Origin of the sequence: Mucilaginibacter metallidurans, from assembly GCF_003286435.2 — a bacterium.
Classification (GTDB): domain Bacteria; phylum Bacteroidota; class Bacteroidia; order Sphingobacteriales; family Sphingobacteriaceae; genus Mucilaginibacter; species Mucilaginibacter gossypii.
In genome coordinates this window covers 5,699,736-5,757,406 of record NZ_CP043449.1, presented here as the reverse complement: position 1 = coordinate 5,757,406, position 57,671 = coordinate 5,699,736, and the positions used below count along the sequence as shown (strand labels likewise).

52 protein-coding genes and 2 pseudogenes (1 of these 54 only partly in view) are annotated in these 57,671 nt (G+C 41.8%); 32 read left to right on the top strand and 22 right to left on the bottom strand.

Annotated features, from left to right (window positions below):
* Positions 1 to 186, top strand: the 3' end of a protein-coding gene (locus tag DIU38_RS24490; RefSeq protein WP_112653443.1) for a MarR family winged helix-turn-helix transcriptional regulator. Its footprint begins 255 nt before the window's first position; only the last 186 of its 441 coding nucleotides appear in the window; the start codon falls outside the window, past its left edge; its stop codon occupies positions 184 to 186.
* 452 nt (positions 187 to 638) lie between these two features.
* Here DIU38_RS24490 and DIU38_RS24485 read toward each other — a convergent pair whose 3' ends face one another.
* Entirely contained in the window at positions 639 to 977 is a 339-nt protein-coding gene (locus tag DIU38_RS24485; protein WP_112653442.1) for a hypothetical protein, read from the bottom strand.
* 399 nt (positions 978 to 1,376) lie between these two features.
* Here DIU38_RS24485 and DIU38_RS34520 point away from each other — a divergent pair, with 399 nt between their 5' ends.
* Together DIU38_RS34520 and DIU38_RS24480 are read left to right on the top strand one after the other, a co-directional pair.
* Positions 1,377 to 1,511 carry a hypothetical protein gene (locus tag DIU38_RS34520; protein WP_262714340.1) on the top strand — a complete coding sequence of 45 codons (135 nt, stop codon included), beginning with the start codon at positions 1,377 to 1,379 and terminating at the stop codon, positions 1,509 to 1,511.
* Between the two features lie 149 nt (positions 1,512 to 1,660).
* Entirely contained in the window at positions 1,661 to 2,797 is a 1,137-nt protein-coding gene (locus DIU38_RS24480; RefSeq protein ID WP_112653441.1) for a hypothetical protein, read from the top strand.
* 22 nt (positions 2,798 to 2,819) lie between these two features.
* Here DIU38_RS24480 and DIU38_RS24475 read toward each other — a convergent pair whose 3' ends face one another.
* Positions 2,820 to 3,149, bottom strand: coding sequence for an ArsR/SmtB family transcription factor (locus tag DIU38_RS24475; protein ID WP_112653440.1), 330 nt, complete (start codon positions 3,147 to 3,149; stop codon positions 2,820 to 2,822).
* A 200-nt stretch (positions 3,150 to 3,349) separates the two neighbouring features.
* On the opposite strand from DIU38_RS24475, the gene DIU38_RS24470 reads away from it, so the two are divergent.
* From DIU38_RS24470 to DIU38_RS24455, 4 genes are all read left to right on the top strand, one after another.
* Positions 3,350 to 6,139 (top strand): TonB-dependent receptor, encoded by a 2,790-nt coding sequence (locus tag DIU38_RS24470; RefSeq protein WP_112653439.1) that lies wholly within the window; start codon positions 3,350 to 3,352, stop codon positions 6,137 to 6,139.
* Positions 6,140 to 6,196: 57 nt separating this feature from the next.
* On the top strand, positions 6,197 to 7,648 hold the full coding sequence (locus DIU38_RS24465) for a hypothetical protein (RefSeq protein ID WP_112653438.1): 1,452 nt from the start codon (positions 6,197 to 6,199) through the stop codon (positions 7,646 to 7,648).
* An 86-nt stretch (positions 7,649 to 7,734) separates the two neighbouring features.
* Entirely contained in the window at positions 7,735 to 8,424 is a 690-nt protein-coding gene (locus tag DIU38_RS24460) for a helix-turn-helix domain-containing protein (RefSeq protein ID WP_112653437.1), read from the top strand.
* Between the two features lie 102 nt (positions 8,425 to 8,526).
* Positions 8,527 to 9,066, top strand: a complete 540-nt coding sequence (locus DIU38_RS24455) for a hypothetical protein (RefSeq protein ID WP_112653436.1) — start codon at positions 8,527 to 8,529, stop codon at positions 9,064 to 9,066.
* Positions 9,067 to 9,475: 409 nt separating this feature from the next.
* Here DIU38_RS24455 and DIU38_RS24450 read toward each other — a convergent pair whose 3' ends face one another.
* The 7 genes from DIU38_RS24450 to DIU38_RS24420 form a co-directional block, all read right to left on the bottom strand.
* The gene (locus tag DIU38_RS24450) at positions 9,476 to 10,096 is read right to left on the bottom strand and encodes a hypothetical protein (protein ID WP_112653435.1); all 621 of its coding nucleotides are present in this window, start codon (positions 10,094 to 10,096) and stop codon (positions 9,476 to 9,478) included.
* A gap of 217 nt (positions 10,097 to 10,313) precedes the next feature.
* A complete protein-coding gene (locus DIU38_RS24445) occupies positions 10,314 to 11,396 on the bottom strand; it encodes an efflux RND transporter periplasmic adaptor subunit (protein WP_112653434.1) in 1,083 nt (360 codons plus the stop codon).
* A complete protein-coding gene (locus DIU38_RS24440; protein WP_112653433.1) occupies positions 11,393 to 14,650 on the bottom strand; it encodes an efflux RND transporter permease subunit in 3,258 nt (1,085 codons plus the stop codon). The genes DIU38_RS24445 and DIU38_RS24440 overlap by 4 nt, the downstream gene beginning before the upstream one ends.
* A gap of 7 nt (positions 14,651 to 14,657) precedes the next feature.
* The gene (locus DIU38_RS24435) at positions 14,658 to 16,022 is read right to left on the bottom strand and encodes a TolC family protein (protein ID WP_243770672.1); all 1,365 of its coding nucleotides are present in this window, start codon (positions 16,020 to 16,022) and stop codon (positions 14,658 to 14,660) included.
* Between the two features lie 966 nt (positions 16,023 to 16,988).
* Positions 16,989 to 17,225, bottom strand: coding sequence for a hypothetical protein (locus DIU38_RS24430; protein ID WP_112653430.1), 237 nt, complete (start codon positions 17,223 to 17,225; stop codon positions 16,989 to 16,991).
* Between the two features lie 111 nt (positions 17,226 to 17,336).
* Positions 17,337 to 17,705: a response regulator gene (locus DIU38_RS24425; protein ID WP_112653429.1), complete on the bottom strand. Its 369-nt coding sequence runs from the start codon at positions 17,703 to 17,705 to the stop codon at positions 17,337 to 17,339.
* A gap of 270 nt (positions 17,706 to 17,975) precedes the next feature.
* Positions 17,976 to 18,659 carry a hypothetical protein gene (locus tag DIU38_RS24420; protein ID WP_112653428.1) on the bottom strand — a complete coding sequence of 228 codons (684 nt, stop codon included), beginning with the start codon at positions 18,657 to 18,659 and terminating at the stop codon, positions 17,976 to 17,978.
* Between the two features lie 1,150 nt (positions 18,660 to 19,809).
* Between DIU38_RS24420 and DIU38_RS24415 the strand changes: the two genes are divergently transcribed.
* The 14 genes from DIU38_RS24415 to DIU38_RS24350 all read left to right on the top strand — a co-directional run bounded on the left by DIU38_RS24415 (position 19,810) and on the right by DIU38_RS24350 (position 39,023).
* The gene (locus DIU38_RS24415) at positions 19,810 to 21,198 is read left to right on the top strand and encodes a TolC family protein (protein ID WP_112653425.1); all 1,389 of its coding nucleotides are present in this window, start codon (positions 19,810 to 19,812) and stop codon (positions 21,196 to 21,198) included.
* Between the two features lie 2 nt (positions 21,199 to 21,200).
* A complete protein-coding gene (locus DIU38_RS24410; RefSeq protein WP_112653424.1) occupies positions 21,201 to 24,458 on the top strand; it encodes an efflux RND transporter permease subunit in 3,258 nt (1,085 codons plus the stop codon).
* Positions 24,459 to 24,466: 8 nt separating this feature from the next.
* On the top strand, positions 24,467 to 25,555 hold the full coding sequence (locus DIU38_RS24405; protein WP_112653423.1) for an efflux RND transporter periplasmic adaptor subunit: 1,089 nt from the start codon (positions 24,467 to 24,469) through the stop codon (positions 25,553 to 25,555).
* Positions 25,556 to 25,895: 340 nt separating this feature from the next.
* Entirely contained in the window at positions 25,896 to 26,507 is a 612-nt protein-coding gene (locus DIU38_RS24400) for a hypothetical protein (RefSeq protein ID WP_112653422.1), read from the top strand.
* Between the two features lie 86 nt (positions 26,508 to 26,593).
* Positions 26,594 to 26,965, top strand: coding sequence for a hypothetical protein (locus DIU38_RS24395; RefSeq protein ID WP_112653421.1), 372 nt, complete (start codon positions 26,594 to 26,596; stop codon positions 26,963 to 26,965).
* A gap of 84 nt (positions 26,966 to 27,049) precedes the next feature.
* Entirely contained in the window at positions 27,050 to 27,475 is a 426-nt protein-coding gene (locus DIU38_RS24390) for a MarR family winged helix-turn-helix transcriptional regulator (protein WP_112653420.1), read from the top strand.
* 1 nt (position 27,476) lies between these two features.
* Positions 27,477 to 28,691: a prolipoprotein diacylglyceryl transferase gene (locus DIU38_RS24385; RefSeq protein ID WP_112653419.1), complete on the top strand. Its 1,215-nt coding sequence runs from the start codon at positions 27,477 to 27,479 to the stop codon at positions 28,689 to 28,691.
* 444 nt (positions 28,692 to 29,135) lie between these two features.
* The gene (locus DIU38_RS24380) at positions 29,136 to 30,998 is read left to right on the top strand and encodes a PAS domain-containing sensor histidine kinase (RefSeq protein WP_167516270.1); all 1,863 of its coding nucleotides are present in this window, start codon (positions 29,136 to 29,138) and stop codon (positions 30,996 to 30,998) included.
* A gap of 35 nt (positions 30,999 to 31,033) precedes the next feature.
* Positions 31,034 to 31,423 carry a YidH family protein gene (locus DIU38_RS24375; RefSeq protein ID WP_112653417.1) on the top strand — a complete coding sequence of 130 codons (390 nt, stop codon included), beginning with the start codon at positions 31,034 to 31,036 and terminating at the stop codon, positions 31,421 to 31,423.
* A gap of 303 nt (positions 31,424 to 31,726) precedes the next feature.
* Positions 31,727 to 32,311 (top strand): HD domain-containing protein, encoded by a 585-nt coding sequence (locus DIU38_RS24370; RefSeq protein ID WP_112653416.1) that lies wholly within the window; start codon positions 31,727 to 31,729, stop codon positions 32,309 to 32,311.
* A gap of 1,225 nt (positions 32,312 to 33,536) precedes the next feature.
* A complete protein-coding gene (locus DIU38_RS24365) occupies positions 33,537 to 33,929 on the top strand; it encodes a carboxypeptidase-like regulatory domain-containing protein (RefSeq protein ID WP_149354168.1) in 393 nt (130 codons plus the stop codon).
* Positions 33,930 to 34,041: 112 nt separating this feature from the next.
* Positions 34,042 to 36,768: a SusC/RagA family TonB-linked outer membrane protein gene (locus tag DIU38_RS24360; RefSeq protein ID WP_149354167.1), complete on the top strand. Its 2,727-nt coding sequence runs from the start codon at positions 34,042 to 34,044 to the stop codon at positions 36,766 to 36,768.
* 21 nt (positions 36,769 to 36,789) lie between these two features.
* Entirely contained in the window at positions 36,790 to 38,268 is a 1,479-nt protein-coding gene (locus DIU38_RS24355) for a SusD/RagB family nutrient-binding outer membrane lipoprotein (protein ID WP_167516269.1), read from the top strand.
* A 329-nt stretch (positions 38,269 to 38,597) separates the two neighbouring features.
* Entirely contained in the window at positions 38,598 to 39,023 is a 426-nt protein-coding gene (locus DIU38_RS24350) for a helix-turn-helix domain-containing protein (protein WP_167516268.1), read from the top strand.
* A gap of 576 nt (positions 39,024 to 39,599) precedes the next feature.
* On the opposite strand, the gene DIU38_RS24345 is transcribed toward DIU38_RS24350, so the two are convergent.
* From DIU38_RS24345 to DIU38_RS24305, 8 genes and pseudogenes are all read right to left on the bottom strand, one after another.
* Entirely contained in the window at positions 39,600 to 40,049 is a 450-nt protein-coding gene (locus tag DIU38_RS24345) for a DoxX family protein (protein ID WP_112653412.1), read from the bottom strand.
* A gap of 238 nt (positions 40,050 to 40,287) precedes the next feature.
* Positions 40,288 to 41,517, bottom strand: a complete 1,230-nt coding sequence (locus DIU38_RS24340) for a cation:proton antiporter (RefSeq protein ID WP_112653411.1) — start codon at positions 41,515 to 41,517, stop codon at positions 40,288 to 40,290.
* 229 nt (positions 41,518 to 41,746) lie between these two features.
* Positions 41,747 to 43,126 carry a HAMP domain-containing protein gene (locus DIU38_RS24335; RefSeq protein WP_112653410.1) on the bottom strand — a complete coding sequence of 460 codons (1,380 nt, stop codon included), beginning with the start codon at positions 43,124 to 43,126 and terminating at the stop codon, positions 41,747 to 41,749.
* Entirely contained in the window at positions 43,123 to 43,803 is a 681-nt protein-coding gene (locus DIU38_RS24330) for a response regulator transcription factor (protein WP_112653409.1), read from the bottom strand. The genes DIU38_RS24335 and DIU38_RS24330 overlap by 4 nt, the downstream gene beginning before the upstream one ends.
* Before the next feature lie 162 nt (positions 43,804 to 43,965).
* Positions 43,966 to 44,952: pseudogene (nhaA, locus tag DIU38_RS34220) on the bottom strand (Na+/H+ antiporter NhaA).
* A 38-nt stretch (positions 44,953 to 44,990) separates the two neighbouring features.
* Positions 44,991 to 45,188 (bottom strand): Na+/H+ antiporter NhaA, encoded by a 198-nt coding sequence (locus tag DIU38_RS34515; RefSeq protein WP_149354164.1) that lies wholly within the window; start codon positions 45,186 to 45,188, stop codon positions 44,991 to 44,993.
* 72 nt (positions 45,189 to 45,260) lie between these two features.
* Positions 45,261 to 46,531 (bottom strand): annotated as a pseudogene (locus DIU38_RS24310) (ammonium transporter).
* A 5-nt stretch (positions 46,532 to 46,536) separates the two neighbouring features.
* Complete coding sequence (locus DIU38_RS24305; RefSeq protein WP_149354163.1) at positions 46,537 to 46,788, bottom strand: hypothetical protein; 252 nt, start codon at positions 46,786 to 46,788, stop codon at positions 46,537 to 46,539.
* A gap of 346 nt (positions 46,789 to 47,134) precedes the next feature.
* On the opposite strand from DIU38_RS24305, the gene DIU38_RS24300 reads away from it, so the two are divergent.
* Positions 47,135 to 47,317, top strand: a complete 183-nt coding sequence (locus DIU38_RS24300) for a hypothetical protein (RefSeq protein ID WP_112653406.1) — start codon at positions 47,135 to 47,137, stop codon at positions 47,315 to 47,317.
* A 261-nt stretch (positions 47,318 to 47,578) separates the two neighbouring features.
* On the opposite strand, the gene DIU38_RS24295 is transcribed toward DIU38_RS24300, so the two are convergent.
* The 3 genes from DIU38_RS24295 to DIU38_RS33215 form a co-directional block, all read right to left on the bottom strand.
* Positions 47,579 to 47,947 carry a hypothetical protein gene (locus DIU38_RS24295; RefSeq protein ID WP_146750394.1) on the bottom strand — a complete coding sequence of 123 codons (369 nt, stop codon included), beginning with the start codon at positions 47,945 to 47,947 and terminating at the stop codon, positions 47,579 to 47,581.
* A gap of 212 nt (positions 47,948 to 48,159) precedes the next feature.
* Entirely contained in the window at positions 48,160 to 49,569 is a 1,410-nt protein-coding gene (locus tag DIU38_RS24290; RefSeq protein ID WP_112653404.1) for an HNH endonuclease, read from the bottom strand.
* Between the two features lie 293 nt (positions 49,570 to 49,862).
* Positions 49,863 to 50,003, bottom strand: coding sequence for a hypothetical protein (locus tag DIU38_RS33215; protein ID WP_167516266.1), 141 nt, complete (start codon positions 50,001 to 50,003; stop codon positions 49,863 to 49,865).
* A gap of 15 nt (positions 50,004 to 50,018) precedes the next feature.
* Here DIU38_RS33215 and DIU38_RS24285 point away from each other — a divergent pair, with 15 nt between their 5' ends.
* From DIU38_RS24285 to DIU38_RS24240, 10 genes are read left to right on the top strand one after another with little or no spacing between them, the layout of a single operon-like run.
* Positions 50,019 to 50,423, top strand: a complete 405-nt coding sequence (locus DIU38_RS24285) for a single-stranded DNA-binding protein (RefSeq protein WP_112653403.1) — start codon at positions 50,019 to 50,021, stop codon at positions 50,421 to 50,423.
* Positions 50,424 to 50,459: 36 nt separating this feature from the next.
* Positions 50,460 to 51,530, top strand: coding sequence for a DUF932 domain-containing protein (locus DIU38_RS24280; protein WP_112653402.1), 1,071 nt, complete (start codon positions 50,460 to 50,462; stop codon positions 51,528 to 51,530).
* 43 nt (positions 51,531 to 51,573) lie between these two features.
* Entirely contained in the window at positions 51,574 to 51,819 is a 246-nt protein-coding gene (locus DIU38_RS24275; protein ID WP_112653401.1) for a hypothetical protein, read from the top strand.
* A gap of 11 nt (positions 51,820 to 51,830) precedes the next feature.
* Positions 51,831 to 52,208, top strand: coding sequence for a hypothetical protein (locus tag DIU38_RS24270; RefSeq protein WP_146750395.1), 378 nt, complete (start codon positions 51,831 to 51,833; stop codon positions 52,206 to 52,208).
* Between the two features lie 11 nt (positions 52,209 to 52,219).
* Positions 52,220 to 52,753 carry a hypothetical protein gene (locus DIU38_RS33585; RefSeq protein WP_208057737.1) on the top strand — a complete coding sequence of 178 codons (534 nt, stop codon included), beginning with the start codon at positions 52,220 to 52,222 and terminating at the stop codon, positions 52,751 to 52,753.
* A gap of 30 nt (positions 52,754 to 52,783) precedes the next feature.
* A complete protein-coding gene (locus tag DIU38_RS24260; protein WP_112653399.1) occupies positions 52,784 to 53,341 on the top strand; it encodes a hypothetical protein in 558 nt (185 codons plus the stop codon).
* Positions 53,342 to 53,358: 17 nt separating this feature from the next.
* Entirely contained in the window at positions 53,359 to 53,574 is a 216-nt protein-coding gene (locus DIU38_RS24255) for a PRTRC system protein C (protein WP_112653398.1), read from the top strand.
* 54 nt (positions 53,575 to 53,628) lie between these two features.
* Positions 53,629 to 54,708 (top strand): hypothetical protein, encoded by a 1,080-nt coding sequence (locus tag DIU38_RS24250; RefSeq protein WP_146750396.1) that lies wholly within the window; start codon positions 53,629 to 53,631, stop codon positions 54,706 to 54,708.
* The gene (locus tag DIU38_RS24245) at positions 54,705 to 55,421 is read left to right on the top strand and encodes a PRTRC system protein B (RefSeq protein ID WP_112653396.1); all 717 of its coding nucleotides are present in this window, start codon (positions 54,705 to 54,707) and stop codon (positions 55,419 to 55,421) included. The genes DIU38_RS24250 and DIU38_RS24245 overlap by 4 nt, the downstream gene beginning before the upstream one ends.
* Positions 55,418 to 56,221 (top strand): PRTRC system ThiF family protein, encoded by an 804-nt coding sequence (locus DIU38_RS24240; RefSeq protein WP_112653395.1) that lies wholly within the window; start codon positions 55,418 to 55,420, stop codon positions 56,219 to 56,221. Before DIU38_RS24245 ends, DIU38_RS24240 begins: the two co-directional genes overlap by 4 nt.
* A gap of 190 nt (positions 56,222 to 56,411) precedes the next feature.
* Here the strand turns inward: DIU38_RS24240 and DIU38_RS24235 are convergent, their stop codons facing one another.
* Positions 56,412 to 56,741 carry a hypothetical protein gene (locus DIU38_RS24235; RefSeq protein WP_112653394.1) on the bottom strand — a complete coding sequence of 110 codons (330 nt, stop codon included), beginning with the start codon at positions 56,739 to 56,741 and terminating at the stop codon, positions 56,412 to 56,414.
* Between the two features lie 67 nt (positions 56,742 to 56,808).
* Entirely contained in the window at positions 56,809 to 57,549 is a 741-nt protein-coding gene (locus tag DIU38_RS24230) for a hypothetical protein (RefSeq protein WP_112653393.1), read from the bottom strand.
* Positions 57,550 to 57,671: the final 122 nt, after the last annotated feature.

The window sequence follows — 57,671 nt, the reverse complement described above, 5'->3', positions numbered from 1 at the left end:
TTTAGCCTGACCAGTTTAGGTAAAGATCTCCTGCCAAAAATTGCTGAGGCTGTTAAAACAACGAATGATATGCTACAGGGAAATATGGATAAAGAAAAATATAAATCATTTTTCTTGCTGATGGCGGAAATGGAACAAAACCTTCTTAAACGTACTCCCGTCTATAACTTCAGAAAATTAGAGTAATAGTAATTAGAAGGGAAAACCTGTGGTCAGTCCAATGAACGGACATTTTTGGCATATGTAATGTAATTATATGTTTTGCCTTTATTGTTTTGCTCTCCTTAATGTTTGCTATTTGTCCGGTAGTTGTCAACGCATAACGCAGTATATCGTAATTTTTTGAATCAATTTTAGTAGCTTCGCATGCCAATTACCAATGCCATTGTTGCTTTTCCCAATGGCTTATAAACTTTTTTATGTGTGTTACTTCATGTTCCGAAATTAGCGACTCACAGGATGGCCTGGTTTGATTTTAGCCGTCATTTGGGTCTTTATGCATTAATAGTAATATTGCTGATCTGTATGGTCATCTGGATTATTACCGGGGCTATAAATAGGTCTGATAAAAACTAACTGTATATAGTGGCTGTCTCCATCTGCATTAATTTGAATAACAAGTACTCGAGCAACCGCTGTTATTCCTTTGTCTTCGGTTCAAGCAGCCTTATGCTATCAAATAGCGTTGTAAATTCACCTGCCATTTGACTAAATAACCCCTCGTCAATATAGTATTTAACGGAGCCACGGATGCCCTGGCCTTTTATAACACCAAGGCGTTTTAAATCGGCAAGGTGCTTGTTGATGGTTTCATGATGGAAAGGAATAGCAGATAAATTGTCTCTGGATACTAAATTGCCGCTAGTCAGTAGGTTCGGAAAATCGCAACCCGAACCGGAGATGCAAGAGCTTTTGCAAAATTTGCCAGCCCATTGTCGGTGTGTGTGAATATTAAGTTGAAATAAGGCATAGTTCATAATGCATTGATGTTATAACATGGATAGCCATAACAACGCAGGTGATAGAAATTAACGAAATGGTACGGGGGCTGGCCGCTCAGATTTTCCAGGTATGGATAATAGAAAGGATATTGGCTGTGTAAAAGATCTTATGGCCCCAGGATCTGCCTGATCTTCATTTTGTATCGCGGGAATATATGTGCAAAATTCCCGGGCACGAATAAGCCTGCATGGACTGCCTAAGGCTACCAGGCTTTTTCCAAAAATGACGCGCGGACGGGATAAAAAAAGAGCGGGTACCGAATTACCTTTCCTGGTACTTGAAATAACAGGGACGTTTTGTTTTCCTGATTTACCGTGAAGCGTTAAATAATTCCCCGTTTGGGCATTTCCGACAATTTTGGGACATCTGGTAACATGCAAGCACAAAAAAAGTTCCCTATAGCTACCAATAAACCCAATATTCTTTTCCCTAATGTTGCTGTCATCATGACCGGTTTTAAATTTCAAATCCGTGCGTTTAATGTTAATATTATGTTGTTTAATGATTAAAATAATATGAATTAATTCGCTTTTAATTTGTAACTTGTATATATAAACCAAAGTCCTTTTTTAGTTTATTTAATAATAATGTGTATATACCGGTGAGGAGATATGTTAAAATACTATTCACTTGTTTGTTGCTTTCAGGTACAGCTAATATGTATGCGCAGAGCAACAGGAGGCTTTGTTTTGCTTTTTACGATGGTACATTTAATGCCGATGCAGATACTTTGATTATAGCTACAGCCGCACCGGGGCTATCCGAAAAAAACATAAAAAACTTTTATATTAATATTGATGCGGCTAATTATAAGCCTTTAATCCAGGCACTGTTAAGTTATAAGCAGGAGCATCAACTTGACGACTGGCTCTATTATCAGCTTGTGCGTAAAACTGCGCAGCAAATAAGTCCTAAAGAAAAAAACTACAGTAACTACACTTTATATAAATGGTTCCTGATGGTTAAATCAGGCTATGATGCAAGATTGGCACTGGCCGGGAAAAAGATTATTTTTTATGTGTATAACAACGAGGATATATCAGATATCCCTTCGTATACGGTTGATCATAAAAAGTATATGTGCCTGAACATTCATGATTATCCGGGCACCGATCTCACTACCCAGCCCGCTGTCCCTGTTGATATTGATGTGCCCGGCGCCATCAACCCATTTTCATACAAGGTTACCCGGATGCCGGATTTTACACCTGCAGACTATGTTGAAAAAGACCTGCAGTTTACTTACCGGCATAAGGCATACTATTTCAGGATTAAGCTGAACCCGCTTGTTGATTCTATTTTCAGGAACTACCCTGTTGTGGATTTTGAAACCTATTTCAACATCCCTTTAAGTAAAGAAACTTATGGATCACTGATTCCCCTGCTTAAACAGAACGTAAGCGGGATGAATACTGCCAAAGGCGTTGATTACCTGATGCATTTCACCAGGTATGCTTTTTTGTATGAAAATGATGAAATGAATTTTGGCCGCGAAAAACGGTTAAGTCCCGAAGAAACCCTCTTTGCCCAATACAGCGATTGTGATGACCGCGCCGCCTTGTTTTTTTACCTGGTAAAAGAGATCTACAATTTGCCGATGATAGCGGTTTTATATCCTACCCATATAACGATGGCGGTGCAGTTTGATAAACCTGTAGGCGTACCCTTGCTTTACAAAGGAAAAACTTATTCATTTTGCGAACCTACCCCGCAATTGCAGGACCTCCGGATAGGGCAGGTATCTGCTTCGCTTAAGCAGATACCTTATAAGGTTGTGTATGAATATAACCCATAAAATAAACCTGGCGGTAAATAGATCAGATCTGCTGCTCGGCATTGTTAATAGCACTTAGCATATTTTCAAACTCGATCGTGTACCTGTTCCAGGTTGGCCGGTTGACGTCGTATAGGGATTTCTTACCATCTATGGCAACCGTAATCAGCCTGGCATCCATCAATTCTTTTAAATGATGAGATACTGTTGGTTGTGCCAACGGCAATATTTCAACTATTTCGCCGCAGGTAAAATGCTTGTGTTGGGCCAAAATGCGCATAATAGCAATCCTTGCTGGGTGCGACAGCGCCTTTGCTACCAAGGATATATCCTGATCTATTGCTGCAAACTCAGTCTTTTTATGATTAGCCATGTTTAAATATGAGTTACAAATATATAATTCATATTTAAACATAAGCAACTCTTAGCCGGAGCCTTCATCCAATCTTCATGAGTCGAATAAAATCGAATCTTGCCAGTTTGATTTAATATCTAAGATATTCGGATTTGATAATTTTGGCTTAACATGAATTTAATTTAACGGGGGTACTTTTGCCCCGTCATTAAAAATTTATGAACAGAATCAAAACGTTACTCCTGATAACCTTATCAATATTTCTTATGAACTCCGGCGCTTTTGCTCAGGGCAACGGGAAAATTGTCGGTAAAATCATTGATCAAAAAACAAGCGAAACACTGATTGGCGCTACCGTTGGTATTGAAGGTTCTCAAAGAGGGGCCGCTACTAATGTAGACGGAAGTTATGTATTAGCCGATGTAAAACCTGGAAGGTATACGCTAATCATTAAATATATCGGCTATCAAAGTAAATCGATATCAGATGTAGAGGTAAAGGCAGGGGCTGCTACTTCTCTTGACGTTTCTTTGAGTACAGCTACTTCAACTGCACTTAAAGAGGTGGTTGTAAAAGCTACTTACCGCCAGGCCTCGGTTGCCGCATTATATGCGGTTCAAAAAAATAGCGCGTCTATATCTGATGGTATCTCATCAGAGCTGATCAAAAGATCGCCTGATCGCAGTACAAGCGATGTTTTGAAAAGAGTAAGCGGTACTACAATACAAGATAATAAATTTGTTGTGGTAAGAGGTCTGAGCGATCGGTATAATACAGCCTCCTTAGATGGATCACCGTTGCCGAGTACCGAACCTAACCGTAAAGCTTTTTCATTTGATATTGTACCGGCAAACCTTATTGAAAACATTATCATTAGCAAAACAGCTACGCCGGATATCCAGGGCGATTTTGCCGGTGGTAACGTGCAGATTATCACTAAAGATATCCCTGATCAAAATTTTGTAAGCTTTGGTATAGGTTACGGTTACAACACCCAAAGCACATTTAAAGATTTTCAAAGCGGTTTCCGTGCTACCAGCGATTACTTTGGTTTTGACGACGGAACCCGTAAGTTGGTGAGCAATTTTCCCACAACAAATCAAATTGTTAACAAACAGTTAAGTACTACGCAAACAATCCAATCAATCAGGAGCCTAAATAATGATTTTAATATTTATAAAAGCACTGCTTTACCAAGTCAAAACTACCAGCTTACAATAGGTAATGTAAAAGAGCTTGGCGCCAATAAAAACAGGCTGGGTACCACTGTGGCTTTAACTTATCGTAACTCGCAAACTATAGTGCCCGATTTGATACAACAGTTTGATAATTACAATTATCATAATGCGCAGTATAAATTTTCGACCAATGTTGGTGCACTCGCAAACTTTGCATACAGTTTTGGCAAGAACAAGATTACTTTAAAAAATCTTTACAATCGTGTTTTCGATGATCAATTTACTTACCGTACTGGGTCAAACTCCAGTAACGGAAGTTATGATAGCCGTTTTTATGCTAATGACCTGCTCGAAAAATCGTTATTTAAAACTACTCTTGAAGGCGAACATGCACTTGGTCCCAAAAGTTCAAAGTTGAAATGGAACCTGGGTTACAGCAATATTATCAACGATCAGCCCGATCAGCGTAAAACCAATTACAGGCAAAGTTCTGCAGGAGAGCCATTTTATGCCCAGGTTACCAACCTAAGCAAAGAAAACGCCCGCGTTTTCTCTCATTTAAGCGAAAATATCTATTCGGGCAAAATTGATTTTAACCTGCCCGTTAACTTATTTAAACAAAGTACGCTCAAGCTAGGTGTTAATTCACAATATCGCGACAGGAAATTTGATGCAAGGTTCATTGGTCTTGTTATCAATACCAACAGCCCCGATTACGATATCAATACCATATTGCAAAGGCCAATACAAACTATTTTTGGGCCAAATCTTGTTAATACTGGTCTTTATTCCCTTGATGAAATTTCAAATCCGACCGACAGGTATAATGCCCATAGCTTAACCAACGCCGGCTATGCCATGTTGGATAGTAAGGTCAGCGAAAAAATCAGGATAGTGTACGGTTTAAGGGTTGAGAAATTTAATTTGAAACTGCGTACAGAAGAGGTTGCTGTACATCAGCCCCGCGCGGAATTAGATAATACCGACTTTTTACCATCAGTAAACTTCACTTATAGCTTAACACAAAAAGCAAATTTCAGGGCTTCATATTACCGGACAGTTGCCCGCCCTGAATTTAGGGAACTTGCACCTTTTGCTTATTACGATTACGAGTTACTGGCAACCTTACAGGGTGAGCCTGACTTAAAACGTACGCTGATTGACAATGCCGATTTAAGGTATGAATTTTATCCTTCGGCCGGGCAGATCTTATCATTCTCAGTTTTCTATAAAAAATTCCAGAATGCTATAGAGCCTAAGATAGAAGATCAGAACTCTTCAACCACCATCAGTTACTTCAACTCAAAATCGGCGTACGTATATGGCTTTGAAATGGAAGCTCGCAAAACACTCGATTTTATAAATGGCGGTTCTTTTTTTAAAGCAACTACCGCATACGCTAACCTTTCCATCAACAAATCAAAAGTAACAAACCCCAATGATGGTGTAGTGAGGCTTGAAAAAGACCGCCCGCTGGTAGGGCAGTCACCATATGTGATAAACGCAGGGCTGCAGCATACCGAGCTTGACAACAAACTATCAGTGAATGTATTGTTCAATAGACTTGGCAAAAGGATTTTTTATGCCGGTGGCGAAAGGTTTTCAAGCGTATATGAGCAACCGAGAAATGTGCTTGACTTCCAGATTGGTTACAAAGTATTGAAAAGTAAAGGTGAGATCAAGCTAAGCGCTACAGATGTCCTTAATCAGAAATATAATTTCATATATGAGCTTGACGGCAAGCCTTATATCCCGTCAGGGTCGGGTTACATATTCAGGAGTTACTTCCCGGGTTCAAGCTATGCGCTTTCATTCAACTATGCCTTTTAACAACTAATACAACAAACTTAAAACAACTGATTCAAATCGAAAAAAAAAAGCAAAATTATGAAAAAACAAGGATTATTATTAGCGTTTATCGTGGCCCTTTTTACCGCTGCATGCAGCAAGAAGGAAGCTATTATTGACACTAATCCGCCAAAAGATACCACCGCAGTAAGTAACGTTGTTACCGTAACTGGTGATATTGCCACTAATACTACCTGGAAAGCTGATAAAATTTATTTATTAAAAGGCTTTGTTTATGTTACCAATGGAGCCACTCTTACTATTGAGCCCGGAACATTGATTAAAGGCGAAAAATCAAGCAAGGCTACATTAACGGTAACCCGCGGCGCTAAAATCATGGCGGTTGGTACAGCCGACAAGCCTATTGTATTTACATCGCAGTTTGATGCAGGGGCACGTGCAAACGGCGATTGGGGTGGTATAATCCTTTTAGGTAAAGCTCCGGTTAATCAGGGTGATAATGTTGGTATCGAAGGCGGCCTGGACGCTAAGGGAGATGCAGCGAAATATATCCAATATGGCGGCACAGATGCCAATGATAACTCCGGTACCTTGAAGTATGTACGTATTGAGTATGCAGGTATTCCCTTTTCACCTGATAATGAAATTAACGGCTTAACATTTGGCGGTGTAGGTAAAGGTACTACTATAGACTATGTTGAAGTTTACCGTTCAGGCGACGATGCTTTTGAGTGGTTTGGCGGTACAGTACAATGTAAACACCTCATTGCTATGGGCAGCCTTGATGACGACTTTGATACTGATTTTGGTTTCGCTGGTAAAGTACAGTTTGGCTTAAGTCAGCGGTTTAAAACTATTGCCGATATTTCTGGTTCAAATAGTTTTGAAAGCGATAATGATGGTTCTGGCTCAGATAAAACACCGCAAACTTCGGTTGTTTTTTCAAACATGACATTGTTAGGCCCAATCACAAAAGATGGCGAATCTAACGTTAATGCTAACTATCAGCATGCAGCTCAAATTCGCCGTAATTCAGCTTTAAGCTGCTTTAACTCAATCTTCTCAGGTTTTGTTGAAGGTGTCTATATTGACGACTCAAAGGTTACCACTGCTAACTCTACCACAACAAACTTTACAGCTGGTCGCTTGGTGTTTAAAAACAACATCATTTTAGGTAGCAATTCAAAAGGTAATGAAATTAAATCGTTTACCGCAGCTAATAAATTGTTGATTGAGGCTAAACTTAGGGCTGATAACGTATTTGACGCTACTAAATATGCAGATTTAGTTATTAACTCGCCGTTCAAATTCTCATCTGATTTTGCAAATGCAGGTACTCCAGACTTTACTGTAAAGACCGGTTCAATTGCTGCAGCAGGTGCTTTGTTTACAGATGCAAAATTAACCGATGCTTTCTTTGAGAAAGTTGACTACAAAGGTGCTTTCGGTTCAACCGACTGGACTGCAGGCTGGGCTAACTTTGATCCTCAAACAATGCCTTATACAACACCAGGCGCTGTTAAAAAATAATTAAACATCGCGCCATAAAAAGGTCTCCCGGTAAGCTGGGAGACCTTTTTATATTCATCAATACCTATGCTTTCTATATTATATTTATGCTGTCATTAAAATCAAAATTTACTGAAACCGATAGTGAGCTTGCCCGCTTTGCCCGCATTCTCGCGCTTCCGGTAAGGGTTTACATAGTCAGAATGATTATTGAAAACGGCAATTCTATCAGTAAAAAAGAGATTTGCGATGGGCCATTTGAAATGGAGAATCTCCTGAAACATATGGCCGAACTGAAGTTGACGGGCATTATAAAAGCAAGCGGAACGAAAGCCGATACAATTTATAGTATCGATATTGCTTTGTTTAACCAGATGGTATCCCGTTTTTTTTCTTTGTTTGATCACCTAAACAGCATTGCGCAGTTTCCCCATGTTCATTTGGCAAACGGAAATGGCGGGGATGCTATTCATGAAAAAAGCACAGAAAGTACGGATAGCCTCAATTTTGGAGCCTTTATAAAAAAACACCGCTTAGCATTAAAAATCTCGCAGGAAGAACTGAGCCGGAAAACAAAAATTGACCGGGCAGAATTGAGCCGGATAGAATGCGGGAAGAAAAGCCCGGGACCCGAGAAATTAATCTCGTTGTCGAAGGCTCTATATATAGATTTGGACAGCCTGACCAAAGAATACTATAGCTCCAGGATTGTGAATATAGTTGCAGAAAGCGGCTTTAGCGATGTGATACTGAAGAATGTTCTAACGAGGTTGAATTATTTTTTGCCTGCTGTTTAATACAACCCCATATTTACTTTGTTAACAAAAACTTAATATAGTTTATTGTAGCACAGTTGGTTATATATACGTAAAGGCTTAGTATAAATAACCTTAATAAATATGAGATCAAAACTTATCCTGCCATTATTGTTACTAAGTAGCACAGTTTTTTTTAACTCATGCAGTAAGCAAAAGAGTGAAAAAGATGAGGTGAAATTGAACGACAAGAACTTAACCACATGTAGCACCGGTACCGGGTGCAGTTTTCTTTTTACCGAGCAAGCCGATGTGGAAAACTTCAACTCCCTTAAATCGGGTCCCTACCGCGTATTTTGGAGCACGCAGCAAGGTGCCGGAACGACAACTATTTTATACATGAAAGCCCCTATGACCGGTAGCAGCTTCGCACTTACCAAAGCCGATATACTTGCCGGTAAAATCTTGCTCAACCGCTCATGTCCGGCTTGTTATAGGTACGAGATACCATTTAAGCCTGTAGATGGTTATGTAAAGGGGATGAACACCACACCGGGGAAGCGCGCGGATCAAACAAAATGGCTGGTGGAAGCAAAGATATTTTTGCAGGCCGAAGGAAGTCCGGGAGTAAAAGATACCGTATTTGTTAAGCAATATTTTGAGCCCAATTTTATATTTGATTAGTTTTTCCTGTTCCATCATTTAAATATGGGGTTGGGATAAAGCGCAGATGCCACGGGAGGAACTTTATTTGTGGCTATAATGCCGTCAGCGACTACCTGCAAAATCTCAGGTGCTACAAATCGGAAGAGGGTATATTGAAGTCCATTCTTTTCGGTATCGGCTTGAATAAGACCCAATCTGTGTTCAACCCCTGCCGGATGGGTGTAAGGGGGGAATTAACAAGAAAAGCGATTTTTTTAATGCCGAAACTGAAAAAATACTTTTCTTTCTTTCAGCCGCCGGAAAGAAAGAAAAGTAACAAAAGAAAGAGGTTTTGTATTTTGGGGCTTGACTTTGTCAGGTATAGGTGAAGTGATGCAACGTCTGTATAATATCGCGATTTTTTTAAGATATTTTTCAACCAAAACCATTATGAAATGACCGATAAGCTATTTGCAAATTCTACCATTTTAATAGTTTTTTCCGCTTTTAACCGCTCGTTATGTTCAACTACTAAAGTATAATCTATGATATTAGTTATAAAACATTCTTTTCTTACACCATCGATGATTCTTCTGAAGCTGGCCGTCATAGCTGCTAAAGCTTTGTCTTTTTCATTTGCGATTACATAGAATCTTTTAAAAAAAGCCCTGTCTGCTTTAAGGCTAATTGTATCAGGGTTGAAGAGATTTATTATTCTATCAATGGTCGATTTCTTGCGGATAAATACCCTCCCAAAGTTTTTTTTCAATGTTGAAATGGCATATACCTGGTATCTATAACCATTCACAGAGGGGTTATGCCAAGGTGAAACCCGTGCTTTAGTATCTATTTTTGTAAATATTAAATAGCACGCTGTAAGGGGTGTACGTATTAAAAGAGAGCCTGCAATCCGCCTCTTAAATGACCGGTCAAATACTTTTAAACTTTTAATTTCTGAAGGATGGATAAAATGAACTTTAAACCGGTCATTTAAAGCTTCATAAGTGTGCTTAAGTAATTGTACTTCATCATCATCCATTCCAAAGGTGTCAAACAATAAGTATTTCATGTTATTACCGATTTAATGTTTTTGGAACAATGATGGGAAACGCTCCATAGTAATCTGTTTTGACCAGCTATAACGGCAATCGAAAAAATCAATGCTGATTAAGTATCTCTAATTTAATGCCGGGCGCTAAACATCATCTGTTTTAAATTGTACGATTTATAAGATAATAACATGGTGGCCTTTCCAGCCACCATGTTACATGGGTCCCTTTGTTAATTTAATTTATTGGTGTCCCTTCTTTTAGCTCATCGCTGGCATGATTGACAATTTTTTCACCGGCTTTTAAATTCCCAAATACTTCTGTCGAATCATTTCTCGCCAAGCCTTCTTTGATATCTATCAATACCGCTTTTCCGCTTTTAACAGTAACTATATATTCCCGTTCGGTCGACCGCACGATCGCATTATTCGGCACTAGTAAAGATTTAGCCCCTGAAAGCATGGGTATCCTTACCTCAGCATACATACCAGGTTTTAACTGACCATTTTTATTTTGAATGTCAATTTCAATAGCTTCAGAGCGCATACTGCCCAAGGAATTGGCAGAACGGCTAATCTTGGCCATTTGCTCATTCCCGGGCATGGCATTAAAAGTGAATTTAACGGGTTGATTCAAATCAACTTTGTCTACATAATCTTCGGGTATAAAGACCTCCAGGCGCATTTTGCTGATATCCTGTAAAACCAGCATCGGTTGGTCAATACCCTTACCTGGCGCTACCAATGACCCTGGTGATACATTACGTTGAACAATCATGCCATCAAATGGCGCACGAATATTCAGGTAATCCTGTATGTTACGTATCGAAGCCACGTTGGATTGTTCAGAACGCGCCATCGCGTCATCGGCTTTCATTCTGGCCATGGCATTATCCAGGTCAAGCGGCGATACGGAGCCAGGTTCTTTAGCCGCTTCTTTTAACCGTCGATATTTTTCTTTACTGGCCAATGCGTTTTCCTGTGCCTGCAAGTAGCGTGAATTGGCAGCCTGCAATTGGGATTCCATTTCAGGCGCTTCTATGGTAATGAGTAATTCGCCCTTTTTTACGATGGTACCGCGATCAACGTATAGTTTTTTAACAAAGCCATTTATTTTGGGGAAAATATTCACTTCCTCGAATGGCTTTAATTGTCCGGGGAAACGTGCGGTACTTGAAAGTGTTTTTTCGGTTATAGTACCGGTCTCGTACTGATTTTTATTTTTTGTTTCAGTTGTGGTCATGTCTATTGGTTTCCGGTTTCCCGAGCAGGCAGCAAATAAACAAACGCTGCATATTAATATGATGGATCTTAATTTCATGGCTCTAAAGTTTGGGTTTGAAGTTCTTTGGTCTCATTAATTTTTACACCCCGCATTAGTGAAGGGGGTATGTAGCTTGTTTTTTGTTGAATCCAGGCAAATACTTGTGGCAGGATAAATAAGGCTGCGATGGTTGACGCAAATAATCCACCAATAACGGCACGGCCCAGCGGCGCGGTTTGCTCTCCAGCCTCTCCCATGCCTGATGCCATAGGAACCATGCCCGCCATCATTGCTAAGCTGGTCATCAGGATTGGTCGTAACCGGATGGAGGCACTAGTAATCGCGGCGCGAGTAGCGTCTCTATATTCCAGTCTTAATGATTCTGCGTTCGTAACAATCAAAATGGCATTGGCTACTGAAACGCCAGTTGACATGATCATACCCATGTACGATTGCAGATTGAGCGTTGACCCCGTTAACAATAGCGCCGTTAACGATCCTAATATAACCGCTGGAATGGTTGATAATACGGTAAGTGATAGTTTAAATGACTGGTAATTCGCGGCAAGCAGTAAAAATATAACCAGGATAGCGAATAATAAACCATTCTGCAAACTAGTCAGTGTTTCGGTTAAGAGGCTTGACATCCCCTTTACTTCAGCCAGTAAACCTTTCGGTGTTACGCCTAATGATCGGATTGCTTCCTGCACGTCATTGGTTGCTGTGCCCAGATCTTTTTTGTAGATATTGGCGCTTACGGTTAAGAAGCGTCTAGGTCCGGTACGATCGTATTCGCCCGGAACATATTTAATCTTAAAGTCCGCGATATCTCCCAATACCGGCGTATTCCGGCCTTTTACCAATGGAATTTCTTTCAGCTCATCCATGGTGTTCATCACGTATTCGGGTATTTGTACCTGCACCTGGTAGGTGTAGGCCGATTTTTCGTCAAGCCATTGGTTTTTTTCAGTAAAACGGCTTGATGAAGTACTTGCTGTAACGGAGCGGGCAATATCTGTCACATTTAAACCGAATTGAGCGGCTTTAAGACGGTCTAATGTAATGACCACCACAGGAAATCTAAGGGGCTGCGCGATTTGTACATCACGCAGGTAATTGATTTTTTTCAATTTAGCCAACACTTTATTGGCATAACTTTCTATCTGACTCATATCCTTTCCCGCTACCCGTATTTCAATGGGTGTGGCGGCGCCCTGGCTCATGATCTTTTCGGTCATGTCAATGGGTTCAAAAGTTACGCGCAGATCTGGTAAGCGGGATGCAATGTTTTTACGGAGCGCGTCCTTCAATTCATCCATATTCATTTGATACTCCGCATCCAGGTTTACCTGCAAAACAGCTTCGTGTGTGCCGGTATTAAATATATACAGGTTACTGGTACCATAGCTGCTGGGGATTAAACCAACATAGCCTGAACTGATAGCCACATGATGGTCTACTGTACTGTCAATAATTTTTAAAACTTGTTTCAGCTTATCTTCGGTACGTTCCAAACGAGTACCATCTGGTTCTTTTATCCTAATCTGGAACTGGCCATTATTCAGTTTAGGCATCATATCCTTACCGATAAAAACATAACATATTCCAGCCAAAACAAGCGCCAGGACAAGGTAAATAGGGACAATCAGCTTCTTGTTAGGCATCCAGCGCTTTAGAATACGCATAAACTGCATCTTGATACGTTCAAACAAATCATTCTTTTCAGGATGTTGCTGTTCATTATTTAAGTGGCTATCAATCTGGTCCTTCTCGGGTTTATCCAATGCCTCGCCGGCATGTGCATGCACTTCACCGTGTTCATAATGCTGATAAGTTTCGGCTTTGATCAGCCAGTTTGATAAAATAGGCACCAGCGTTTGTGCCAAAATGTAGGACACGATCATCGTAAGACCGATTGACATAGAAAGCGGCAAAAACATAGCTTTGGGTACACCATTCATCATGAACGATGGCGCAAATACCGCCAGGATACAGAGCAGTATCAGTAATAACGGAAAAGAGATCTCCTCGCAGGCATCATAAATGGCTTGGGCCTTAGCTTTGCCCATTTCCAGGTGCTGGTGAATGTTTTCAATGGTCACCGTAGCCTGGTCAACCAGAATACCTATGGCGAGCGCTAAACCACTCAATGTCATGATATTGATGGTTTGCCCAAACAATCCCAGCAATAACACCCCGATCAGTATGGAAACCGGTATCGTGATCACCACGATCAAGCTGCTTCGCCAGTCACGCAGGAAGAGCAGTACCATCAACCCAGTTAGTATAGCGCCCAATCCCCCCTCGGTTATCAGGCTTTTTACCGCGTTGATCACAAATACAGATTGGTCAAATTCATAAGAGATCTTGACATCATCGGGTAACAGGCTTTGCATCTCCGGTATTTTACTTTTGAGTGATTGTACCACGCTCCAGGTACTGGCATCGGCTGTTTTTACTACAGGAATATAAACAGATCGCTTGCCATTTATTAAAGCATAATCAACCGTAACATCACTGGCATCTGCTACCCGGGCTACATCTTTTACAAGGATAGGCACCCCATTTTTGGTAACCACGGGGATGTTACCAAATTCATCAACCTGTTTAACCAGCGTATTGATGGTGGTTACAAACATGGTATTATTCAAACGCAGATTGCCTGATGGGGACATTACATTAAATTTTGCCAGCGCCTCAACTACCTGGTCAGGGGTTAAATTATAACTGCGTAATTTGTTAGGATCAACGCTTACCGTGATGGAGCGTGAGTTTGCTCCGAATGGCGGTGGTGCCGATAAACCGGGAACGGAGGCAAACATCGGCCTGATCCTGGTTGCTGCCAGATCATAGATCTCCTTAAGACTTCTGGATGGAGCGGATAGCACCAACTGGCCAACTGGCAAAGAAGAGGCGTCAAAGCGTACTACCTGTGGGGGTAAGGCTCCTGGCGGAAAAAACTTCATAGCACGGTTAACCTGCAAGGCTACCTGTGCCGAAGCTTCAGCCATATCGGTACTTTCATAAAAGCTCAACTTAAGCATAGTCAAGCCCTGTATATTTTTACTGGTGATATTTTTTACACCATTTACATATAAGAATTGATCCTGCAGGCGGGTAGAGAAAAACCCCTCCATTTGCTGCGGCGACATGCCGCCATATGATTCGATTACATATATGGTAGGCAGATTTAACTGCGGAAAAATATCTATCGGTATTTTTATTGCGCTGAGCACTGCAAATATTAAAAGGCTCATAGTGATCACTACCGTAGTGATGGGCCTTTTTAGCGCGGATATAACCATTGACATAGTTAAATTATTTTAAAAGGTTTAAAACAGAGTTTACCTGGTTCTCGGTAACCGCTTTTTGGAATAACGCGCCCGAGTAAGCGTACTTCGCCTGCGCGTAATCAGTTTCGGCACGATAAAGGATATTGAGTGCAGCATTTAACTCTATAATATCAGTTAGGCCGTTTTTATACAGGGATAGCTTTTGGCGATAGCCATCATTTGCCGCTTTTAGCTGGTTGGGGATTTCCTGCAAACGCTGGCCGGCAGTTTCCAGTTCCACATCGGCCCGGCTGGCGCTGATGGACAATAATTGTTTTTGCTCCTGCAGCTTTTTTGAACTATAGTCAGTAGCGGCCCGCTGGGTGCGCAGTTTAAGCTGTCGTCTGCGCAGGTCAAACAAATTATAGGATATGCCTATGCCTACCAGGTAGTTATTCCGGTCAAACCCAAAACCGCTGGAAAGACTGTTGAAATGATCATTGGCATCAACGCTCGAACCTCGGCCCCAAACGGCTCCCTCCAATAATATTTTAGGATTATAGCTCTTTTTGACCATATCCTCCCGTTGCAGGCTGTTTTGATAAACCGACCTGTAATAGTTAATAAGCGGATGATTGCTGGTATCAGGATTTAAGGATTGTAAAACCGATGGTTGACCAATCAGCTGCATTTCTGCGACGGTATCAGCAATGATAGATTGATAAGGCATGCCGCTTACTGCCGAAAGCTGTAACTGCACCTGTTTTTCCTGGTTAGCCAGCTCAATGTAATTCAACCGGGCCTTTGATAGCTCGGCTTCTGAAATGCTGGTATCAACACCCGCCCTTACCCCGCTTTTTGCTAATGACCGGATTGAACGCAGAATCTCTGCATTGCGCTGAATGTTACGCGCTTGTATGGAAAGCAGATTGTGCAGCTGAAGCAATTTCAGGTAATTGTCGATAGTATAGGCCTGTAACTGGTACCTTGATCTTAAAAATTGATTTTGCTCCACCTCGATATCGGATTTGGCCACTTTGTTTTGAGCTCCATAAGAGCCGAAATTATAAACTTCCCAGTCAAGGGCAGCCACACCTACATTTGCAGATACGGTGGTCGTATTGTTACCGATGCGTACACCCCTCGAATTTGAAGGAATAATTCCGAAGCCAAAATAAGGACCTGCCACATTATTGTTTGTGCCTATGTCGGACTGGTAATTAAGTTTCAGGTTGGGCAGCCAGTTGCTGCGGGTTTCGGCTGCCTGTGCCTGTCGAATATAGATTGCTGCAGAATCGGTAAGCAGCATTGGTGCGTTTTGATTGACCTGGTCAAGCAGGGTCTTTAAACTGACTGGCGGGTTGTTTTTTTGTGCGTAAGTATTCATAGCCATGAACAGAATCATAGCCATGAATGCATTTCTTATTAAACTTTGCATATAAGTTTTCAGGAATGAACTTATACCGGAAAAATCAGCATACAGAATTGAACTTTATAGCCACATGGGTATAAAGGGCAATTCAAGACGTTTAGCGGATTATTACCGGCAAATGATATAGGTTATCTAATTTGAAATAGGTGATCTAAGCATATTGCTTAGCCTTGGCAGGCTCTCCGATCAAATTTTGAAGGTACAGAAAGACAGGTAAGAATATTGGTGATTGCTGATCTGAATTGGAACATCAGTCGATAATTTGTTTTTTTTTTTCCAGCATTGCAGCCCTAAGAAAAGCAATATGAAAAAGCTGGTTACTCCTTTCAATGCATCTATTGCTGGTTTTGTTTGGTTCAGGATGACCTTATGGAGTCGGCGTAGCAAGTTCATAGGTACAGAACTGATCCTCACGTCCTTATTTTTTCTTTTAAAGATGGAATTAAATGCCGAATGATGCTTTCTTACAGAATGGGTTAACCTGGGAAGAAAAAAAACATGTGTTGTCGTAATAAAAAGATAACAGGTTGCCACCATGAAAACATGTAGCCCTTTGAATATGTTTACTTGCAGGTTCAACACTTGATATAAATCAGCTGCAAACATCCAAAAAATAATTAGTTTTTTGTGCAAAATTTTTGTTGCAATTGAAATTGGTCTATTCCATATTGCTCCTAGCTAACTTTCTACCCATGCAATTTTGTTTGGATCTAAGTTGGCTGTCATAGCATACAGTGTTTTTAACGCCCCTTCGGCGAATATGCCGAAAGGGAAATAAATTCATTCTTATTGCTTGCTTTGTTCTCCGTCAGGACTGAACATCCCATTAACATTTCTTTAAACGGTTATATTGGATTAACCTGGGTTGATTGCAGCTAGAATGGATACTTAATAAAGCAATTGAGGTCGAACGTTTGACTTATGAAATAAGCGCTCTTTTCGCTTTCAACCTTTACGCAAAAACAAAGGCACTGTTGCCGAATGCGTGTCCAGCATGACCGTGAAGCGGTCACCGCATTTTGGGCAATAAACGGTATTCCCTATGATGGTCTCCGCGATAGGTTTTGGGACACTTTCTTCATGGTATAAATTTAAAGTGTTTAAAATCGCTGCTTTAGCGTGCACTTCTACCTGCTGATTACATTCAGGGCAGCTAAATATTACAGAATTAGTGGTTTCCATAATAGGTATAAATTATTAATATTTTACATGTATTCTTCTCCGCTCACATACAGCTATTGGAACATGGAAGACAAAAGTTGATTTTTAAAGCTGTTGTTATTACTTAAGTTTTTACGTTACCTTATTCAAATGGTAGCTAATTCGATCATTCAGGTGACTGATATCAAATGGCTTTTCCAGAAATTCGTCACAATTGTAAGTTCCCAGGGACAATAATACGCGGGAGTGTGCCGATGTTAAGATAATCGGAATGTGAAGGGTTTCCTGGTCGCTCTTAATTTGAGCGCACATCTCCCCGCCGTTAATTCCCGGTAGCAGGTAATCAATAATCACCAGATCGGGGTTAAAGGCATCAATAGTAGCCTTTATATTGACAATCTCCGGTAAGATGGTGACCCTATAGCCCGCATACGTCAGAATGTCATTGAACAGCTCCAGTATTTCTTTGTCGTCATCAATTATTAAAATATGATTTTTCATTTAATGTGCTTTTTATGGCCTTATTCCGAAAGCAATGGTTAAAATTGGTCTGCAACTTTAAGTCCCTAATAGATTTAAGATGCCCGGGAGTAAGTAATATAATAAGATCAGGAGAATGACCAGGACTATGAAAAATATAAAGAGCAAGCGGAATAATGAATTCTCAAACCATTTTTCCTTATGGGTATTATAGACTCTTTTTCTTTTTAGCTCGATGATTTTCATATGATGACTTACTTATTCTAAGCGTGATTTACAGTTAATGAACAGTCAGTGCAGCGGAGGTAGAATACGCTGCTGCGCCGGTAGTTCCAGGAATTTTTTATAGCTCTCTTTAATATAAACGTCAAGTTGATCAGGGGAACTTTTAGTCAGAAATGACAGACTTGGTCGGTATTGGCTCATGAAGTTCCGCAGATCCCTGCCTGTCAGGGGGATGCAGGCACTTACTAATTGCGGGTTAAAAATGGAGTCAATTTTCCTTTGTTTTTCTTCATTATCGAAGTAATGTTTCAGGCGCCTGGCGTTCTTCGCATCCCTGCCGAACAGACGGGAGGGGGATAAGGCAAACTGGCTTTTTTCATAAACTTCGGGATACTCCTGCCGGGGATTAAAGGGCGTACCGGTGGAATTTGCGCTAATTTTGACTTCGTTTAACTGCCGCACGGAAGATATCAGCTTAATTTTTTGGGGATGCAAATCTACCAGGTATATCGTATCAGGTTGATAACCCGTTAACGTAAATATCAGGAGGTCATTCACAGATGCGGCTATTTTAAAGTTGCCGGATTTGTCTGCAATGGACAATTGCTTTCGGTTACTTCTGATGAAAACATTTGAAAGCGGGAGCTGGGTACCTGCATCATATATGGTACCCTTCAAAAAGGTCTGTGCGCTTGAATCGCGCCATCCTATAACGGCCAGGATACAGCCTAAAATAAGTCTTAATTTCATAAGGAAAGTTTAAAAATAACACGACTTAGCGTATGCAAGAGTTAACTTAACGCCATTGGATAAACAGATAAGATGTCCCCGAACAAGGAATAAAGCGAAGTATTGGAAACAGAAATCCTAAAGGGAGGAAAGATAATCAAATCCGGAGCACGCGCATGGACGCGAAAGGCATCTGTCTGCTAAACAATGCCGCTTTTGAAAAGTTGAGCTGTTTTATATTTGCCCTCGATATTAGAAATTCCGGGAAAACTGAGATCGAAACAGCATTAAAGCTTTTCTTTACAATGTCAAAGGTCTTATTGCTTTCTGTCAGAACAGATTTAAAGATCCGGTGAAAAGGCGTGTTCGTACCGGCGGGATCATTGCTTGCATTAAAAAGTATAGAATTTGATCCTTTTACGAATGGCTGGTATGAAGTATTATAATGTGGCAGATGTAATATATAGGTCAGCGCAAAGAACAGATAGGTCACTAAAAGTAACGATACCGTGCTCTTATGAACTATTGAAACCTCTTTTTTCACCTGTAATGAATTATTAAACAATTATACAAAAGCTTTCTGGAATTTTTCAAATAACAATGATTATGAACGGTTTTGGTTTTTGAATATTTGCGTAAAATACTTTCTGCGCACAAATATTCATAAAATCTTCATTTTTGGATGAAAACTTTGTTCGACGTTTGTAGTTAATTCATGTCAGCAAAAAAATTAAAGCAAATCAGACATTCCGGCATCTATCTGATGACCCTGATCTATCTGATGATTGCTTGTACCTATATTTTTTTTATGCCGAATCGGGCAACTGAACCTAGCTCGAAATGCCGTATTTACAGTAACTCCATTTTTAAAAGAAGAAGAGAAACCCCGGGGGAAAGTTCAAATGCTTTATTTCACCGGATTGATAGGGTGACACCGGCGGAAAATAAAAAGAATAATTTCATACTGGCCATAACGTTATTTGTTAGTCTGGTAACCCTCTTTTTTAGCCTGAAAGGTTGGAAGATCAAAATAAAATTAAGGGACGAGGCGCTTTATTTCTTAAATTCTCAATACACTTATCTCTCCATTTGCTCTTTTAGGATCTGATCATCGAAATTTTTACGTGGCCTCGTGCCTTTAAAATTTTATGGTTAAATCAAAAAATAGTCAATGAGAAAATTATGCTTATTGCTGACGCTTATTCCAGTGTTGGCGATGGCACAATCTAACCCGCCGCAGAAATTTACGCTGCAGTCAGCTTTGGATTATGCCAAAATAAATTATCCTTTCATTAAAGCAAAGCAGGCTCAAAAGAGCAAAGCCGAATATGAACTAAAATCAAGCAAAGCTGATTATCTGCCCAACCTTTCGGTACAGGATCAGTACTTATATTCAACCAATAATAGCGTCACCGGTTCCTTCTTTCCGAATGACGGACTGGGAATACCGGTTTCTGGCGGGATTCGTGCTGTCAACGATTATCAGGGTGTATGGGATAGCTTCTCTACCTTATTTGTCAACTGGAATATTTTCAATTTTGGCCGGGTTAAGGCCCAGGTGAAAAATGCCAGGCAGAAAGTTGACCAGGCTGAGCTGGACCTGGAGAATGAAGTCTTCAAGCATCAGGTCACTGTTGCTGATTCCTATCTGTTATATATCATCAGTGAGAAGCTAACCGCTCTGCAACAGAAGAACCTGGACCGGGCAAAAGTGGTTCACGATGCGGTTATAGCTGCAGTCAGTTCAGGCCTGCGTCCCGGCGCGGATTCCTCGTTCGTGGAAGCAGAGCTTTCGAAAGCCAAATTACTTCTGTTACAAAGTAAAGAAACGGAATCAGAGCAAAAGAGCCGCTTAGCCTCTTTACTTGGGCTCAATAATGAAAATTTCGAAGTTGATACCGCTTCCTACAACCAGGTGGTACCAAAGCAACTTCAAAATCCTGAAGTATCGATTGATACGCATCCGCAGATCAAGCTTTATCAAAGCAATTTATTGATTGATAAATCCAGGGGACAAATTATCAGACGTTCCGTGTTGCCTTCCGTTTCATTTTTGGGTGGCGGATGGGCCCGGGGGTCAGGCATTGACAATGCTACCAATGCCGCTTCCACCTCTTTTAGCAAGGGTGTCGGTTACCAGGTATATAATTATATGGTGGGCGTGAGCATGAAATGGAGCATCACCGGATTATTAAAAGGAGGCAGGGACTACAAGGCCAATGAGCAACAGTATTTTTCAGACAAATATTTGCTGGATGATCAGAAATTAAAGCTGAATGAATCATTACGAACTGCGAGGATGAAAGAAGAACTGGCGCTTGAACAGGCTAAACAGGCACCTGTACAATTGAACTCGGCGGTAGAAGCTTATCAAGAGGCTTATGCCCGTTATCAATCAGGGCTTTCTACATTACCCGAATACTACCAGGCATTTTATCTGCTTAACCGTGCCGAAATAGATCAGTCTTATGCTAACAATAAAGTATGGCGGGCCCTGCTGCTAAATGCGGCATCAACAGGGGACCTAAATATTTTCACTTCACAACTTAACAATCAATAGCAATGAATAATATAATCAGGTCAGCACTTCGCAATCCTATTGCCGTTGTTGTAGGAATGTTGGCGATTGTTTTCTTTTCCTGGATATCTCTTACCAAGATCCCGGTAGATATTTTTCCGGCACTGGACTTGCCCACGATATATGTGGCTGAACCTTATGGAGGTTTAGCGCCCGACCAACTGGATGGTTTCGTAGCGGCACAGTATCAGAACAACTTTTTATATGTGTCAGGTATCAAGAATATTGAATTAAAAAGTATACAGGGTTTAACGCTAATAAAGCTTTCCTTCTATCCGGGAACCAATATGGCCCAGGCATCTTCCGAGGTGGCCAATCAGGTCAACCGCGCAAGAGCTTTGATGCCGGCCGGAACCCTGCCGCCCCAGGTGGTTAGGTTTGACGCATCCTCGGTGCCTATTGGTGAACTGGTATTTCAGAGCCAGACGAAAACACTTAACGAGGTGCAGGATGCTGCCGCTTCACGTATCAGGCCAATGTTTTCAACCATTCAGGGAGTTTCATCGCCTCCTCCTTTTGGCGGGAATCAAAGGACCATCGTTGTTAAAGTAAATCCGGATCAGCTCAGGAGCCATAACCTGACGCCCGAAGAGGTCGTTCGGGCGATTGCTGCTAATAACCAGCCGTCAGCAGCCGGAAATATCCGGGTTGGCAGGTTTGCCTATATGACCCCGGTTAACTCGCTGATCAAAAATCCGCAGGAATTTCTTGATATCCCGGTGAAAACTGGCAGCGGGCCTGCCGTGTATATCCGCGACATCGCATCTGTTGAAGATGCGGCCGACGTTACTGTAGGTTACGCGGAAGTTAACGGTAAGAGAGCAGTTTACATTCCGGTAATCAAAAAGTCGGATGCTTCCACATTGGATGTTGTAAATAATATCAAGGCGGCTATGCCAAGGCTTCAGGCAGCAATCCCCCAGGATATTCATATTTCTTACGAGTTTGACCAATCGGTATATGTGGTGCAGGCCATCAGGAACCTGGCAACAGAAGGAGGACTGGGGGCCTTGCTCACGGGCTTGATGGTATTGCTTTTCCTGAGAGACTGGCGTAGTGTAATTATCGTAGTATTGACGATCCCGCTGTCGATTTTATCTGCCATTATTTTGCTCAATATGGTGGGACAAACCATTAATATCATGACGCTGAGCGGACTGGCTCTCGCTATTGGTGTATTGGTCGACCAGGCTACGGTAACCATAGAGAATATCCACCAGCACCTTGAAATGGGTAAACCTAAATCAGTCGCGATCTGGGAAGCCTGTAAGGAAATTGTATTTCCTGAATTCCTGATCCTGCTTTGTATCATCGCTGTTTTCGCACCGGCTTTTATCATGGAAGGCATCCCTAAATCCATGTTTTTGCCGCTGTCATTATCTGTAGGGTTCGCGATGATCGCTTCCTTCCTGCTGGCTCAGACTTTTGTGCCGGTACTGGCTAACTGGATGCTTAAGTCACATGTACATGGGCATGAGCACGCAACCTTAGCTCTTGGCGACAGGGAAACTGAAAAGGTGATGGATGAGGACAGCGAGCTGCATGACGAAGAAGCTAGGTTAAAAGCGCATGACAAGAGTAAAAAAATCAGTGGGTTTGACAAATTTAAGATCAGGTATAATCACTTGTTAGTCAAATTACAGCAAAGACAGAAGGTGCTGGTAACCGGTTATTTATTGGTAGCAGTCCTGATCATCATCGCTTGTTTCCATTTTATCGGAACCGATATTCTTCCTAAAACAAATTCGGCCCAATTCCAGGTCAGGCTACGCGAGCCGGACGGTACGCGCATAGAACGCACAGAGGACGATTTGCTGGGTGCGATCGCACAGATCAAAAAGCTGGTGGGTTCTGAAAATATTGAAATCACATCTGCCTATGTTGGTGGCATGCCCTCGAGTTACGCGATCAGTTCGATATTTACATTTACCAGTGGCCCCCATGAGGCGGTACTGCAGGTAGCGCTTGATGAAAACGCGAAAATACAGTTGGATCCACTTAAAGAAAAGATCAGGAGTGTCCTGGCAAAGGTACAGCCCCAGTTAAAAATTTCTTTTGAGCCCATTGAGCTTACTGAAAAGATCATGAGCCAGGGCTCTACAACCCCTATTGAAATTTCTATCGGTGCTAAGGATGTGAACCAGGCTTACAGCTTTTCTCAAAATATCATCCGGGAGTTAAAGAAAATCTCATTCCTTCGCGATATCCAGATCGCCCAACCACTTAAATATCCTGCCTTTAATATTCATATCAACAGGGAGCTGGCAGGGCAATTGGGCCTTACATCCACCGATGTGACCAAATCCATGATCACCGCCACCTCTTCAAGCCGTTTTACAGATAAAAACCTTTGGCTCGATCCCAAATCAGGTTTAGGATACCAGGTACAGGTGCAGATACCCGAAAACCAGATGACCAAAGAAAATGACCTGGAAGACATACCGCTTAAGGCCGGCCAATCAAGGCCTGCATTGACGGATGTGGCCAATATCAGCCAGACATTTATTCCCGGGGAAATAGATCGTGAGGGATCTAACCGTCTGGTGACCATTACTGCTAATATCTATGGTAAAGATTTGGGAACAGCGGGAACCATGGTTGACCAGGCTATTGCGAATGCAGGGGCTCCTCCCCGTGGCGTTACGGTTAAAACGAAAGGCCAGGTAACCTTATTGAAGGAAACACTGAGCAGTTTGCAAAGCGGTTTGGTGCTGGCTATCGTGGTCATATTTTTAATGCTTACCGCGAATTTCAAATCTTTTAAATTATCGCTGGCTATCTTATCTACCGTACCGGCCGTAATCGTCGGATCGCTGCTCATGTTGCTGCTGTGTGGGGCTACGCTTAACCTTCAGTCGTATATGGGGATGATCATGTCCGTTGGGGTGTCCGTAGCGAACGCGATTTTGATGATCACGAACGCGGAAAATGTCCGTCTTGTCGCCAGGGATTCTAATAAGGCCGCGTTGATGGCTGCTAACAGCCGTATCCGCCCGATCTTAATGACAAGTCTTGCCATGATCGCGGGGATGATTCCGATGGCTTCCAGCGGCGAACAGGTTGCTCCGCTCGGTCAGGCTGTGATCGGTGGGCTTATTATGTCAACTTTAGCGTCCCTGTTATTGCTTCCGAATGTGTTCGGCTGGATACAGAAAAAGACCAGCCTGGATTCAGTTTCATTAGATCCGGAAGACGAAAACAGTAAATTTTATCACCAGTCACACCAAGTTACCCATAATTAAAAAACGCCATGAAATTCTCAAATATTAAATATTGTTTTGTTGCCCTTGCGCTGATCAGCATGACGGCATGCCATACTAAAGAGGTAAAAGTTGCCAATCATGAAAGTGATGTCGTTAAAGTGGAAACGGCCGGTATACAATTGCTGAAACCGGAAAAAGATATTGTTTTGCCCGGAGAACTGTTACCTTACTATGACGCGCAGATTTATGCCAAAGCCAAAGGATTCATTCTGAAACTTTATGTCGACCGGGGTACACATGTACAAGCGGGACAAACATTGGCTGTTCTGGATGCTCCTGAACTGAAAGCCGATGCCGATGAAGCGGCAGCTAAATTAGCGAACAACCGCTCACAGTATCTCGCGAGCAGGCTGACTTACCAAAGGTTAAAACAGGCCAGTCAAACTAAAGGAGCCATTTCGTTAAATGAACTGAGCCTTGCGGAAGCAAAAATGAAGGCTGACAGTGCACAGGTGGCCGCAGCCCAGTCCTTGCTGCAAAATAAAAACAAATTGCTCGATTACCTGACCATTAAAGCGCCGTTTTCAGGTACAGTAACAGACAGGAATGTCTCTATCGGAGATTTGGTCGGCCCGGATGAAGCCTCAAAAACGCACCCCCTGTTCATTATTGAGGAAACCGGTAAACTCCGGCTAACCATTGCCATCCCAGAAATTTATTCTTCGGCCCTTGATCAGAATGCCAAAGTCAGCTTTGGTGTTTCGTCACTTCCCGGTGAGATATTCAACGCAAAATTGTCCAGGATCTCGGAAAGTATTCAGACAGACACCAGGACAATGATGAGTGAGTTTGATGTTGCTAACGATAATAGAAGATTAAAAGCCGGGTTGTTTGTTGATGTTACCTTGCCAATTCAGCGAAATGGGAAAACAATGTTTGTGCCTACCTCTTCGCTGGTAAGTTCAACGGAAAAACAGTTTGTCATTACCCCCTTGAACGGAAAGGCGCACTGGGTTCCTGTAAAAAAAGGGATCACATTGGATTCTCTTGTAGAGGTTTTCGGAGAAATACATCCTGATGATAAAGTGGTAATTAATGCAAGTGATGAATTGCGGGAAGGCACTGCAATAAACTAAATGCTGACAAGCTAAGCGGACAACTGTCCGCTTAGCTTGTTTATCAATTGAAACCTTTGATTCCAATCTCACTGTTCTGATCGATTAAAACTAACGTCCTGGAACATATCAGCTTACAATAGAATAAACTTTCGGCTTTAATCCTTAGCCAATTCGATATCTTATCTAAACTTAAACATTGATATCCCATCAGGTTATCGTCTATCGCTGCGCCGGTTTATTATATGCCCCTGACATTTAGCTGACCATTTTCATCTCTTTGGTTTAAACGCTCCCCCTGTAACAATGGATAAAGCTTATTAGACAGTGCGGCTTTTTTATTATTCAAGATGAAACCTTTATGAGAAATTTAACAAGCAAAGACAGCATTTTTGGTAATGATGAAATAAAGCTATTTAAAGAAACAATCCAGTTACTTGGCGAAAAATTCAAAATCCAGCCTGTATGGAGCTCCAAAATTAAAGGGATGGAAATATTTGCCCCGGATTTAATAGATAACATCGTTGGGATATTACTAATGAATGCGAACGTGCGGGGTTTTTACCTGGTTTTTGTGAAGATATATGGGAGGAGGATGGGCTGGAGTGATCCTTCTGTCAGCTACAAGGACTACCACGCTATTGCTTTGGCAACCATGGAAAAAGATTTCGGCCGGGTTTTGATCAGGAAAAAGTCCATGGTTGATAAGGTTACCAATCTGATTCTTCCGGTTGAACTCAAGTTTAAAGATGATAAAACTTTCAATAAACGGTTTTATGTAGTCGTCAATGATAAGGACAAAGCCTATTCCTGTATGACTCCTGGTTTCCGAAATATAGTCAGGGACTTTAACAAGGACAATTATATTATTAATATCGTTAACCGCACTTTAGTTATCGAATCCCTGGAGAATATCAACCCTCAGCAAATTGTAAAGCTGGCTGAATTTGCTGATAAGTTATCATTGTTATAATATTGTTGTTTTTGCTATATAATAAGAGTTAGTATTAGGGGTGGACATCCGTTTTTTAAATAAAAGCAGAATTGCTACATTTGTATATGTTAGGTTATGCTTCAAAACAGTTAAATACTTTGCTACTCCTGGTGGTGTATTTGTTTGTGGTCATAACGCATATCTTTTTTGTCCCCCGACATGCCCATATTTCCGCTAAAACTAAAAGCGGTTACAATTCTATTTTTAAGCGAAAAATCGACGATGGGTTTGCCACTAAACTTGCGCTTCTCAAAAGAACAGATAAAACTGTCTTAAACGATAAAAAGAATGCTAACAGCCTGATCTTATTTTATGCAGGTGCGTTTTTAATGCTGTTCCTTGGAAATCTTCGTTTTTCTAAAGCTCCTGTCCTCAGTTGGTTTAACTTCCTCTATTTTCCAGCATACAGGCCATTTATTTCTTCCCTGCGTATCTGATCATTAAAGGTCCGCCCAACCGGCTGATATCTTTTCATTTCGAACATTCGATCATTTTTAAGATTCTTTTTTAACAGCATCATTATGCAATTATTATTGTCAAAAAATCTGCGTCGCTTAAGCAGGTTATATACCCGAACAATCGCCAGGGAATTGCCGGTGTTCCAGTCGGAATACTTTATTGAAATTCTAATGTTCCTTGCCTCCAGAACTAGCCCGGCCACCCAAAAGGAGCTTGCAGATTACCTTCAGGTAGACAAATCCCGAATGGTGATTATGGTAGATGAACTGACCAGGCAAGAATATGTGTTCACCGAAATAAATCCCCGAGACAGGAGGGAGCATTTTGTTTTTTTAACAGAACATGGGAATTTGCTGGTTCCGATCATTAGAAGCGCGATTGATAAAGTTGATACGGTTCTTTATAAGGAATTGAACAAGGAGCTGCTTGATTGCTTTCATGCCATATTGGTAAAAATGGAACAAAATCTAAATCAAACTTCATCCTGATATGTATCCAACCTTTTCTGACCTGCTGCACGACCTGTTTGGATGGGATATCCTGCTTCCGATTCAAACCTTTGGATTATTTGTTGCCATTTCTTTTTTGACAGCCTCCTTTATTTTACGGAAAGAATTAAGAAGAAAGGAACTGGCTGGCCTGCTAAGCCCTCGTAAAGAAATGGTCCGGATTGGTAATTCGTTTAGTTTCATCAGCATCGCGGTTAATTTTGCTGCCGGTAGTACTATAGGATTATTACTGATGGCTTTAGCAGATATTTGCTTCAACAAGACCAATTGGGTCAATACCTTTAAAAGCCTGGGAATGCTGCTTTATTTTGTTTTAAAACAGCATTGGATCCTTTTAGTGGTATCGGGTTTGGCTTTTTTAGTGATACGATATATCATTCAAACAAGAAATAACCCCGAAAAGCCGATAATTCAGGAAAAACAGATATGGCCGCATGAACACGTAGATGCCATTCTTGGCATCGCAGCTATCGGCGGCTTGATAGGTGCGAAGTTTTTCGATGCTCTCGAAAACTGGAGCAGCTATATGGCTCATCCCGAAAGTTTTATTGCTTTCAGCGGCCTGACTTTTTATGGGGGCCTAATCGTCGCGGCCCTCGGTATATTTATATATGCGACCAAAAAAGGAATTGGCCGGTGGCACCTTGCCGACAGTGCGGCACCTGCCTTAATGATCGGTTATGGTATCGGGCGGATCGGCTGTCATATGGCCGGCGACGGCGATTGGGGAATTGAAAACCCATATCCTAAACCATTTCATGGCTTGCCTGACTGGCTCTGGAGTTATACCTATCCGCATAATGTCAGCGATCAGGGCATTCCTATTCCGGGGTGTGGTGGACCGCACTGCTTTGAATTATCGCATGGCGTATATCCCACCTCTTTATATGAATTCGCAGCCTGTACATTATTGTTTGCCATTTTGTGGCTTATCCGGAAAAGATTAAAGGCTGCCGGCATGTTATTTGGCGTATACCTTTGTCTGAATGGAGCGGAGCGTTTTTTAGTAGAATTGATCCGGGTAAATAACAGATACCAATGGGGATTTTTTCGGCCTACACAGGCAGAGTTGATATCCGTTGCTTTATTGCTTACCGGGACCGTGCTAATCACCTTAAGGTCGAAACTCCGTCAATCCACAAGGGAGACTGAGCTCAAATTGGTTTATAAAAAACAACATAAAACAGACCCTTGAAAAGGTCTGACATTTTAGCCCATTAGATCGGTAGGTATAGTGAGTGCATATTTTTTAATCAGGGATAAACGATAGAATCGTCTTATCGATCAAACAATCAGGTTATATTGTATATTAAGCATAAAGTGGTTTACAGATAGGGTTTTATAAATAATAATTCCAATGGTTCCCTTAAAAAAAGGAAAAAATATATTACAGATTTTATCAAAATGGGATGCTGTTCGGAACCCGGATGAGCTATCGAGGCATGCTGTTAAATATATTTTTCCATTTGCGTGTTTGGGCATATTGGTCACTTTACTGATCTGGTATGACGCGACCTCCATTGACTTCACTTCTGGACTGTTTTTTTTAGCCTTATGCGGTTGGGTCTTGTCTCTTATACTTTTTTTTCAATGCTTTTTATTGAACAAGGAAAGAATAAAATTAGGATCTGCTAATAAAATGGCAGATAGTGCTTCCGATAAGGATGAAAAAGCCATGGGGCTTTTTATGTCTGCTCCGGGTTCCGTTTTAATTAGAAGAGGACCTGAACTCAGCTTAACATTCATTAATGATACGGCGCTGTATCAGACCGGGCTTACGAGGGCCGATATCATCGGAAAAAATATAGACGATACGCTGAAAAAGATGAACTCTTCTTTTGACCCTGCGTTATTCAGAAACGTCTACAAAACAGGTAACCCCTTTTCAGCCCGGGCATTTCATATCAGGCACGACTTGCAGGGGAAAGGCGAAATCGCAGACACCTGGTATGATTTGGTCATAGAACCTATTTTCGATCTGGAAGGCAGGGTTGATGGTGTGGCTACTTTCTCGCATGACGTCACCGAACTGATAAAAGCCAATAACGAATTATTAAGAAAACAAAACCGGTTCGCACTCATAGCAGATGCTATTCCTCACAAAATATGGACATCAGGTCCGGATGGGAAAGCAACTTATTATAATAAAGGCTGGTATGACTATACAGGCGCAAGCGAATTAGAACAACTCAGGCAACTCATCTGGGGAGCTCTTCATCCCGATGACCTGAAACCGGCAATGGATACCTGGGAAAAGGCCCTCAAAAACGGAGAAGACGTTGAAATAGAACAAAGGTTTAAAAGATTCGACGGAGCTTATTTATGGCATTTAACCAGAGTCTGTGCTTGTAAGGATGAAACAGGAAGTGTTACCATGTGGGTTGGTTCGAGCACGAATATCCATGAACAAAAGTGTGCAGAAGAGGCGCTTCGGGAGAGCGAGGCGCAGTTTAAAGCCCTGACCAATTCCAACTCCTTGCTGATCTGGCAAACCGATGAGCATGGCACAACTACTTTCGTAAATGATACCTGGCGGGCATACACAGGAGTTGAAAAAGATGCTATCGACAAAAATGAATGGCTGAATAATATTCACCCGGATGATCGTATCCATGCGTTGCAGCAGTTCAATGATGCTTTTAACGCCCGCTTGCTGATCCATTCCAAATACAGGTTTCTCGATGTACGTACAGGCCAGTACCGGTGGATGTTGGATAATGCACATCCCGTTTTTAATCCTGAATTTGGAGGTTACATCGGTAGCATGACTGATATCCAGGAGCAGGAAATGGCGCAGTTAGCCACCAATTTACTGATGGAGAAAAAGGATGAGTTCCTGAGTATAGCCAGTCATGAATTGAAAACACCGATCACCAGCATGAAGGCATCCCTCCAAATTCTTTATAAACAAGGTTATATGGAAAATATGCACTGGGAGAAGGCACTTCCGATGATCACATTGGCTAATAGACAAGTTAACAAACTTACCCATATTGTGGATGATTTGCTGGAGGTAACCGGAATTCAGGCCGGGAACATACAGCTAAATAAAACGAGCTACGTCTTCATTGATTCCTTAAAAGAATGCATCCAGCAAATAGAGCAACAGGTGCCTGACTACGATATAGTGGTAGACAATGGAACCGATGCGGTAATTACGGCTGACCGGGTTAGGATAGAACAGGTCCTTGGTAAACTGCTTTCCAATGCGGTTAAATATTCTCCGAATAAGCCCAAGATCATTGTGCGCGTGATTGCCGATAAAAAGTTTTTGAAGTGCTCTGTAACAGATTTCGGGATCGGTATTCCCGATGATCAACAACCTTTTATTTTTGATCGTTTCTTTCGTGTACATGGGTCATCACAGAACTTCGCGGGTCTTGGATTAGGATTATTCATTGCCGCTGAGGTGATCAAGCAGCATAATGGCTATATCGGGTTTAACAGCAAGGAAAATGAAGGGTCCACATTTTGGTTTAGTTTACCACTATCGACTAAATGAGTATTTGAAATTTCAGCATAAATTAAAGTTAAAATATGGATAGCCAACAACAAGATCAATATCCCGTTAGCCCTGGTGACCACCTGGCCAACGAGCGTACCTTCTTAGCCTGGATCCGTACCAGTATCGCGGTAATGGCTTTCGGGTTTGTAGTCGTCAAATTTGCTCTTTTCATCAAGCAGATCTCGGTTGTGCTGGCCGGTAAAGTGATTTTACCGGGAAAAGGTTACTCGGCATCCATTGGGATAATATTGGTTGGGATCGGCGCAGTGATGGCGCTCATGGCTTTCCTGAGGTATAGGGAAACTGAACGTCAGTTATTGAACCGGAACTACAAACCGTCTCATACATTATTACTCATGATGACCTTAGCCATCATCGGCATGAGCGTAATGTTGATTTATTATCTTTTGCCGAGTATATAAGAGAACCTGTAGTGCCTTATCGAATACCTCCGCCAACAAATGAGGAAACAGATAGCTGGAGTCAAGATTGAGTCAGGTCAATTACGTTAGACAATAACGGCTTACAAAATGTAATTTTTTTAACTTTTGTAACAAACATATGGACAGATTTTGAATAGATAATTGAATTGCAGGGGCAGATGCTTTTTTTATACTGTTGAGAGAGCAGTAAACACCCGCCTAAATCATGACCGGTGAACTCCAGTAGTATCAGATTTATTTCAGAATTAGAGCTTAAACAAGCAAATTTTACTATTTGACAAGATGAAAGACATTGAAAACGTGGTATCAATTTACGTAAATGATCTGTTCAGGGAATATAATAATGATCATCTGAGCTTTCATAATATGATACATATACAAGAAGTTGTAAAAAACGTTACGCTCATCGGCAAGCATTCAGGTGCTTCAAAGGACGATATTCTGTTGCTGCGTACAGCGGCATGGTTTCATGATGTGGGGGTTACCGTACAATACAAAAATCATGAAACTGAAAGTATCGCGATCGCGAGGGATTTTTTGAACCAACTGAATTGCGAACCGAGGTTTATTGATGTGGTTGCGGAACTGATCGACGCAACGCGCATGCCTCAGAACCCAAAGACGCTCCTTTCAGAAATGATTTGCGACGCCGACCTTGCCCATCTGGCCAACAAGAAATATCATCTTTATGCAGGCCGTCTGCGGCAGGAATGGGCACATTTCCTTAATAAAAGATTCTCGGACGCCGAATGGAACAAATTCAATCTGTCGTTTTTGAAGAATCACCGGTATTTTACACCTTATGGTCAAATGGTGATGGCTAAACAGAAGCAACTTAATATAGCCAGACTAGCTGCTGTAAACTAAGAAAAGGCAATCGTACTCCGGCTTTTAAAATAGATGTCTGCCAGTTCGCAGCAGACCTCATATTGACTTTTATGATATTTAATACAAAACGGGCAGAGCTATATTTTTCAGGACTGAATGGATCGACATATCCAACTCATATCCCGATATAAACATGGTACGGTCCGACAAAGGTGGATTCGATTTGTTGGAAAGCATGAACAATCTACAAGTGTTTTTAAATTTAACCAAAATGTCTTTTCGCAAAGCCCCCCGACTAATACCAAGACATTTTGATAAGTTAACCAACAACGTTATATAGGAATATAGACTAGGAAAACAAATAGGCAAAGCCATAATCATAGCCTTCCAATACGGGACTGCTTTAAGTCCGATCCAGGTGTATCTCTTTGGTGTTATATTATGCGGATATCACGCAGATCATTCGAGAATAAATTTTCCTGTATGGGCCATTGGTTGTAACGTCATCATTTGAGTTAGAATGAGCAGCCATTGCTACCTGGAATTATTACTGGAAAAAACAGCGTGATAAAAAACTTAAGGGCGTCAAATTCTGCCAATAACAAAAGTTTTGTGCAAAAAAAATGAACAGTTAATATTTTGATAACATTAGCATCTTAATTTGTAAATAATAATAATATAGGTTTGTGATCAATATAGGTGCTGAAACCTTCGATCATTAATCACATGTCCTTAAAATATATCACCGGCAAATTTTCAGTTTTGTTTATTTCCCTGATATACTTTGTCTTTTCATGCTGTTATGTGACCCGTTGCCAGAGAACCAACTCCCTTTTTATATTCGGTCACAGCAGTCATAACACCTTGCATGTGGCAAAACGTCAAAACAGGGCTTTTAAACATGCCGATACCGGAAAGTTCCCTACCAGGCCGCGTGTAATTGCTCACGATAATAAAATAATTCTGTCATTTGTCGCCGTTGTGGTTTTAAGCTGTCTGTTTATTGGCTTTAATAATAGAAAAGAATATTATTTACCGTTTATCGTCTACTTTAAACGTCTTTATTCTCCCAATCTGATCCTCTCTCTCGGGAATTTCCGTATCTGAGAACATTCTGCTTTCTGATATTTATCTGAGCTAACTGTATTTACGTACAGCTATAGCTTTGCACACCCTCGTTTTCCGGATTTTGTTACTGCGTCGTGCTCTTATCAGAAGCGAACTGGCTTTTTATTTTCATTTTTTTACCCATAAACAGTTTTGTATGAGACCAATTTTCTACTATTTTAAAATTGCTTTCCTTTTGACGTTTTGCCTCGTCACTGGGACAACTGTGTTTGCCCAGCAAACCCAGACAATCACAGGCAAAGTTATTGATGCCGCTGACCGAACAGCGGTTATTGGTGCCAATGTGAGGATCAAAGGCATCAACAAAGGAGCCGTTACAGATGCTTCGGGCATTTTTAAACTGAATGCCTCGCCTGAAGCAACGCTTGTGATCAGTTATATCGGCTACCTGACCAAAGAGGTACCGGTTGCGATGATCCATGGCCCTGTTTTATTGACTCCCGACGCTAAAACTTTAAATACAGTAGTGGTTACAGCCCTGGGTATTTCAAAACAAAGTAAGGCGCTGGATATTCGGTACAAACCTTGACCGCTAATCAGATCGCCAGTGTCCCTGACCCCAATTTAGTGAATGATCTGCAGGGAAAAGTGGCGGGCGTTCAGATTACTAATGGTTCTGCCGGGTAGGGTCTACTTCAAGGATTGTCATCCGCGGGGAAAACTCCTTTTCCGGCACCAATCAACCTTTGTTCGTGGTTGATGGGGTGCCGATCAGCAATGATACCTATTTTAATGATGCCGTCAACAACTCTTCCAACCAAGGAACATGGGCCGAAGTGGACTGGGGAAACGGAGCATCGGAGCTCAACCCAAATGATGTTGAAAAAATGACGGTATTAAAGGGGCCCGCCGCTGCCGCTTTATACGGAGCCAGGGCCTCTAACGGTGCGATTGTCATCACAACAAAAAAAGGCAGATCCAAAGACGGTTTGGTGGGCGTGACCTTTAATTCGCAAACTACCGTAGAAACGGTGATGAGATTTCCGGAATTGCAGAACCAATATGGCGCAGGAAATGGCAGCGTCGATTATAAATATGTCAATGGTGGCGGCTCGACTGAAAATAATATTCCCAATTTTGGCCGTGCATTTGACCCGAACTACCTCGTAGTGCAGTTTGACAGCCCGCAAGGTCCGTACATGGCGGCGGATCTTAATGCGGTCAAAACATTGCCTGCCGGAACATTACCTACGCCAACTCCATGGGTAGCGCATACGGATAACCTGAATAAGTTTTTTGGTGTCGGCGTAACCACACAAAATAATATTTCCTTCGCGACCGGAGATGACCGGAATAATTATCGCTTTTCCGTTGGCAACCTGTATAACCATGGTAATGTCGGGAACATTGACCTGATGAGGAATATGTTTTCTTTCCGCGCTGAAAACAAGTATACTGATAAATTGAGCTCCAGTATTTATGTTAACTATATCAATAGCTCAAGCGACAACCGTCCGAATATTGGCTACGGTTCAGAGAACGTCATGTATACGTTTCACGGGGTATACGGAATGCCACTCAATGTCAATATCGAATCCCTTAAAAAATTATGGGCTGCTGGTCAGACAGATCAAACACAGTTTCGCTATTGGAATAACCATGATAACCCATACTTGACGGTAAACGACAATACCAATAGTTTTAAAAAGAACCGTATCATCGGCAACGCGCAGTTAAATTACCAGTTTACACCGGAACTGAGCGCTTTTGTTCGCACCGGGATCGATACGTATACGGATGACAGGCAGGGGGAGCGGGTTTTCGGAACAGTAAGGTTCCCCAATGGCGGTTTCAGAACGGATAATGTAACCTATGTAGAGAACAATACGGATTTCCTTTTAAATTATAAGCCTAAAAATACCGGTGAATTCCATGTGAATGTTGCAGGCGGCGGCAACAGGTTCAAGCAGAGCATCAACTATGTCCGTAACATTGCCAACTCGCTGATCGCACCGGACTTGTATAATTTCAGCAACGCTTTAACCTTATTGCCCCCTGAATATATTAGACAGGAAAGGGCTACTTACAGTTTGTACGGTTTTGGTGATATCGATTATAAGGGATTGGTCTATTTAAACGTGACCGGCCGGAATGACTGGTCGAGCACTTTACCAACGAACAGGAATTCTTACTTCTATCCTTCGGCATCGTTAAGCGCGATCGTTTCCGATATATTTAAGATGCCCGAGCCCGTTTCATTTTTCAAGATAAGACTGTCAGGTGCCCAGGTAGGACACGATGCTGATCCTTATTCGATTAACAACACGTTTACCACCATTACACCATTTAACAGTACTCCTTTAACTACCATTACCAATACGTTGGCCAATAGTAATTTAAAACCGTCGACAACTGATTCGTACGAAGGCGGCTTTGAGATCCGCTTTTTAAAAGACAGGATCGGTCTGGATGCGACTTATTACATTTCCAACACTAAAGACGAGATCGTACAGGTTCCTGTACCTATTTCATCTGGTTATTCCGCGGCTTTTGTTAATGGGGGTAAAATACGCGACAAGGGAATTGAATTGGTTTTAAACGCCGCTCCTTTAAGATCGGAAAATGGCCTGAACTGGACTATGACTTTTAATTTCAGCCATGATGTATCAACCGTTACGGGATTACCCGACGGTTTAAGCAGTTATAAATATGCGGATGTAACCCAATATGATCGTTACTATCGTTCCATTCAATACAATGCAGTTGTTGGAGAACGTTTTGGCAATATCTACGGCAGGTACTTTAAGCGGGCTCCTGACGGGCAGATCATCTACCAGAATGGCTTACCGGTCACTTCTGATGAGACCGACCGAAAGGTGTTGGGTAATTATAACCCGGATTTCATTTTGGGATGGTATAATAACTTTTCCTACAAAAACTTCAATTTCGGAATGACCTGGGATTGGCGCCAGGGAGGCAGTTATTACTCCTACACAGAACTGGGACTGTTACAAGGCGGCATGTCTCCGCTTACCCTTCCCGGCCGTACAGATGGAATTGTTGGTCAGGGGGTGATGCTTAATGCGAATGGAACTTACTCCCCTAATACAGTTAAGGTGACCGCTGCAAACTATTACCTGAACGGTATATATAACCCTAATAATAATGAAGAGTTTATTTACAGTGCTACTTACCTTAAACTACGTGAGGTAAAGCTGGGTTACACCTTCAAGCATATCTTAGGAAAACAGTCACCCGCCAGTTTGAATGCATCATTGGTAGGCCGCAACTTATTGTTGTTTACTCAAAATAAGGATGTAGATCCTGAAAACCTTGCGTTGCGCGGAAATAAGATCCTGCCGGGCATTGAATTCCTCAGTTATCCGAGCACCCGCAGTTTCGGCTTCAATGTCAACTTTAGCTTTTAAATGAATCAAGGAGATCAAATCATGAAAAAAATAATTAAATATCCTTTAACCTTTATTGTTCTTTTAGCAATAGGCATGACCTCCTGTAAAAAAGAATTTCAAAAACTAAATAAAAACCCTAATACCCTGGAGGTGGCCAATGATCCGTCGCTGGTCGGTAATATAGAGGTAAACAGTTTTTTTAACTCGGCTTATAATGCCTGGACCTTAGGTAACGGAATGAGCCAGTACGCCACTTTCAGCCAAAGCTATTATAATACGCTGGCCCGTTATATTCCCGCTTCCAACCAGCCTTACTGGCAGGTGTTGTATACCGATGCGAGGGATGCTAACCAGGTTATCACTGATTCCAAAGCGAATGGCAATACTGCAATGCAGGCTGTTGGTCTGATTTTACGTTCCTATTCCTTCGCGCAGCTCACCGACCTTTGGGGTGATATTCCATTTAAAAATGCCTTGCAGGGACAGAACGGGAATTTTGCGGCCTCATATGATGGTCAGCAAACCGTTTATACTGATCCTGCCTTGGGTGTATTGCCCTCATTAAGAGCTGCAGATAGTTTGTTAAAAAGCAGTGTTACCGCCATAACCGGTGATTTAATTTATGCTGGAGATATCACCAAATGGAGGAAATTCTGTAATGCCTTGCGTTTAAGATATTTATTAAGGGCCTCTTCAAAACTCAGCTCGGCAGCAGCTGAAATGCAGAAAATTGTGAGCGATGGTACTATTTTTCAAAGTGCATCTGAAAGTGCTGAACTGACCTTACCATCGTCGGTGCCTTACGCGTTTCCAAGTATCACAGAAAGGTCAGGGGATTACAGTATTAAATACCTCAATACCTTGCTTTACAATTTTTTTGTGAATACCGGGGATCAGCAGCGTTTAACACTTTTATTCGCTAAAAATGTAACCAACCAAAATGCTACCGGTTTCAATTTCAGCTATTATGGTGGTATGCCCATAGTTTCCGATGCAAATACCGCACAGGTGAATAGTGCTTCCGGGTTTAACTCTTCTATATTTTTAAGCAGTCCGTCTTCTCCGGTTTTAAAAGCCAGGGTTATTACCTACCAGGAAGTGGAGTTTATTCTGGCAGAAGCCAGTCTAAAGGGTTTAATAACTACAGGAAGCGCGGCAACTTATTATGTTAACGGTATTACGGGTGCATACGCTGACTACGGAATTGATGCGGTCAGCACCGCGGCTTATCTCTCTAATCCCAGCGTGGTATATAATCCTGCTAATGCGCTGAATCAGATTATTACCCAAAAATGGGTGGGCAATTTCGATGTCGGTTTCGAAGGTTGGATTGAATACCGGAGAACGGGCATTCCGGCATTCGATGCGGCCTCTGCCAACCTGAATGGCGGTAAAATCTCTACACGGTTCCTATACCCGCCTGATGAGCAAACGATCAACGCCGTGAATTATAAAGCGGAGCTCCAGGTACAGGGGGGAACGGAAAGCACCTCTTATAAAGCATGGTGGGAAAAGTAAATTTAATCTAATAAGGTTTAACAGGCACTTCAATTCATTTGAAGTGCCTTATCTAACTCTTGAAATGAACGATAGAAAAGCAAATATCAACGAAAAAGACAGTAGTTTTTCCGCTTTTGCCAGGCGCTGGCCCTACCCGTAAGAGTACAGATTATCAGGCTGATCATTGAAAACGGTTTTGCAATAAACCGAGATGAGCTTTATGTGGCCGACTTCGCTAGAGAAACTATCAACAAGCATCTTAGTGAACTGAGGTCACTCGGGTCTTACGGATGGAAGGGAGCAAAGGCCATGTCACTTATAATATTGATCAAAATTGGTTTACACAAATGATCACGGAGTTTCTTTCTTTTTTTGGAAAGTGTGTTTTGGTTCCTCAACCTGAAAGCGTAGATTATTACATTCAAGCATATACACCATCTGTAAATGATGATAAACCGCTACCCGGTTACCCTCATTTCGGAGCTTTTATTAAAAAGCACCGGGAGGAACTTCATATTACCCAGGAAAGCTTTGCCAAAAAAATCAGGATAGATAGGGGGCAATTAAGCAGGATTGAGTGTGGTAAGAAGTCTATTAAACTCCATAAATTAAAAGCCTTGTCCAAAGCGCTTTATTTAAATTATCAGGATCTTAAAAAGGAATATTACAGTTATCAGCTGGCTGAAATTATGGATGAAAGCGGTTACGGTGAGTCTGTCCTGGTTAGTGCCAGGGAAAAGTTGGATTATTTGTCGCCGCGAAAAAATCTGTAGGCTGTTTGTGTTTAAAATAATACCCGTGCTGAGACGACTTCAACATCAGTTTGATTTAACTTTTTTTCTTCTGTTTTAAGAAATGTAATCATGAATTTAGTGCAGCTTTTTTTTAATGATCGGGATTTTTGGGCAACAGATGAACTGCCCCTATTACAAGGGCAAAGTCCAATACCAACACAATCAAAATTATAATAAAATCCATTATTTAAATACAAAATTAACTCATTATCAGTTGTTTTGTATTGCTAAATCTCAGGAAATTTTTTTAATATATTTCACAATTTGTCCATTATAACTTGCTGATCATTGAACTGCTCCGGGTTATTCTGTAGAAGTGGCACAAAAAAGATGTTAATCAAGCAAAATTTTGATAAGCATGCAAAATGATCAGGCTGTTTAGCGGCTATTCGACTCCTTGATGGGACGAAAATGAAAGAATCGGGTCTATACTGTTTTTTTCTACAAAAGCACAGACCCGATTAATACCATACCCATCTTGATTGATTATCTTCTGTAGTACGGACGCATGTAATTGATTGATAAAAGGCTTACACTTGCCGGTGAATTATTTATCTATACCATTTCTTCTTCCTGCTCTTCGACTGCAATTACGCCATTGCCGATCACCAAAAAACAGATGATTCCCAGGAGTACAATTAACGATAGCCAGAATTCAGAATAGGGCCTAAAGATATTCTGCCGCAGGTTAACCAGAACGACAGCACCCAATAGCGCTGGCAGGTTAAAGAGGCAAAACAAGCGGGTCCGAAGACCTACAGCAATGCACACACCGCCGATAAGGTGCAATATGATGATCAGGTGCGCCAGGATCGTAATGGAGATTGACAGGCCTAATTTTTCAGCGATTCCTGTTTCCCGCAGGTACTGATCCAATACATCGAGATTTAAAATGAATGCGATTCCCTTCCAGATGAGTATCATGCCAAGGGCAATCCTTAAATAGTCGATCCATTTAGGGTGATGATGATCCCCCCAAATTTTAATTTGCAAGAGCGTTTTCATACGTTTATGAATTGGTTACTATATAAACGTATTTATTTAACTAATTGTTATATATATTATGCTATGAAAATACATTTGGGTGTTCAATGCAGGCATGTTTTCTGTTATACTTAAACTCCGAGCTATATTAAAGTCTGCTTGTTTTTTAAATTATTACTACCTATGGGAACTTACGACGCGACTTTTACCCGATAATATTTTTTAAGAATGATATTACGTTCGAATTGGAAGAAGTTTATTAAGCCAGCAATCTTTTGGCCAGTTTGCCAATTGTCAAGCCCTGTACCAATATCGAAAACACCACTATTATATAGGTGACCAGCACAAAGGTGTCCCGGTACATATCAGAGCCTAATGAAAGCGCAAGTGCAACAGAAATTCCACCTCGTAAACCGCCCCATGTCAGGATCGCCACAGCGTTTTTTTCAAAATGTATTTTATATCGCATAAATGATATGGGTATAATGACGGATATCCAACGCGCAAGCAGCGCGATGAATATAGAGATAACACCAATGATCAGTACGGTGGTGTTTACTTTAATAATCAGCATTTCAAGGCCGATCAATAAAAATAAAATAGCATTCAGAATTTCATCGATCAGTTCCCAAAACTTACCTAAATAATCTCTTGTGAGATCAGACATTCCTTCGCTCCTGGCTTTGTTTCCCGTGATGATACCAGCGACCACCATTGCTAATGGACCGGAAATATGTAAATGTCCGGCAACATAATAACCGCCCATCACGATGGCAAGGGAAATCAAAACCTCTACTTTATAATCGTCAATGGAACGCAAAGCCCAAAAACCGGCATAGCCGAGAATAGTGCCAAAAATTAAACCCCCGATCGCTTCCTGCAAAAAAAGTTTACTTATTTCTATAACAGAAAAATCTCCAACTCTGGCGACCTGCACGATACTAATAAATATAACTACCGCAACCCCGTCGTTAAAAAGTGATTCACCGGATATCTTCAGTTCAAGAGAAGAAGGAATCTTGGCCTCTTTAAGAATTCCCAATACGGCAATTGGATCTGTAGGAGATATCAGGGAGCCAAATAGCAAACAATAAATGAAGGGAATCGGAAAATGAAAGAGCTGAAAAAGATACCAAACTAAGCCACCGATGATAAAAGTTGATAATAAAACGCCGCCTGTTGCTAGGATTATTATAGGCCAGCGCTCCTTTTTTAACTTGCCCGCATCAATATGTATTGCACCGGCAAATAACAGAAAGCTCAACATGAAATTCATAAGTACATCCTGAAAGTCAATTGAGGTAACCAGTTGGATTGCCTTTTTTGAAAGAAGTGAATGCGAGTTACCAAATGTTGCCAGTAAAATTGACGATATTAATGAAAGAATCATTATCCCTATCGTGGATGGCCATTTTATTAGTCGATGGTTAACGTAGGAAAATATCGCCGCCAGTACTATGGTAATGGTTAAAATCTCATTAATGTTCATTAGTTACTTGTCTTATCTGTTTTACAGCGGCTAAGTTAAGCTACTGCATTTTTAAAATGTTAGAATTGTTAAATGATTGGAGCGGCTATAAAATCAATAAAGATTTATGCTCTTTTTCGACCAATAAGCTTAACGGAACCATTTAATCTGCTTTGAAAAATACTTAATGTTGCTGGTTAACAAGTCGGAAGAAATAGCATGCATTATAACAAGATCAATTTAATTTGTTTCAACTATTGCTATTCCGCAGTGGAAAGATCACCTGTACCTGATTGGTATTTTTATCGATAATTTGATAATTGATAGTAGAACGGTGATATTCCAGTACCCGCTTGACGATGCCTAAGCCAATTCCGCTTCCGGCAATGTATTTGACGTTGCTTCCCCTATAAAAAGTGGTAAACAGTGTTGCTGTGTCTTCAACCAGCGGAGGTTCACCGCTATTAGTTATCAAAAGTTCTATTTCCTTATTCTCCTGCCTGATCAAGCATTCCAGAGAATGGTCATCAGAATAGAGATATGCGTTTTTAAACAAGTTTATCAGGGCAATTTTTAATAAAGTCTCGTCTCCAGATATCTCCAAATCTGTCTCGTTTCCAGTGTTATTTTCAATCTCAAACTTTAATTTAAAATCAGGATATATTTTAGACAAATCCGCAACCGTACTATAAATCAGTTCATCAAGCCTTAATTTTGCAAAAGAAGAATGGTGTTCACGGCTATTGATATCAGCAATAGCAACAAGTGAGCTGATAATTTCCGAAAGCTGGAAGGTATCATCAAAAACACTGGCAAGATTAGCTCTGGTATCTGCATCCAACCCATTTCTGTGAAGTAAATTTTCTATCTGTGCAGCAATCCGCGCGACAGGAGTACGTAATTCATGCGAGGCATTGCCCGTAAACTCTTTTTGTCTGTCGTAGGCATTGTCAATGCGGTCCATCATCTGATTAAAGGAATTGGCCAACGCATTGATTTCATCTTCCCGCTTAGCCTCAGAGAGCCTGATCTTTAAATTGCTATCCGTTATTTCCTGTATCTTTTGCCTAAAATTATCGAGTGGTTTTAGGGCTCTTTTACTTAGGCGGAATGATAAGACCCACACAGTAGTAGTTCCGATAATGAAAGCTCCTAACAGCAGGTATTTTAGGTAATTGAGCTTGCTGTTGTCATAAGTGTCTTCTGCAGAGACGACTACGTAATAGTGTTTGTGGTCATAGGTATAATACAGCCCGAGGATATCATACGGATCAGTCTTTTTAAATATCCTGTGCTTCGTTTTTATTTGATTAAGGTCTGCCTTTGTTAAATTTACGGTTAACGTATCGTTGCTGTTGTAGATTAGTTTATAGTCTTCGTTATAGATCTGGGTATTTTCATTATAGAGTTTATTGATACTGTTACTATCAATGATCTTCTGCATTTTATAATCAATCTCTTTTACTTCGATAAGCAGTTTGGCTGTCGTTTGGGCTTTTTCGGTCATCAGCGCAGCAAACTCATCCTGTCTGAAATGGGCAAAAAGCACGTAGACCGTTAATGTAACAGTCGCTAATAGCACCGAAAAGAGGCAACTGAAAATAAAGGAAAACCGTTGTTTTAAATTCATTTGAGATAATAACCAAACCCTGCACGGGTATGAACCAGGGGCCTTCTGAACCCCTTGTCTATTTTGTTTCTTAAATAATTAATGTACACCTCTATCGTATTCGTCCCAGTTTCAAAATTAATATCCCAAACTTTAGCAGCAATGGTTTGTTTAGAAACCGGTTTACCATCCTCCAAAGCCAACAATTCGATCAGTTTATATTCCTTAGGAGTCAGGTTGATTTCCTTGCCAGCCCTGGTTACCTTCATCTCACCTGTATAGATCATCAGGTCGTCAACAGACAGAATTTGCCTGCTATCGTCGTCCGTATGATAGCTCCTTCGTAGGAGGGCATTAACGCGTGCATATAATTCTTCCAAATGAAATGGCTTTACGAGATAATCATCCGCGCCTGACTCAAATGCAATGATCTTGTTTTCCACGTCGCTATAAGCCGTTAACATCAATATCGGCTTGATTTTATCCGTTAACCGGATCTTTTTACACACTTCGATACCATTAAGAGAAGGAACGTTGACGTCCAAAATATAGAGCTCATAGTTTTCAAGCTGGAGATGCTTAAAGAATAAGGTGCCATCATAAACAATATCACAAAAAAGACCCCGGCTGTCCAGGAAGATCTTAATCTCGTTGGACATTTTGTAATCGTCTTCTAATAGCAGAATTTTGAATATCATGTATAATGAAGAGATAGGTGTAAAATAAAAACCATAACACAGTAACGGACAATAATCCAATATACAGATAAAGCTCCGGTTGATTAGTCCGAAGCTTTAAATAACCGTCATTATTTCCCTAAAATAATGCCCCGAAACAAGATATATTTATGAGTATATAACTTATCCTAATTCCAGTTCCAGTTTACCTTCCGGCGTTGCAGGAACGTGTTTCGTTTCATCAGCATGCTCAAATTTCATGTTAACACTAATGATCAGGAAATAAGCCATGCTGAATATTAATGAAAGTAAAACACTGACCAATATGGCGACCTTAGCGATATCCTGATAGGCTTCCGCCTTAAACGCCAGCATAGTGGTGAATATCGACATGGTGAAACCTATACCTGCCAAAGTGCCCATGCCGAACACCTGTTTCCACTGCACATTACGCGGCAGACTGGCAATTTTACAGGCAACCAATATCCGGCTGAACAGGAAGATGCCTATTGGTTTTCCTATAACCAGACCAAAAATAACCCCCAGGCCAACTGTGGTACCTAATGCGCTGATAATGTGATCCGGTAACAGGATCGCCGTATTAGCCAAGGCAAACAGGGGTATGATTAAAAAATTAACATAGCGGTGAATGGCTTTTTCAATTTGTGGTAATATATGTACAGGAGTGGCAAATGCTACCAAAACCCCACAATACTTGATTCGATGCCGGAGTTGAAAAACGAGTACCAAAGGCCAAGGGACAATAATATTTGCACAGGGCCGAATCTTATTTTGAAATAATTTACCGCAAACAAGGCTGCATAAAGAGCCGCGCCGATACCAAGGAAAAGCCAGTTGATGTGTCCCCGTAAAACAGCGCTATTACCACAATAGCACCAAGGTCATCAATGATAGCAAGTGCCATTAATAGTATCTTTAAACCTACAGGTATTCGTTTGCCCAGCAGGGAGGCTATACCAACCGAGAATGCGATGTCGGTAGCTGTTGGTATTCCCCAGCCATGTAAATAACTGGTATGCAGGTTAAATGCAACGAATATCAGTGCAGGCACGGTCATGCCGCCAAGGCCGCTCCAAAAGGAAGTACTGCCTTTTTAAAAGATGAAAGTTCTCCGCTGACCAGTTCCCGTTTGATTTCCATGCCAGCCATCAAAAAGAAAAAAGCCATCAGGAAATTATTGATCCAGCTTAAAAAGTTCTCGGCAGGGGTATAGATGAAAGCGTTACCAGATCGCCATGCCAAAACTGTTTGTAAGCAGTCGCGAATCCCGAATTGGCCAGGCACATGGAAAGTACGGTGCAGGCAATTAACATCAGGCCGGTAAAACGGCTGTCATTAATTAAGATCCTTAATGGATTGATGGCTTTTAATAATATCCTTTTCATGTTATATTCCCTTTCCTTTTAATAAAATTACCTGCCCCTCGCAGGCAGGTAATTTTCAACTTTCAAACTTAATTAATCGACGTAGCCCAAAACACCCATTTCTGGTATGTCCAATCCGGCAACTTCGTCTTCCGCTTTTACCCTTATTGGGGTAATTTTATTTGATATCTTGAAGAAGATATACATCACTATGAATACAAAAACTCCGCAGGTGAGCGTACCTACGCATTGCGCGCCAAACTGGCTGGCATCACCATAAAACAAACCTTTTACCGGGCCTGCGACACCATTCCAGCCATCACCGTAAGAACCATCGGCAAATAAGCCTAATGACAGTACACCCCAGGCTCCATTTACACCATGAACTGCAAAAGCGCCTACAGGATCATCGATCCTGAATTTATTATCCATTAAATGAATCGTCAAAACTACCAGGCAACCTGCTATCGCGCCGATAATAACCGATGATATCGAGTTTACGAAAGCACAGGGAGCTGTAATTGCCACTAAGCCGGCCAGCATACCGTTGGCCAGCATGCCCGGATCCGGTTTCTTTTTCTGCATATAAAGCAGTACCAATACGGCAAGCGTTCCGGCGGTTCCGGCCATCATGGTATTCACCGCAACAATGCTGATACGGAAATCGCCGCCGGCTAATGTTGAACCGGGGTTGAAGCCAAACCAACCCAAAGCCAGGATGAATGTACCCAGTAAAGCCATCGGTATATTGTGACCGGGAATAGTATTAGCAGTACCGTCGGCATTGAATTTGCCAATACGCGGCCCAATAATGATAGCACCGGCAAGTGCAGCAACACCACCTACCATGTGTACAACTGATGAGCCAGCAAAATCAACCATGCCATGACCTAAATGGAAGTTAGCTCCTAACTGAGACAACCAGCCGCCGCCCCATACCCAGTTGCCATACAGAGGGTATACGAACATGGAGATGAATAGACCGAAGATGAGGAATGATTTAAATGACCATCTTTCGGCCATTGAGCCTGTAGGGATGGTGGCGGTAGTATCCATGAACACCATTTGAAACAGGAACAGTGTAAATACACCCACATCATACACCTTGCTGTTCAGGAAAAAGCCTACAGATCCGGCGATTCCAAAATCATGACCAAACATATGTATAATGATCTCATGGCTGACTACACCAGGTGCACCACCTAAAGTTGCCGCGTTTAAAGCACCGCCGAACATAAAGGCGAAGCCGCAGATCCAGAAACCAAACATACCCAATGCATAAACCAAAAAGTTCATCCCATGGTGTGAGCGACGTTTTTCTTTTGCGTAAAACCAGTTTCAACCAAGGCGAAACCGGCTTGCATGAACATCACCAAGAAACCAGCAATAAGCGTCCACATAATGTTGATGGCGATTTTGTTGTGACCAACGGCGTCCCAAGTTCGGCGGCAGTAGGTGCACCGGGTTTAGCCGCTGTAACATCAGTAATGGTACCGGTCTTTCCACCAGTTGAATCCTGTGCAAAAGAACGGACAGGCTCGATTAAAACAAAAGCAATGAGTAAAATCATACCTAAAACCAGGTACGCGGGGATTTTTTTTTGTAGAATTTTGATTTTCATTGTTAAGTGGTTTAGTTAGTTTGAAATTGTGTGACTTTTTAAGCTTTTTTTAATATATAAAGGATTTTAATGGGTGATAGTTAATTTTTTTTACTCATTATTTGTGATTTATGCTAAAAGTACGCAATGAAATCAGATGAAAACCTTAGAAAAGCCTTAGAATTTTAATTAATCTTCATTTTAAAATGCGTTATGGATAGTTTTATAAAAGATTTCCGGCTTTAATATGTTTTTATATAGTCTAAACGATGTGAAATATTGTTAAAATTCAAAATTCACCGTTGGTTTAATGAAAAATATATTAAAACGACGATCATTTCAATAAAATGCCATAATTCGAACAAAAATGATAGCTACAATCGTTAAAATTGCGCTGTTTTTGTGCATAATTGCCTTGCCCTTGTTGCCGACCCAGAAAAGAAGGCGGGTTAAGCTTTCCAAAGAGCAGGCAACGGAAGAACGATCAAAGTATGCCGTTAACGAGGATGGTTATATCGAAATGTTCAAACAAGAGGAAAAGGAGTTTTAGATTACTACAGCGGCATAATCTATAGTTTTCAATTAAACACATATATATAATAATGGCCAGGTAACCCGATAATGAATCTTATTAGTTTGGCCAATATGATTTTAGATTCGGTTTTTGACGTAAGATATGTCGATAGGCGTGAATATTGCCAACATAGGAGTAAACTATATCAGGGCTATATTAAACATTGGTTGAATTTGTTTGTCAATAGTTTGCCCTTGAATTTTTACCCGATCATGCGCTGCTGCATCTATAATATCATTAAATATAATTCTCTTCTCCTATATTTTCTTCATCTATGCTGATCTCCTGTTTACGACGCGAACGTGCCGAATGCGGCAGTATCGCATTGCTTAAGGCCCTGCCCAGGTAGCCTTTTTTTCTGCTTGCCGGTTCAACATACCAATGAAGGTCACTCACCATATCATACACTGCACCCACAAACTTTCCCTTCCCGTTACCGATAAAATAGAAATTCTTCGGCTCATGGTTTCCCGTTTTCTTAAAATCCAGGTCTATCCATACCAAACCAAAATGCACATCAAAGCCAATCGGCTGCGCTGCGATAAAAAACTTAGGGTTTGGCTTATTCAGCGCCTTAATAATTTTTGAGATTGTTTCATCTGTCATCTTAACTCCAAGGCCTATTTTTCGGCAACGACGAAGATAAGGCTCCCAAACAAAAAACACACCCTTCATGCGCCCAATAAAACGATCAGGCCGTTGCCTTCGGCCGGGCTATTTATTGCAATCTTTTTCAAAGGATTTCCATTGCTATCCCTAACGGGGAGCGGGTTTCCACTAATGCCTGGTCCGATCCGGCCCGCGGTGGTAGTCGGTGATTAAAGCCAGCTTGCATCCGGAGGTGGTGGTGTCAATTTGAGTGAATCGAAAATATCTCTTACCAGAATGTACTTTTCCTTGCTGCCATCTTTTGCCCTAAAATAGCCATAGACCTGAAAACGGCTTTCTCCCTTTTTTGGCGGATGTCTTTTATAATTAAAAGATTCCATTACATAGGTCATCCGATCTTCTTGAAAAGAGTATTCTCTGCCGACCAATTTTTGGTAACATAATTCGAATTCTTCTTTGCCGGATTCTTTAATGATCGAATGGATGTAGTTTACCATTTTTTCCTCTTCCTCCGTGAAATCATCCACATCGTCAGGGAAGTCATATACCATCATTTCCGCCGCTAACTGGATCCCGGCATTGAGCAATTTTTCATCATGTTCAGCAGCCGTGATCTTTTTAGCTTCAAGTTCCGCCCCTAATTGAACTTTGATATCCTCAAGTATAGCATTAAACCGGGTTAGCTGATCAGAAGACCGTGCATTTTCAAATGCCTTGTTAATCAGCTTGTCGAATTTCTCTTCGGTAGCACCAACAGCACCGAGGTTTAATGATACAGGGGAATCAATTTTCTTTCCGGTTATCGCGTTCTGCTGATAACTAATATCGATCTCCGGCCCTTCATAGGCATTCATAAATACAGTATGGCCGCAAATGATATTGAAGATCTCTACATACCCGATAAGTTGTTTTTTTTCCGGATCAGAGCGGATGACGATCAAATGGGATACAACAGCTTCCTCCGGTTGTCTTACTTCCAGATCAAAATTACAGATCTCCATATCATCGCCGCTTTCATCAAGTGCAAAAATTCTGTCCAGCCTGGGCTTTAAAGGTGCAAGCGGAAGGTCGGAAAAAGCATAGAACTCTGTCAAAATCTTATTAAGAGCCAGTTTAAGCTTAGGCGTGATTTCAACTGCTGTTTCTCCCTTTACTTCTGCTAAAAAATGCACTTTCTCTTCTACATGAATTGCTTTTTGATCCAATAACTTTAAAGCATTTTTTCCGAAAAGCCTGGTCGCCTTCTTAGCGAACGCCTGTGGAACTAAATTTTTATCTCCGTCCACCTGGAGAGCGATCTTTCCGTCCTCCCGTTTGATCACTTCTATTTCGGGAGCGACTTCTTTCATTTTTCCAGCCTGGTCAACAGTAAATGCTTTCCCGGCCTGGTCTGTAACTTTCATTTTTTTTACATTACCAACACCCAACGCAAACAATACAAAATGCAGGGCCTCCTTGATGACAGGATCAAGCCTACTGCCAAATTTTTGATTACAGGACGCGCAGATCAATGTCTTTGAGTGCAGTCGCCCATTAACACTATCGGGTATGATGTGTTCATCGGAGCCGTCCAATGGGTTATCACAAAAAATACAAGTGGAGCGTTCAGTTTCAGGCATGATAAGGCATTAGAAAATTAGCATATAGTCAAATTTATGGAATTTCCTTCGATATGGGTTGTGGCCTATTGCCATATTGATCCTTTTTGGAAAATTAAATTTTCATACTATAAATTGAAAAAAAGAGCAGTCATGTGAGATTTCTTATCGCCTACGGCTCCAATGGCATTTTTTATTAAATCATATTTTTTTTCAGTCGAAACGGGTAAAAAGCGCAGCTAAAATCACGCCCGTAGTAGTCTTTTGGTTGAAAAAAGACTACGGCATAATTCAGTCACTCGTACCTCGTTCCTTCAGCCTCCGGCACTTATTCCGTTTCCTTTCTTCTCTCCACGGGCGTTACGATTTGCTTTCTTTTTTCCCTTTTTCTTTTGAAAAAAATCATCCCAAAAGTCACGGCGGGAAAAGGAAAGCGAAACGAAATATTTATTCATTAAAAACAAATTTTTATGCTTTTCACAGGAAGACTGACGGCTGACGCCGAGGTCAAAGAACTCAAAAACGACAAGAAAGTCACCAATTTCACCGTAGCCCTGAACACCAAGTTCAAGACCAAAGCGGGCGACAAAAAAGAAAAATCTGTCTTTGTTGATTGCTCTTACTGGGTAAACCCCGGCCTTGCAATTTACCTCACCAAAGGGGCAATCGTGGAAATTAACGGCTGGGTGGAAGCCGAAGCCTATCTCAGCAACAAAGACCAAACCGCCAAATCCAGGCTCGTTTGCTCCGTGGACAAGATCAAGCTTTTTTCATCCCTGAGCAGTGCACCCCGCACGGAAGCCGAACCGGAAAAAGTGGAGAACAATCCGCCATACACCACAGGCGCAGGGGCTGACGACGACCTGCCATTTTAATCAACTCATTATTTCAAACATTTAAAATTTACTATCATGGCTCATAACTTAAATTTCAATAGCAATACCAATGAATATAGCTTTTTCAGTCGTAAAGAAAAAGCATGGCACGGATTAGGCAAAATCGTGGAAGATTACCCGACCAGCACCCAAGCCATCCAATATGCAGGACTGGACTATTCCGTAGAAAAACGCCCCTTATTTACGTATGATACCGAAAACCACAACGGCGACCCTGACAACGATCTGCTAATACCTGAAATTGATGTACCCAATTACTTTGCCACCATCCGAACCGATACCGAGCAGGTTTTAGGCGTTGTGGGTAAGGATTACGAAATCGTACAAAACCGTGATGCATTCAGCTTTTTTGATGCTATCGTAGGTGGTGGGGATGGTATCCTGTACGAAACCGCAGGGGCTTTAGGAAAAGGCGAACGGATTTTTATTACTGCTAAACTCCCCGGCTATATTAAAGTCGGCAAGAATGATTTTATTGAACAATACCTTTTCCTGACCACCTCGCACGATGGCCTCGGCAGTATCATGGCTGCTTTTACCCCTGTGCGTATTGTGTGCAATAATACCCTTAACGCTGCCTTGTCTAACCACCGCAACGCTATCAAAATCAGGCATACCGCCTCGGCAAACGACCGCCTGAAACAGGCGCATACCCTTATGGGCATCACGAACAATATGTCCAACGACTTGAACGATATTTTTAATCATTGGTCAAAAGTGCGCATCACCGATAAAGAGGTGAAAAAGCTGATTGAAATGGCACTTGCACCCAATAAGGAAACCGTACAAAACCTGTTAAACGGGAAAAACGAAGAACTATCCACCGTTTACACCAACATGGTAGATAAGGCTTTTGAGTATGCCATGACCAGCCCCTCACAGCAGATGGAAACAACAGCGGGAACTGTGTTTGGTGCCTACAATGCCATAACCGGTTATTTCCAAAACGTCCGCAACTACAAAGACGAAGAAGCCAAATTTAAATCCATCATTGAGGGCAACGCCAAACTAAAAGGCCAAACCGCATTCGATCTATGCAGGGATTTTTCCAAACACCTTAACGACAGTTTCTTAACACTTAACTAAACCACCCAAAGGGGGAGCAATCCCCCTTAAAATAAAATTTGCTATGAAACCTAAAATAATTATAACCATACATGGCGGACTGATTGCAGCAGTCGCTACCAATCTGCCGGAATGTGAAGTAGTCGTTGTAGACTACGATCTGCACGCTTACAAAGATGGGCCGGTACTTGTATCACCGCCCCGTGAGCAGGACGACACTTTCGAGGATGGCAAATCTTACCTGTTATTCGATGCGGGTAATAAACATGAAGGTGAAGTCGCTGACGAACTGAAAAGACTGAAATACTAATCCCCATGAACATGAAAACATTAAATAGCTTCACTAATGTAGATAAGGCCAAAATGATTCATGGCTTATTTATACACGAAATACCCGGCTTTTTAGCCTTTACCCGCGAACTTTCCGAATACATGAGAACCCACCCCGATGAAGTCCGCAAGGTTTGGAAAAACCAATTGTTCGGCGTGGATTTTTGGTTTGAATTATCCGAAGAAGCCGACCGCAAAATCAAGCGGTACGGCAAGCAACTGGAAAAAAGCAGCAGCGTTTTTGCCGACCAGTTATTTGACGGTTATGGCGCTTTGTATTTAAACCATTGCCTCGTAACCTATACTGAACAGGGCAAACACGGCGACCCCAAGTTTAAAACCGCCATAGACCTATTCTTTAATCCTTAATTTCTAAAAACATGACACGTTCAAATCTTCATATCACGTTATCAAACGGCGACAAACTGCAATGCGTAGCAGACAGCAGCAGCGCACCCGAACAGGGATACATTGTAGAGCATTTGCTATTGCCTTTACTTTCTTTTAGTGATGCTAAAAAGGAACTGGCATTGATTACCGAACACTGTACAATGGATGAACAGCGCACCAACGCCGAATATCGTTACCTCATTGACCTCAAAAACGAGCATATCGAGTTTTACGAGGAACATTATAACCAAAGTAAGAACACCTTTAAAAGAGGCATTAACCTGACAGGCCGTTACATTTCTTACCTCAAAAAACTTGAAACGGAAACCGAATTATTCACTAAACGCAAATTCAGGGACGTATCCAATAAGGAACTGGTGAAACGCATTAACGGGTTGCCGGACTTCAAATGGGATGACGAGGGTGTAGAGTTGCACCGCCGTAGCCTGTTATCCAACGGCGCTTTTATCTACAAAATGCAGGGCAATACCCTCATCATCCTAAAAGACGAAAAGCCGCAATAACCAATAATTAACCATTCAAATTTTACCAAAATGACAACTAACTTTTTTCAAAATATCATCAATTTAAACGCTCCCGGCGTTTGGAATATCAGCATTACCACCGACGAGCAGGGCAAAGTAAAAATCATGGGTTTGTATAACCTGCCCAAAAACGGCATACAGGCTGCCAAGGTTGTACCGCCCTTTATTGTTAGCGGTACAGCCGAAGAGGTAGACAGCACCTTTTTTGATACCATAGAAAGACCTATACAGGAGACGGCGGGTGTGTTCCACAATATGGAAGACTACCGCAAAGGGATAGAAAAAGCAAAAAACCTGTCCAAAGCCACCATGACCGCCAAACCCGCAACGCCAACGGTTGCCAAAAGCCCTGACCAGGAACTGCCCGACCCGAAAGCGGAAAAGAAAAAGGCATACGATACGGCTATCAAAGCAATCAATGATTTACAGGCTGATTGCAAATACGAGGAAGCTTTAGCCCTGTTACCTACAATTGAGGAATACCCCGAAAAGGAAGCCGAATTAAAAAACCTGCGGAATGACCTCAACCGCAAAAAGGAACAATTGGCACAAATCAGATTATTCTAACCCTAACCGATACGACCATGTTTAGCGATTTATTACCACGGGTTTTTATCCATAAAGAAAACGGGCAGGAAATAGTATTGACCGACCCCGATAGAAACCTCAGCCCCGAAGAAGTGTGCAATTCCTATGCTACCCTGTATGCTATTTTGGCAACCGCCAAAATTATAGGGCCGGAATTTAAGAACGACACCGCCCAATACCAGTTTGTCACCACATTAGGCACAAAAGGATAACATGAAAAACAACACACAGGCAGGCTTTATCAGCCTGCCTAAATCAAAAAGACAATGCAAACTCTATCAACAATTAGCAACATTCGCAGAAAGCCTCAACCAACTGCCGGACGCAGCAGCCGTGCAAAGGGACAAAGCCAAATCAATACCCTTGCCTCATGTGCCGATGGTTTTCTGAACCATCGCTTTTTGCCGCTTTGCGTGCCGGAACTGCAATTGCCCGACCGGGCAAAAGTTGAGCAGGGGTATTTTCAATCGGTAACGGAATTGTGTAATGTGAACGGAATACAGCAGTTGGATGTAAGCCACCTGCCATACCCTTACAACATCTTACTCAGCCATCGTGACCTGTCCATCAAGCTGAACAGGCAGCCCTACGAAGTTCAACTGGTCATTACCAAAGATGATAATGATGGCATTGCGCTCTCAACGAAACAGGAATTTGAGTTCGGGCAAACCCTGTATTATATTCCTGTTATCCCGCTCTACCGATTCCTGCGGGACAGTAAAAACAGGGCAACGGGTAATCTTCTACTGGCGGTGATGTCCTACCTGTACCGGGAGGCCGGAGTTCCTTACCACAGGGAACAGGAGAGTTTTATGGCCGGAGAATATGAAATGTTTAAAGAATATTTTTTAGAAACAATGGAAGAAAATCCTGACGATTACGAAGAAGATATGGCCGACATCAACCGCACCGAAATATGCAGCGACATCATGCTGCGAAAAATCCGCAGTCCCTACCACCTGCAAAATCTGGAAAAAGCAATTCAGCGTTTCCAACCGCAGAATCAGCGGGATGAAGATTGTTTGAACGTGGCTGCTGAGGCTTTGTCCCTCTACAGGGAATTTCCGGGCAATCACATTTGGCAACACCTGAGCGATTTGGAGGATTGGGATGACACTGCCGGATGCGATGCCTATATCTCATTTATTGCGGATGGTACAGGCTGGCTTTACGACAGGATCGAGCAGAATGTAAATGAATACCTCGGGAATTTCAGCTACGTCCATCAGCCAACCATCGTCGTTGATTATGAAGGCAACACCAACCAACCCCGCACCCTTGAATTTGAACACCGGCTATATGAACTGGTACTCAGTTTATCCACCATTTTATTTGATTTACCATGAGAAAGAATATCACCCATAATTTTGGAAAACTATACGAACCACTGAAGGCTTTTGTTATTTATCGCGAACCTCAGGAGAAAAATGTTTATGTGGAAGCATTCGATATGGACAAAAACGGAAAGCCCATTAATGCGCACCCTTTATCCTTACAGGAAAGTATTTCTTTAGCTAAAGCCCTTGATACCTCCGAAGATTTGCAGACCGGTTTTTTAGACCCGGTTGGCTTAATGCCTAAAAACGTGCTCTATATCAACCGGGGGCGCAATGCTTTCGCTCTTTGGCAGACCCCGGCGCAAAAGGTCAGGCTTTTATTTAAGGACGATTTAGGCATCCCCAACGGGGAGGCTTATATCCCGCCGATGGTTTGGAAAGCTTCCCGCACCACCCTGTACGTTTATGCACTGTATACGGACGAGCCTGTTAGTTTAACATCAACCCTGCACAAAGCCCCGTACTTTAATATTTATGCCGATGGTAAAGTATGCCTCGGTACGGTATCTATCCAAATTCCTAAAGAATGCGGCTTAGAGGAATTTATGCGCCAATGGCAAATCTATTTTTTCAATAGCTTTTTCAGCCATACCCTCGGAGGCGTAAGCCCTGTTAAAGGTAACATCGTTCAGCTTTGGAAGAAGTTAATAGGAACTGATGAACCGTTTCCCGCCGATAACTTAATCCCATTTAAAACCACCGTTAAAGACCTCATCAAATGAAAACACTACCCGCCATACATTTTACCGCCGGTTCATTGGTTGACCCGACCAACCCCATAACTGTTAACCTGATCGGTGCAGGTGGCACAGGCCACCGCATGCTCACCGAACTGCTCAGGATACATATATCCTTACAGGCATTCGGTCGCCCCGGCTTGCAGGTCAATGTGTTTGATGATGACATCATCAGCGATGCGAACAGGGGACGGCAGATGTTTGCCCAATCTGAAATCGGGCATTTCAAATCTGTTATCTTGGTTAACCGTATCAACCGGAGCAATGGGACCAACTGGAAAGCCGTACCCGAAAGGTACAGCACCAACACGCTGCACCTGTTGCCATCATTGGGTAAAGCCAATATCTACATTACCTGTGTAGATACCGTTAGCGCACGTTTTGATATTGCTAACGCTTTACGCAAAGTTTGCAGAAATAGCCGTAACGACCGTGCCCAACCCTTTTACTGGATGGATTGTGGTAACGGCAGGATTACAGGACAGGTATTGTTAGCCACCTTAACCGAAATAAAACAGCCCGACTCCGAACGTTTCCGTACCGTTGCAGAACTGCCCAAAGTTACCGACGAATTTAAACACCTGTTGGAGGAAGTAGACGACAACGACGAACCAAGCTGTTCACAGGCAGAAGCCCTAAAGAAACAGGATTTATTTGTGAATACGGGCTTGGCCGTTAACGGTGCGGAATTGCTTTGGCAACTGCTCTGTGAGGGTATGATAGAATACCGTGGTGTATTTATCAATATCAAGAAGTTTAAAACCGTGCCGTTAAAAGTAGCCTGATAATCGGTATAATGTGCTAATGAAGTGCGGGAGAAATCCCGCCTCTTTGTTTGGGGGAAGCGAAAAAAATCGCGCCACCCGGCCACTTGCTCCTTGATCCGCAACAGGCCGGGCGGCGATAAGGTAGCCTGAATTCATTAAAGCAGCGCCTTCTCGGGGTTTCCCCGCTTTAACGAAACACAGGCCGTTTTTAATAATTATGCTGGTAGTTGTATTTCGGCCTATCTTTTTGGATCAGCCTTTTTTCCAGTTTCGCCGCATTTTCCCTGGGTTTGGCATGGTCGTGATCGTACTCATCAAAGTACAGGCCGTTACGTTCATGCTCATCCAACCTTTTCTCTATCCGGTCGGCATAACAGATCCCGTGGTAAACGAGCTTTCTTCTATGCCATAAGGTGTAATTCACGGTGTCATGTCCCGTACTAAAAAGCTTATTTAAAGCATAAATACCCAATGCTAATGCGCCAAGCTGCACTATCGGTTTAGGTTCGTTTTGTGTGTTTGGATATAGGTTGTTCATTATCCTAAAGATAGCGGGAATTTCTCCATTTTCCTATACCTTGTTTAAGGGGATATTTTTTTTCAGCCTATACGTTTTTGGTGACCAGTTCGAGAATATCGGTGATCTCTTTTTGTGCTTTGGTATCTGCAGGTGCGAGTACGGTACCCAGTGGTTGCCTGATATAATCTTTCCCCGCAGCTTTATTCAGCCCATTATTAACCTGGAAAGCCCAACGGTTGACTACCTCTTTTAAATAAACATCACCCTGTACCAGGTAATTCCGGCGTACCCCGTTCGTCGTCGTGTTTATCATTTCCTTTACTGCTATATACAGGCAGGTTTCTAAATACGCGTTTAGCTTCAGGCTTTTTAGCGCAGGTTTCAATAGGATCTCCTTTAGAAAGCCCTGCATTTGTTTAACAATAGCAGCCTTGGTGAAAAGACGCAAAGGCACATTAGGCAACACCAGGTGGTGGCTTACTTCCTTAAAGGTGCGGTTTTGGGAATCGAAAAACGTACTGTTGATATTGGCATACTCAATTTCCTCATTGTCATAAAGTAGGAAATGGCTGAAGGCATTGCTGACCGGGCCATTGCCGGGCAGCCAGTCCTCTACAACGATGGCGTTCGTAATTTGAAGCGGGCTTTCCGGCAGGAATGCCCAGGCATTCACTGCATCTAAAACAGTTTCGGTATGGTATTCATACCACTTGCCATCAGGGCCGGTTTTGCCCATATAATATCGGGCGTTATCACAAAAAATAATATCGGTTAATCCCGTACTAACAGTGCTGGCGGGTTTCTCTGAGGGTAAATACCATTCCATAGGCGATCTTTAAAGATAGCAAAGTTACAGTCGTTCAGGCCGGTTCCCGGAAAGATTTGTTTAAGCGTTGTCATATTGCGAAACGCGATAACCCATTTTGATAAGTAATAATAGATTTACTT

What these genes read in the sequence shown, in the direction of transcription:
- DIU38_RS24485 (WP_112653442.1), bottom strand. Translation starts at nt 977, where the DNA reads ATGAACTATGCCTTATTTCAACTTAATATTCACACACACCGACAATGG.
- DIU38_RS34520 (WP_262714340.1), top strand. Translation starts at nt 1,377, where the DNA reads ATGCAAGCACAAAAAAAGTTCCCTATAGCTACCAATAAACCCAATATT.
- DIU38_RS24480 (WP_112653441.1), top strand. Translation starts at nt 1,661, where the DNA reads ATGTATGCGCAGAGCAACAGGAGGCTTTGTTTTGCTTTTTACGATGGT.
- DIU38_RS24475 (WP_112653440.1), bottom strand. Translation starts at nt 3,149, where the DNA reads ATGGCTAATCATAAAAAGACTGAGTTTGCAGCAATAGATCAGGATATA.
- DIU38_RS24470 (WP_112653439.1), top strand. Translation starts at nt 3,350, where the DNA reads ATGAACAGAATCAAAACGTTACTCCTGATAACCTTATCAATATTTCTT.
- DIU38_RS24465 (WP_112653438.1), top strand. Translation starts at nt 6,197, where the DNA reads ATGAAAAAACAAGGATTATTATTAGCGTTTATCGTGGCCCTTTTTACC.
- DIU38_RS24460 (WP_112653437.1), top strand. Translation starts at nt 7,735, where the DNA reads ATGCTGTCATTAAAATCAAAATTTACTGAAACCGATAGTGAGCTTGCC.
- DIU38_RS24455 (WP_112653436.1), top strand. Translation starts at nt 8,527, where the DNA reads ATGAGATCAAAACTTATCCTGCCATTATTGTTACTAAGTAGCACAGTT.
- DIU38_RS24450 (WP_112653435.1), bottom strand. Translation starts at nt 10,096, where the DNA reads ATGAAATACTTATTGTTTGACACCTTTGGAATGGATGATGATGAAGTA.
- DIU38_RS24445 (WP_112653434.1), bottom strand. Translation starts at nt 11,396, where the DNA reads ATGAAATTAAGATCCATCATATTAATATGCAGCGTTTGTTTATTTGCT.
- DIU38_RS24440 (WP_112653433.1), bottom strand. Translation starts at nt 14,650, where the DNA reads ATGTCAATGGTTATATCCGCGCTAAAAAGGCCCATCACTACGGTAGTG.
- DIU38_RS24435 (WP_243770672.1), bottom strand. Translation starts at nt 16,022, where the DNA reads ATGGCTATGATTCTGTTCATGGCTATGAATACTTACGCACAAAAAAAC.
- DIU38_RS24430 (WP_112653430.1), bottom strand. Translation starts at nt 17,225, where the DNA reads ATGGAAACCACTAATTCTGTAATATTTAGCTGCCCTGAATGTAATCAG.
- DIU38_RS24425 (WP_112653429.1), bottom strand. Translation starts at nt 17,705, where the DNA reads ATGAAAAATCATATTTTAATAATTGATGACGACAAAGAAATACTGGAG.
- DIU38_RS24420 (WP_112653428.1), bottom strand. Translation starts at nt 18,659, where the DNA reads ATGAAATTAAGACTTATTTTAGGCTGTATCCTGGCCGTTATAGGATGG.
- DIU38_RS24415 (WP_112653425.1), top strand. Translation starts at nt 19,810, where the DNA reads ATGAGAAAATTATGCTTATTGCTGACGCTTATTCCAGTGTTGGCGATG.
- DIU38_RS24410 (WP_112653424.1), top strand. Translation starts at nt 21,201, where the DNA reads ATGAATAATATAATCAGGTCAGCACTTCGCAATCCTATTGCCGTTGTT.
- DIU38_RS24405 (WP_112653423.1), top strand. Translation starts at nt 24,467, where the DNA reads ATGAAATTCTCAAATATTAAATATTGTTTTGTTGCCCTTGCGCTGATC.
- DIU38_RS24400 (WP_112653422.1), top strand. Translation starts at nt 25,896, where the DNA reads ATGAGAAATTTAACAAGCAAAGACAGCATTTTTGGTAATGATGAAATA.
- DIU38_RS24395 (WP_112653421.1), top strand. Translation starts at nt 26,594, where the DNA reads ATGTTAGGTTATGCTTCAAAACAGTTAAATACTTTGCTACTCCTGGTG.
- DIU38_RS24390 (WP_112653420.1), top strand. Translation starts at nt 27,050, where the DNA reads ATGCAATTATTATTGTCAAAAAATCTGCGTCGCTTAAGCAGGTTATAT.
- DIU38_RS24385 (WP_112653419.1), top strand. Translation starts at nt 27,477, where the DNA reads ATGTATCCAACCTTTTCTGACCTGCTGCACGACCTGTTTGGATGGGAT.
- DIU38_RS24380 (WP_167516270.1), top strand. Translation starts at nt 29,136, where the DNA reads ATGGCAGATAGTGCTTCCGATAAGGATGAAAAAGCCATGGGGCTTTTT.
- DIU38_RS24375 (WP_112653417.1), top strand. Translation starts at nt 31,034, where the DNA reads ATGGATAGCCAACAACAAGATCAATATCCCGTTAGCCCTGGTGACCAC.
- DIU38_RS24370 (WP_112653416.1), top strand. Translation starts at nt 31,727, where the DNA reads ATGAAAGACATTGAAAACGTGGTATCAATTTACGTAAATGATCTGTTC.
- DIU38_RS24365 (WP_149354168.1), top strand. Translation starts at nt 33,537, where the DNA reads ATGAGACCAATTTTCTACTATTTTAAAATTGCTTTCCTTTTGACGTTT.
- DIU38_RS24355 (WP_167516269.1), top strand. Translation starts at nt 36,790, where the DNA reads ATGAAAAAAATAATTAAATATCCTTTAACCTTTATTGTTCTTTTAGCA.
- DIU38_RS24350 (WP_167516268.1), top strand. Translation starts at nt 38,598, where the DNA reads ATGATCACGGAGTTTCTTTCTTTTTTTGGAAAGTGTGTTTTGGTTCCT.
- DIU38_RS24345 (WP_112653412.1), bottom strand. Translation starts at nt 40,049, where the DNA reads ATGAAAACGCTCTTGCAAATTAAAATTTGGGGGGATCATCATCACCCT.
- DIU38_RS24340 (WP_112653411.1), bottom strand. Translation starts at nt 41,517, where the DNA reads ATGAACATTAATGAGATTTTAACCATTACCATAGTACTGGCGGCGATA.
- DIU38_RS24335 (WP_112653410.1), bottom strand. Translation starts at nt 43,126, where the DNA reads ATGAATTTAAAACAACGGTTTTCCTTTATTTTCAGTTGCCTCTTTTCG.
- DIU38_RS24330 (WP_112653409.1), bottom strand. Translation starts at nt 43,803, where the DNA reads ATGATATTCAAAATTCTGCTATTAGAAGACGATTACAAAATGTCCAAC.
- DIU38_RS34515 (WP_149354164.1), bottom strand. Translation starts at nt 45,188, where the DNA reads ATGAAAAGGATATTATTAAAAGCCATCAATCCATTAAGGATCTTAATT.
- DIU38_RS24305 (WP_149354163.1), bottom strand. Translation starts at nt 46,788, where the DNA reads ATGAAAATCAAAATTCTACAAAAAAAAATCCCCGCGTACCTGGTTTTA.
- DIU38_RS24300 (WP_112653406.1), top strand. Translation starts at nt 47,135, where the DNA reads ATGATAGCTACAATCGTTAAAATTGCGCTGTTTTTGTGCATAATTGCC.
- DIU38_RS24295 (WP_146750394.1), bottom strand. Translation starts at nt 47,947, where the DNA reads ATGACAGATGAAACAATCTCAAAAATTATTAAGGCGCTGAATAAGCCA.
- DIU38_RS24290 (WP_112653404.1), bottom strand. Translation starts at nt 49,569, where the DNA reads ATGCCTGAAACTGAACGCTCCACTTGTATTTTTTGTGATAACCCATTG.
- DIU38_RS33215 (WP_167516266.1), bottom strand. Translation starts at nt 50,003, where the DNA reads ATGAATAAATATTTCGTTTCGCTTTCCTTTTCCCGCCGTGACTTTTGG.
- DIU38_RS24285 (WP_112653403.1), top strand. Translation starts at nt 50,019, where the DNA reads ATGCTTTTCACAGGAAGACTGACGGCTGACGCCGAGGTCAAAGAACTC.
- DIU38_RS24280 (WP_112653402.1), top strand. Translation starts at nt 50,460, where the DNA reads ATGGCTCATAACTTAAATTTCAATAGCAATACCAATGAATATAGCTTT.
- DIU38_RS24275 (WP_112653401.1), top strand. Translation starts at nt 51,574, where the DNA reads ATGAAACCTAAAATAATTATAACCATACATGGCGGACTGATTGCAGCA.
- DIU38_RS24270 (WP_146750395.1), top strand. Translation starts at nt 51,831, where the DNA reads ATGAAAACATTAAATAGCTTCACTAATGTAGATAAGGCCAAAATGATT.
- DIU38_RS33585 (WP_208057737.1), top strand. Translation starts at nt 52,220, where the DNA reads ATGACACGTTCAAATCTTCATATCACGTTATCAAACGGCGACAAACTG.
- DIU38_RS24260 (WP_112653399.1), top strand. Translation starts at nt 52,784, where the DNA reads ATGACAACTAACTTTTTTCAAAATATCATCAATTTAAACGCTCCCGGC.
- DIU38_RS24255 (WP_112653398.1), top strand. Translation starts at nt 53,359, where the DNA reads ATGTTTAGCGATTTATTACCACGGGTTTTTATCCATAAAGAAAACGGG.
- DIU38_RS24250 (WP_146750396.1), top strand. Translation starts at nt 53,629, where the DNA reads ATGCAAACTCTATCAACAATTAGCAACATTCGCAGAAAGCCTCAACCA.
- DIU38_RS24245 (WP_112653396.1), top strand. Translation starts at nt 54,705, where the DNA reads ATGAGAAAGAATATCACCCATAATTTTGGAAAACTATACGAACCACTG.
- DIU38_RS24240 (WP_112653395.1), top strand. Translation starts at nt 55,418, where the DNA reads ATGAAAACACTACCCGCCATACATTTTACCGCCGGTTCATTGGTTGAC.
- DIU38_RS24235 (WP_112653394.1), bottom strand. Translation starts at nt 56,741, where the DNA reads ATGAACAACCTATATCCAAACACACAAAACGAACCTAAACCGATAGTG.
- DIU38_RS24230 (WP_112653393.1), bottom strand. Translation starts at nt 57,549, where the DNA reads ATGGAATGGTATTTACCCTCAGAGAAACCCGCCAGCACTGTTAGTACG.